Below are 55287 nucleotides of genomic sequence, written 5' to 3'. Positions count from 1 at the left end.
ATTGAAAGCAAGCTGCTCCTTTTGGAAATGGCGCATTTCATCATTGAAAGCAAGCTGCTCCTTTTGGAAATGGCGCATTTCGTCATTGAAAGCAAGCTGCTCCTTTCGAAAATCGCGCATTTCGCCATTAAAAGCGAGTTGATTTTGCTTAAAATTATCAAATTCATCAAGCAGCTTTTCTTGTTGGTTATCTAGCTTTGTCAGTATCTTGAGGATTTGTTCAGTCACTTCATTCGCCTCCATTTTGTGTATTATAGCGCATGTTCCTGGCATAAACCACCTCCTTTTAATGGCATCATAAATAAGCATAATGTGCTTTACAAAAAACGATAAGGTGTTTCATCTACATTAGGTTGGTATTACTTTAATGAGGATAGCTAGCTGCGTCGTTCGAAGTAGTCTAACAATGGAGGCACCATTGTAGCGAGTGTAGGTGATTGATGTTCGTCGATGGTTTTCCTTGTATAGCCAATATTCTACATAAGGTTCATCATTCCTCCTAAAAAAGTCAATTATTTTTATAAAAAAAGAGCTTATGAATCAGAAGCTGTTGATTTTCACGAAAAACCCGGAATGCTGCATAATTTTTTAATAACGATGGAAACTAACGGCAAAACAGGCAAGGAGGGAATGGAATGGCCAAAAGAGATGACCGCTCCAATAATCCAGAAAGAATTGAAAATATAATCGGCAACACGCTACAAAACATGGATGAGGCTAGAGATTATGCCAAAGCTCATTCAGAGGAGCTAAGTGAGGAAGAAAAACAGGAGATTGAACAAAAAAATGAACGCCGTGAGCAAAGCATCGACGGCTTACGCGAAGAATTAAAAGACGAAGTCAATGACCAAAAGAACAACAGCTAAACAATCGCTAACTGGCATCGGGAGTTCCCGGTGCCAGTTTTGTGTTAGTAGCAGTCAAACAATTAAATCAGAGCTGATTGTTAACTATGAAACCAATCTTTTTGCTCCCGCAATGCGCTAATAAATGTCTCTAACTTCCGCGAAACCCATTTATTTTTGTGATAAGCAGCGTAAATGCCAATTGGTTCTATCGGAGCCTTTGTCGGCACTTCATTTAAAGTGCCTTCTGCTAAGGCATCCCGAACAGCGAATTGAGGCAAAAAAGATTGGCCTAATCCGCATTCGACACATTTTTTGATTGCCTCGATGCTTGGAAATTCGATCTTTTTCATGCCAAATTGCGCTTCCTCAGATAAATACTGCTCAATGATCGGGCGCCAACTGCATGCATATTCCGTAACGAGCATGGTTTCAGGGATGTTACGGAACGCATGGTCAGCTGTTTCGACAAGTATTAATGTGTCACTACTAATTTTCTCGAAAGTAAGAGTTTTAGGTTGCCACTGATTTGATTCGACAAGAATAGCTGCTTCGATTTCTCCTTTTTTTAGTTGGGCAGTGAGATGTTGGTAATCAATCAGTTTAAGCGTTAATTCAATTTTAGGATAGGTTTTAGTAAAGTTCGTAATAAAAGTTGGAAGCCAATATAACAGCAATGATTCACTTACGCCAATGGTCAATTCTCCTGCTAGATCAACTGTGTTAAGGACGGCTTCTTTAGACTTGGCATAAAGATCAATAATTTCAAGGGCATATGGCAAAAAACGTTTACCTGCTTGTGTCAACACCACTTGTTTGCCTAAACGGTCGAAAAGCAAGTACCCAAGTTCATTCTCTAATTCCTTAATGTGGTTCGTAACAGATGATTGGGCATAACCAAGGGAATCGGCGGCTTTTTTAAATCCACCTGTATCTACAATTGTTTTAAACGTGTTCAAGTGACGCAGCTCCATGTAGTAGACTCCTATCAATATTAATGATCGTTTTAATTCAAAAGTTCAATTTTACAGAATCACGACTGTATTATAAACTTTTCAGTACACATTAGCAAAGAGGAGTTGGAGAGCATGAAAGTAATGGCCTTGTTTGGAAGTGCCCGTATAGAAGGGAATACAGAACAACTTGCCGATATCGCATTAAGGGGAATCAATCACCGGAGAATTCATTTGCTGGAATGCGGTTTTGATCCTATTATTGATGAACGCCATGCACCAAATGGATTTACTGCTGTGAACGATGGCTATAAAGAAGTTCTTGATGACTTTCTTAATCAAGACATTGTTCTGTTTGTGACGCCTTTATATTGGTTCGGCATGTCAGGACAAATGAAAGGGTTTTTTGACCGTTGGAGTCAGTATATGCAAGACCAGAGATTGGGCTTCCATGAGCGGATAAGGGGAAAGAAAGCGTATGTAATTGTTGTTGGCGAAAATCCTCATCCGCGCATAGCTGCTTTGCCATTAATCCAACAGTTTCATGCTATTTTTGAATATACCGGGATGGAGTTTAGTGATTATATCATTGGCAAGGGAAATCGACCAGGTGCTATTAAACAAGACCAGTTGGCTTTGGAAAAAGCTGATTTTTGGAACAAAACCTTTCATCAAAATTTTGTACAATAGTGAAACAGACCACAAGGGCCCTTCTAAAGTATACGACTTTGATGAAAACAGATTTGCTAGATTTTGCTATAAAAACACCCCTACATGTAGATGATGACTCTACATGTAGGGTGGGGATCTATCGTGGCTTTTGATCATAAAGTATGCTGGTTGTTTTCTATCAGTCAATAAAGTTCCTGCGAAGTACTGGAATACAGAAAATCAAACAAAAATCGTACAAACAGTTAAACCCCTTTGAACCACAGAACATTAGATAATTCAAATAGATTTGCTTTGTAGACCAAAAGGAACAATTCAGTCATTTCGGTGCATTCTTGGTTGGTCAATACGTAAGTGATAAAGCACCGAGTGATAGCCCTGCCGAAGTGCCAAATAATAGGACGTTGTCACCTCGGTCAATCTTGTTTGATGAAAGAAGGTCGTGAAAAAGCATTGGAATCGAAGCGGCGATGCAATTGCCGTGGGTAGCAAGGTGGTCGCCAATTTGTTCACGTTTAAAGCCGAACTTCTCAAATATTGTAATCCCTTTTTTGGATGTTTGATGTGGGATAATGAATTTATAATCTTCTTTGCTAAGCGAATTTAAAAAGAAATCCTCCAAAAATGAAGGAAGGTATCTGACAGCAGCTTTATAGACTTTTCTGCCTTCCATCTGGAATAGATTATCATTTGGCATCGTTTCCGGATCATTAGGGGGACGAAGCGTTCCGCCACCTTTAACACAAGTAAAATCTGCGCCACTGCTATATGTTTTCAACAGGAATTTATTAATTTTTGAATCGCCATTAGAGGATGTAACGACAAACGCTGCTGCACCATCACCAAAAATGGTACGCACTTCTTTTTCGCATTGGTCCAATGTTTTACTAGGGGTGTCTGAACTAATGATGAGGATATGTTGATAGACATTGTTGTTGATTAAGTTTGAAGCAACAAACAAAGCAAGTGGAAAGCTGTAGCATGTAGTGTCGACGTCAAAGCATGGAATACCGGATTCTTCTAAGCCTAGTTCACGTTGGTATAAACTTGCAGCACATGGAATTGCTTGTAAAGGAGAGCCGTTTGCGCCGATAATACAATCAATGTCCTCTAACGCAAGGCCGCTTTCGTCTATTGCCTGTTTCGCGGCAGCTACCCCTAATGTTAAGGCTGATTCATTTTTGTCAGGGTTAATGTAAAAGCGGGATTGTACGCCTGAAGCTTTCTCCATCCACCCTTTCGGCAATGACATTTCCTTTTCAAGTTCATCATTTTTCATTACGGTTGAACCGACAGCTTTGCCAGAACCTAAAATTTTGGCGTTTAACATCTTCTCCACTCCTTTTTATCTTGTTTTGTTCTGATTAATAGCAGCGCTTATTTCCTTTTATCGCCCCCTTTTAGGACTAAAAATGAGATTTTTATTGAATTTATTTTTAATACGGCCAGAAAACGAGATGAAAACGTTTCTGGCCATGCTAAAAATCATCATCCAGACTACTTGTTAGTAGCGATCCCCTCCAAAATAATGTCGATCATTTTTTCAGGTTCATCCCCGTGATCAGGTTGAAGCCCTTCGCCAAGAACTTGGTGGTAAAAGATATAGCCGAAGATGATATAAAAAAATAAATTGGCAATAACAGACTCATCCATGTCCTTAAACTCACCTTGTTCTTGTTTTTGCTTAATAAATGATTTTGTCGATTCCATCGCAGGACTAGTGATGTTCGTTACAATTGCTTTCTTAATTTCGTCCTGTGAATAAGCTTCTCGAAAGAGGACTTTTATAATCGATTGGTTTTGAGCAAGCTGTTCCAGCCTGTCTTGAAAAGCCATTGTCAACGTTTCTTTCGCATTATTTGGCTCAGGTGCACGGAAAATCTCTTGAATCGTTTCCACATATTTTTTTGAACCAAGTTCAATAAAAACAGGTGCTAAAATATGGTACAACAGATTTGACTTTGACTTGAAGTTACGGAACAATGTTACTTCGGCAACGCCAGCCTGTTTAGCGATATCGGCAGTTGAACTAGCCTCATACCCTTTTTCTGCGAATAGCTTGGCAGCTGCTTGGATAATTTGTTCTTGTTTTGCTGTTTTTTTCTTCGATTCATTTAGCGAATCTAAGAAAAGCTGAAATGCTTCTGTTAATGATGGACTATTGTCGTCGTTGTTCATTTTGATCACCTATTTACTGGAGATGCTTTTTAAATTTTGCAATTGTCGCGATGGAAAGCAGAACGGTAAATCCGAGCAATACAAAACTTTGCGGCCATAGAAGCTGTAGGGAGTTTGCTTTTAAGAAAATGCCCCTTAAAATCTCCAAAAAATACGTTAAAGGGATCAAGCCTCCTAATAGTTGAATCAGCATTGGCATCGATTCTCTCGGAAAAACAAAACCGGAGAGAATAACGCTTGGAAGAATAACGGCAAAGGACATATACATGGCTTGGAGTTGGTTTTTGGCGATGGTGGAAATGAAAATACCCATCGCTAAAGTCGCAACAAGAAATAGCAAACTTAATAATACCAGTAAGAAAGGGTCGCCGGCAATCGCTACATCAAACCAAAACACGCCTGCTAAAAGAACAAAAGCAAAAGACAATGTCCCAATGATCGTATAAGGCACTAGTTTGCCAATAATTAACTCTGCTGGACGGATTGGCGTAACGATCAACTGTTCAATCGTGCCTTGTTCCTTTTCGCGGACAAGAGCAAATGCAGTCAAAATTAATGTAACTTCTTGCATGATGAGGCCAATTAAAGCCGGAATATTAAACTCCATGCTGTCCATGGAAGGGTTATAAAACACCTGTGTTTCATGCTTTAACGGGCTATTGGGGACTTCTGTCCCACTTCGGATCAATTGTTCCGCCTGAACCGTATGGGCATAGTTTAGCAAAAGCGACTCACTTCGAAACAATGCCTCTTGCGCATAAGTCGGATCGGACCCGTCAATTAAAAATTGTACATTCGCTGTATTTGTTGTAAGTTCTTTTGAATAATTCGCTGGAATAATAAGACCTGCATGAATGTCGCCCTTATCCAGGAGGTGTTCCAGCACACTGACGTTGTGTTCATAACTCATAATGGTAAAGTCGCCTTGGCTTGTTAAACGGTCAATTAGTTCTCTGCTTTCTGCCGTTTGTGACTGGTCTAGAATAGACAAGTGAACTGATTCGACATCGTCATTCATCGCATAGCCAAGCAAGACGAGCAGCAGAACAGGGAGAACAAGAGCAATGGCAAGGCTGGCAGGATCTTTTTTTATTTGAATAAATTCCTTGCGAACGATTGCTTGTAGTCGTACGAAACGAAAACGCTTTTCTCGGTTATTCAAATGAATCACCCTTTTTTAGATGGGAAGCATGTTCTTGCTCTTGTTGTTCTACTAGCTTAACAAACAAATCATCTAAGTTTTTGACACTGTATTCGTCCATAATCTCTTTTGGCCCGCCGTTAACAAGCAAGTTTCCGGCATACATAAACCCGATGTTGTCACAAGTTAAGGCTTCGTCCATGTAATGGGTCGTGACGAGGACGGTGACGTCATCTTTTTTCAATTGATGGATGATCTCCCAAAATATTTTGCGCGAGACAGGGTCTACGCCTGCAGTTGGCTCATCAAGTATGAGCAACTCCGGTTCATGAAGCATGGCACAGCATAATGCAAGCCGCTGTTTCCAGCCACCTGACAACGCTCCGGCCCGTTGGGAAATGCGGTCCTCTAACTTTGTTAATCGCAAAAGCGTTTGGATACGCGCAGCGAGCTCTTTCTTCTTTAGTCCATAAATCGCTCCATAAAACTGCAAATTTTCAAGTACCGTTAACTCCAAGTACAAGCTGAATTTTTGCGACATATAGCCGATTCGCTGCTTAATTTGCTCTGGCTGTTCTGCAAGGCTATAACCAAGCACAGTTCCGCTCCCAGATGAGGGCGGGAGAACGCCACACAACATGCGAATGACAGTCGATTTTCCGGCTCCATTGGAACCAAGAAAGCCGTAAATCGTGTTTTTTTTCACGGAAAGGTCAAGGGGCTTGACAGCCATCTTAGAACCGAACTTTTTTGACAACGCGTTACAACGAATAGCATCCTCTGTCATGTGTTCAAATCGCTCCTGACCGCCTTATAATGAATCAATCCAAATCTCGACATCCATCCCGGCTCTTAATTGCTCGTCGTTGCTTTCAATTGTAATGTGCACAGGGAAAACTTGACTGGCTTTGTCTTCGTTTGTCTCGATCGTTTGCGAACTGTATATCGCTTCCTTTTCAATAAAGCTGACAGTTCCTTCGAATGTTTCTCCAGGCAAAGCGACAGCGCTTATTTGAACGGCCATCCCCTCAGAAAACTCGGAAAGTTGGCTTTGCGGCACATAAATCGTCGTTTCCAAAGGAGCGTCTGTCAAAATCGTTACAAGTGGTGTACCAGTTTGAACAAAATCGCCCTCATCGATTAGCCATTCCAAAATGGCGCCGTCTTTTGGTGAATGAATGCTTGCTTTTGATTGGTGGTATTGGGCCTGCTCTAGACGGGCTTGTGCTTGATCGCGTTGGCTGTTAAGAGCGTCTAATTGCACATTAGAAGCGGCCTCATTTTCTGCCTGCTCAATTTCAGCGTCGGCTAATCGTACCGATGCTTCCGCTTCTGCCGTTTGTAGCTCCAATAAACGCTCGTCTAAAGACACGAGCAGCTCATCTTTTGCAACGGCTTCCCTTTCAGCAACATGAATGTTTTGGATTTCCCCTTGTAAAGGGCTGTAAATCGTTTGTTTTTTCGCTTCAATCGAACCAGTGTAATTTGCTTCTTCGGTTTGCGAACAGCCAATTAATACAAGCATAGAGAAGGAAAAGATTGTTGGTTTTGCAAAAGACATAACAGCACCTCGTTATTGAATGTAAGTACTTACTTTCAAATATAATCGAAGAAAAAGAGAAATTCAATGGGTAATGAAAAAATTTTTCAAAGAGCATGCCAGTGACAGGATAGTCATTGGCGCCCTCATTTGGTAAAAAGTGCGGTTATTTCTTACTTTTCTTAAGGCTTTACTAGGTGCGCAATGTGTCAGATCCAAACAGATGTGCATAAAGGAGGTGGAAAACAAAAACGCATTTCAAACGTTTGCTTTGGAAGGTTGGTATTATTTTGCTATGTGGTCACTTGCCTTTGTCCCAGAACCACATAAAGGGATGACGATCGTTTCTGTTTCACAGTGTCGGTAAACGTGAAAGGCGGCGTAGGTAGCGGCGCTAGTAGGTTCCACATCAAAACCTTGCTTGGCAAGTGCCGAGCGTGCTTTCGCTATTTGTGCTTCGCTAACAGTTATGAAGGTGCCGCCCGTATTGCGGACTGCCTCTAATATTTGCGTTGCACGAGGTGGTGCAGCGATCGCAATCCCTTCAGCAATCGTCGTTTGGCCTACTATAGGCGTAATAGATGGTTCTCCTGTGGCAAACGCATGAGCAAGAGGGGCGCATTGTTGAGCTTGCACGGCCACGATTTTCGGGCATTTGCCAATGAGACGGTTCGCTAAAAGCTCAGAAAAGCCGTAATAAGCACCGAGTAAAAGGGTGCCATTGCCAACAGGGATAATCACTGTGTCTGGTGCGTCGCCAAGCTGTTCATAAATTTCGTACGCATACGTTTTCGTGCCTTCATAAAAGTAGGGATTATACACATGGCTTGCATAAAAACCGCCTTCTTCTAAGTTGGCGGCTTTTTGCTGTGCGGCACGTGCGACATCTTCACGTGTACCGGCAATGGTGTGGACCTTGGCATTGTATGCTGCCATTTGTGCTTGTTTTTTCGGGGAAACCGTATTGCTGCAAAACACTTCGCAAGCAATGCCAGCTCTTGCTGCATAGGCCGAAACGGCAGTCCCTGCATTGCCGCTGCTATCGGCAATGACAGATGTGGCACCAAGTTCTAGCGCTTTTGCGATTAGGACAGCAGCGCCACGGTCTTTAAAAGAGAGCGTCGGCATTAAATAGTCGACTTTTACATAGACATTCGGCTTATCAGCAGAAACAGGTAGAAGCGGCGTATTGCCTTCGCCTAAAGTCACGTTTTGCCAACTTTTCGCGTCTTTTTCAAACGGCAATGCGTCCAAAAAGCGCCATAGTGTAGGAGGACCAGATTCCCAAGCCGTAGGTTCGAGCAATGGCATTTGTTTGTCAAGGTCGAGCAGACCGCCACAAAGGCACTTCCAAAGATCACGCGAAACAGGGTAAGTGGTATGGCAACTGCGGCAAACGTACGATTGCTTCATCAATAGATCGCTCCTTTTGTAACATTCATAGAAAATGCCAGTTTGAGAGAAATGTTAACTTTTTTATTGGGAAAATCAAAAAACTACTAGTTTTATAAACAATGTTAATAGATACTAGATTTGAATCCATTATACCCATTATGAGGAGGCGTGATCAATGAAACGAAGTCACTTATTTACTAGTATTACATTAGCATCCGTTGTTACGTTGGCAACTGCTCCGGCAGCTTCTGCTGCTAGTTTCCTGTCACCGTTACAAGCTTTGAAAGCATCATGGTCGTATGAGGGGGAGACGGGACCTGAATTTTGGGGAGACTTAGACGAAGCGTTTGCTGCGTGTTCGAATGGAAAAGAGCAATCACCAATCAATTTGTTTTATGATCGTGAGCAAACATCAAAGTGGAATTGGGCCTTTTCATATAGCGAAGCTGCTTTTTCTGTTGAAAATAATGGGCATACGATTCAAGCTAATGTGGAAAATGAGGATGCCGGTGGTTTAGAAATTAATGGCGAAGCTTATCAGCTGATACAATTCCATTTCCATACTCCGAGTGAACATACGATTGAAGAAACATCCTTTCCGATGGAGCTTCATCTAGTTCATGCAAATCATGCAGGGGATTTAGCGGTGCTCGGCGTTTTGATGGAAATGGGCAATGATCATGAAGGCATTGAAGCCGTTTGGGAAGTCATGCCCGAAGAAGAAGGGACTGCTGCGTATTCCATTTCTCTAGACCCGAACCTATTCCTGCCGGAAAGTGTGACTGCTTACCAATACGACGGTTCATTGACAACCCCTCCTTGTAGCGAAGGCGTAAAATGGACAGTGCTTAACGACACCATTTCGATTTCAGAAACGCAACTTGATGCATTTAGGGACATCTATCCACAAAACTACCGTCCTGTCCAAGAGCTAGGCGACAGAGAAATCGGTTTTCATTATCATTAATGAGAAAGCGCCCACTACCTAGTGGGCGCTTCAGCTTAACCAAACGCTCGCACCGCCTGTGTTTTCTTTCAGTCTGAGTGGCAAACGCTTGTTGGCGTCTTCGGTTGCTATGATCTTCTATTTACTCGCATCTTCATTCCTCGTCTTACATGCGTTGATTATTCCGACGCATTCACTCTAATGAAACAGGAGACGGTACCTTTTACGTGGCCGGCCACGAAGTTTTTCCTGCCTTACTGTTGTTTCCTCTGCGGCTTGTCCTTGTTCTAATTTCTTTAAAATTCGATTGGCGCTTCGCGTCGTGATGCCTAAATGAAGCGCAAGATCATTTGCACAGACATCATGGCGCTTTGTTTTTGCAGGTATTGCCAAAATTTTTTGCAGTTGCAACACAGATACGCCAGTTTGTTTGCTCCATTTTTGCAATTGAAGCGGATCCAGTTGTAGTTCAAGTCGTTTCCCATCGCCAAGAGGGCCGAGCAACGTGCTTTCAGTCAAGATATAAGGGCAGCCGATTCTCTTTTGTTGCTTGTTGGCTGTTTTTGCGTTTGTCCGTGCTTCATGGAGTGTTTTTCCTGCGCCCCAGCCTAATTGAAACATAATTTTGGGGTGTTTGCCTTTTAAATAGGCAGATAAAGCACATTGTTGGAAGCTGTTGGTGAGGCGCTCTAAATCGCCAAACGACGTTACTAACTCAAAGCTTGTTTCATTCGCATGAACTAAAAGTGGCTCTCCTTCCATTTCTGAGTAAGAAAGCAATGCATGGTGGAGCTTGATTTTTTCTATTTCTGTTTTTGCCTTAAAAGTCAAATAGCCAATCGCGATTTGTTTGTCTGCTAATTCTTGTGTTTCTAACTGTAGCAGCAATGTTTCTACTTGTTTATGGATGGAACTAGTTGATGGCGCTAAAAAAAGTGTCGGGATGCCGTCCTTTTGCAAGACCGGCAAAATATTGCTGAACCTCGTAATTGATAATTGCGCGCCATCCATATGTGCGTGTCGATGAAAGGCAATCAGTTTCTCGTACATTTGGTCGTTGACGTCTTGAAAAAGCGAATCGCTATAGTAAAGGGGGAAATCGTCTGAAGGCACAAACGACTTTAAGTTCATATAGTCATTCTCTTTGTTGAGAAAATCAATGACCGTTCGCTTCATTTCAAAGGATCGTTCAAATGTGCAAGTGAGCAACGTTTTATAAAAGTCTTTTTCGCTTAAATCGACAAACACAGATGGCTTAGGCAAAGGGCCAATATTTTGTTCAAAATAGAGTTTTGGAATAATGCCGCCAAAAACCCAGCCATCAATGTCATGACGGTACTGCTGATAAATCGTTTTAATTTCGCTTAAGTTTTTATATGAAAAATAAATAAAGCTAGCATTTGTTTGCAAACTCATTAATGCTTTCTTTATATGGGGAGTGGTATGGAAGGCGGCCATAATGCCGATCGTTGCCATTGGTCATCCTCCAAATGTCTTATTTTTTTTAGTTTACCAGACTTTTTTAAAAAAAGTATTGGCGATTAAGGCGATTTTATAATAAAGTAAGGAAAATACATATGTCTGAAAACTGTCTTTTAATTTATAGGAGGGGGATTATGGATCAACGGCTTTTTTTAAAGCGCTATATTGACGAACATCAAAACTTATTTCAGCGGGTAGCGTTGGCCATTTGGAATTACGCTGAGTTACGGTTTGAAGAGTGGGAATCTTCAAAACTCATTAGTGGCATCCTTGAGGAAGAAGGTTTTGCAGTTGAACGGGGGATTGGCGAAATGAAGACAGCCTTCGTTGCAACGTATGGAACAGGAAAACCTGTCCTTTCATTTTTAGGCGAATTTGATGCGTTGTCTGAACTGAGTCAAGCAGGCGGTACAGCCGAGCAACAATCGATTGTTGCTGGAGGGGCAGGGCATGGCTGCGGCCACCATTTGCTCGGGACGGCGTCATTGGCGGCAGCACTCGCGACGAAAGCCTACATGGAGCAGCACGGAGTCGTTGGCACGATCCGTTATTATGGCTGCCCAGGGGAAGAAGGGGGCTCCGGCAAAACGTTTATGGCAAAAGAAGGCGCATTTGCTGGTACGGACACTGCCATTAGTTGGCATCCTGGCACTTATACGAGCGTATGGACGGCCGAAACATTGGCGAATATCCAAGCTTCGTTTGCTTTTATAGGAAGAGCTTCCCATGCTGCTGCCGCTCCCCATTTAGGGAGGAGTGGACTTGATGCAGTCGAGTTAATGAATATCGGGAGCAATTATTTGCGGGAACATCTCATTGATGAGGCAAGGGTACATTATGCCATTACAAACGCAGGCGGCCTTTCGCCAAACGTCGTCCAGCCAAAAGCAGAAGTCCTGTATTTAATGCGGGCTCCAACGCTTGAGCAAACAAAAGCTATTTATGAACGTGTCAAAAATATAGCAAAGGGCGCAGCACTGATGACAGACACAACGTTAGAGATTCGTTTTGAAAAAGCGTGCTCTAATTTTGTGCGCAACTACGTGCTTGAGGATGTAATGAATGAGGAATTGATTGCAGTTGGCCCCCTTTCTTACACGGAAGAAGAGCATCGTTTCGCTGAAACGATTCGCCAGACATTTTCGGAAGAAGACCGGGAACAAACGATGGTGGAGTTGGCAAATCTCGTCGAGAATCCGGGCCAAGAATGGCTTGGACAATTGCGTCACAAAGCATTAATTGATGAAATGGTACCTGTCTCAAAAAAGCGAACGCTCCTGGCTGGCTCGACTGATGTTGGTGATGTAAGCTGGATTGCGCCAACTGTTCAATGCTATGTGACATGCTTTGCATCAGGGACAGCATTCCATACATGGCAAATGGTTTCCCAAGGGGCAACAACGACTGCCTATAAGGGAATGAGCCACGCGGCCCTCATAATGGCTGCGACAGCCGTGCGCTTATTGCATGATCCAGACTTGGTGCGTCAAGCGAAAGAGGAATGGGAGGAACGGTTTGCCAACCTGCAATACGTTTCCCCTATTCCAAATGGCGTAAAGCCAGCTCCTATGCAGCGCTAATTGTTCGTGACAGGTTATCTGCCAGAAAAGGCATTTGCACGTTCGAAACGTGATAGACTGTTAGCGAATTAAAGACATATTTGAGACACTGGAGGAACAGCGATGACAGAACAAACTGAAAAACGTTCATTTTTTTCAAAAGTACTGGATGGAATTGAACGTATCGGAAACAAACTCCCCCATCCGTTCATGTTGTTTATTTACTTGGCTGTGTTTTTAATGGTCGTTTCAGCCGTTTTACATGCGTTCGACTTAACGGTGGTAGATCCAGGCACCAACGAAACAGTAGCTGTAAGGAGTTTGCTATCTCAAGAAGGGTTTCTCTACATTCTCTCGTCGATGCTTAGCAATTTTACAGGATTCGCCCCTTTTGGACTTGTTATTACGATGATGCTTGGTATCGGCTTGGCCCAAAAAGCGGGGCTATTTGAAACATTCATGAAGACAACGATTTTAAAAGCGCCAAAATCACTTGTTACATACGCGGTTGTTTTTGCAGGGATACTTGGCAACATTGCTTCTGACGCGGCGATGATTATTATACCGCCGGTTGCGGCCATGGTTTTCCACGCTATAGGACGGCATCCCCTTGCTGGGTTAGCCGCTGGGTTTGCAAGTGTTGGAGCAGGCTTTACAGCCAATTTTATGATTGCCGGGACAGATGCGTTATTAGCAGGCATTTCAACGGAAGCAGCTCGGACAATTGACCCTGATTTCGTTGTAACCCCTATCGACAACTGGTTTTTTATGTCGGCTTCGGTTGTCATGCTCGTTTTCCTCGGTGTATGGATCACAGAAAAAATTATTGAAAAACGGCTTGGCGCTTATGATCCAGCCTATGCAGACGAAGGCATCAACGACCAAAGCCTCGATTATCCAACAAAGCAAGAAATAAAAGCATTGCGCAATGCTGGGATTGCCCTTCTGCTTTATATTGGCGCTGTAGCTATGCTTGTTGTTCCAACAAATGGAATTTTGCGAGGCGAAGAAGGGACCATTATCCCGTCGCCCTTTATCGACAATATCATTCCGATTTTGCTTGTCATGTTTGTCGTTGTAGCGGTTGCCTATGGGATCACAGCAGGGACGATAAAGTCCACAGCAGACGTGCCGATCTTAATGGGAGACGCGATGAAAGACATGGCCGGTTATATAGTGCTTGTGTTTGCCGCCGCCCAGTTTATTGCTTACTTTAATTGGACGAATATTGCGACGTTGATTGCTGTAGGCATTGCTGATTTTTTACAGCAAGTCGAATTTACAGGGCTAGGATTGTTCGTTGTCTTTATTTTGCTCGTAACCGTGCTAAACTTGTTTATAACGAGTGGTTCCGCGCAATGGGCGCTCATGGCCCCTGTGTTTGTGCCGCTGTTCATGTTGCTTGACTACAATCCAGCATTTACTCAACTTGCATACCGGATCGGGGATTCGGCGACCAATGTCATTACGCCGATGAATCCATATGTCGTGATGGTGCTTGGTTTTATGAAACGTTATGACAGCAGGGCCGGTTTTGGCACGTTAATGTCGACGATGCTCCCATACAGTTTGATCTTCCTTGGCGCTTGGATTGTCCTCTTTATCATTTGGAACGTAGTTGGTTTGCCGATCGGTCCAGGCAGTGGCATGTTGTTAACGAAGTAACCACTATAAAAGGAATGAATGGACGGTGTATAGAATGGAAAAATTACAGAATCAACTAAAAACATGGCGCCGTGATTTGCATAAGCGTCCTGAATTAGGCTGGTGTGAGTACCAAACAACGGCTTACATTTATCATGTTTTAAAGCCTCTATGCTTCACCCTTTATCTTGGCAATGAAGTAAGTAGCAAAGAGAAAATGGGTGTCCCTTCCTCTGAAGTGGATCGCCTCCATTTCAAGCGGGCAGAGGAGGCAGGCATAGATGCAAAGTTGCTCGAGAAAATGGCTGGCAATCAAACCGGGCTTGTGGCGACTTTTGACACAGGCAAAGCAGGTAAACATATGGCTTATCGCTTTGACATTGACGCGCTGCCCATTTTTGAGTCAAACGATGCCTCCCATTTGCCGGCGAAAGAAGGATTTCGCTCTATCTATGATGGGCATATGCATGCCTGCGGCCACGATGGCCATACAGCTATTGGGCTTGGGCTGGCTCAGCTCATCCATGAACATCGAAACGAGTTAAATGGCGTATTTACACTGATTTTCCAACCAGCAGAAGAAGGAGTAAGAGGGGCGAAAGCGATTGTTGAAAAAGGCTGGCTTGATCATGCTGACTATTTCCTCGCTGGCCATATTATGGGTCAACCCCTTGGCACGGTCGTACCTGGCGTAGCTTCTGCATTGGCGACAACGAAGCTAAATGTTACGTTTACCGGAAAATCAGCCCATGCAGGAGGCAACCCAGAAGAAGGCAGGAATGCATTGTTAGCCGCAGCACAGGCTACTGTTCAACTTCACAGCATCCCTCCACACTCACAAGGGGCAACACGTTTAAATGTTGGCACGTTTCACGCTGGCAGTGGTAGAAATATTATTGCTGACCGGGCAGAGCTTGAACTGGAAACAAGGGGCGAGACGACGGAACTGAATGCGTATATGGCTGAAAACGCCAAACGAATCATCCGCCATACAGCAGAGGCATGGGGTGTTGATTATGCGCTCGATCGAGTCGGAGAAGGGATTTCGGCCAAATCTGATCCCCAGTGGCTAGAAATGGTCAAGCGAGCGCTTGCGGCAAGCAATCTAGTTGAAGAAGTTAGTGACCGCTATGAAGCAATTGGAGGTTCCGAAGATGCGACATTCATGATGGAACGTGTCCAACAACATGGCGGGCTTGCTACTTACTTGCTTTACGGCAGCACTCTAGCGGAAAAGCACCACCACCCATTTTTTGATTACGATGAACGGGTGTTGGAAATTGCAGTTGATAGTTTATGGCGTTTAACCTTGCACTTACAATAACCCATATGGATAATTATGGGGAATAAAACGTGCTCATAAGCATACTAAATGAGGCAAGTGTCTGAATGAGGTATCTATGTTTAAAGCGGAGCCTGCTTGGCTCCGCTTCAGACTGTAGACAAACGCTCGCATACTTCGTCGTTTGCCTCGGTCATATGCTCATGAACCCCCGTTCTATTCGCATCTTCCCTCGGCTGCACTCCTCGTCTGACAAGCGTTTTCTATCAGTCTGAGGGCGGTTATCGACTTTGTCGACAACCTCAAGCGGAGCCTGCTTGGCTCCGCTTTTCGTTATTCTACTCCAAAAAACGCCTCCGCCTTTTTCAAGAAAGGCTCGTCCTCTTTGCTCATTTCATATTCCTCCACGATCGCATCCACAGGACAGACGCCTTGGCAGGCGCCGCAGTCGATGCAAATATCGGGATTGATAAAGTACTGGTCATCGCCTTCTTCGATGCAATCAACCGGGCAAACCTCAGCACATTCTCCTGCCTTTTCGCCAATGCAAGGACTTAAAATGACAAATGACATTCTTGTCACACCTCCAATCTAAAGTTTGTACAAGGCAAGTTCTAATTCAATGCGGTCTTTTATTTTTGAAAGGCATTCTTCTGCAGTTTGCCCAAAAATCTTTTTGCCGTTCACAATCGCGTAAGGACGCAAGGCGCACATGCCGCAAAAAGAGAGGCAGCTGTTTGTAATGACAGCTACTTCTGGGTATTCACTTTCTAACAGCCCCTCCACATCTACAGTATGGATGAGGTTTGAATCGCATATTTCTACCACAATAATTCCCATCGTTTTCCCTCCTTTCGCGGCCTGTGCTTGCCAAGCAAAAAAGAAAGGCGGAAAGCTTGAACTGCTTTCCTCCCTTCTTATCTTTAACCGATCGCCTTTTCGTATGCTTCCGATACGGCCTCCCAATTAATAATGGAGAAAAAGTTCGCAATGTACTCTGGCCGCTTGTTTTGGTAGTTCAAATAGTAGGCATGCTCCCAAACATCAAGACCGAGGATGGCTTGTTTTCCGTCCATAATCGGATTGTCTTGGTTGGCTGTACTGTAAACTTCTAACTCTTTGCTTTCATTGACGACAAGCCAAGCCCAGCCTGAGCCAAAACGTGTCGTTGCTGCTTTAGTAAATGTTTCTTTAAAGCCTTCAAAACTGCCGAATGCTTGATCGATGGCTTCTTTTAAAGCAGCGCTCATTTCATTTGCGCCTTTTGGCGGGGCAATTACTTGCCAGAACAATGAATGGTTAAGGTGGCCGCCGCCATTATTGCGGACTGGGGTTTGAATCGATGCCGGAAGTGACTCGATGTTGGCGAGCAATTGTTCAAGCGATTGGCTTTGCAACGATGGCTCGTTTTCCAATGCCGCATTCAAATTGGTAACGTATGTTTGATGATGCTTGCCGTGATGGATTTCCATTGTTTTTCTGTCAATCGTTGGCTCTAGCGCGTCAAAAGCGAAGCCTAGTTCTGGTAATGAATGGGTAGCCATAGAATCCCCTCCAACTTGTTTATGTATTGTATACTTTATAGTATAAAAAGTATGTCTTTATAATACCGTGAAATCCTTTTAAAAATCAAGGGGGAACGCATTGCTTCTTTTCTGTTTTTATACGATATAGTAAACTAATGTGTAAGAGCAGCAGGAGGAGTGTAAACATGGAAAAACAAACAACGAAAGAGAAAATCCTCGAGTTGCTGAAAAAGCAAGTAGAGATGAGTGTCGGCGAATTAACGGATGCGCTCGGGATCACCCATATGGCTGTGCGCAAGCACTTGAATGTTCTTTTAAAAGACGGCTTTATCCAGTTTCGTGAAATAAAACAAGAAATAGGGCGGCCGCTGCAAATGTTTTCAATTTCAGAAAAAGGAGACCGCCTTTTCCCAAAAAATTATGAAGGGTTGACAGTCGACTTTTTGCACGACATTCGAGACCTTCATGGCGACGAATCCATCCATTATTTGTTTAAAAAACGGGAACTGCGTTTAACGGATCGTTATTTTAAGCGGATGGTCCATAAATCGCCTGAAGAAAAAATGGCCGAGCTAGCGAATATCCAAAACGAAAAAGGATACATGGCCGAAGTCACTCAGCATGATGCCCGGACATTTGAGCTTGTCGAGCATAACTGCCCTGTATTTGCAGTCGCCAAACAATTTAAAGCTGCCTGCCAATGCGAAACATCCTTGTTTAAAAATGTACTTGAAACGGAATCAGTCAAACGAGTGGCATGTCAATCAGACGGCGACACTGAATGTCGGTTCGTGATGGCCTTTTCAGAAAAAAGGCAAGTGGAGCATCGTTGAGCGCTATATGCGTATAAAAGCGATAGCAAGTTAAAATTGTGTAAAAGATGTTAAACGTTCGCGCCTTTTGTAAAGAAGGGCGCTTTTTTCTTTTTGGCATGACTTTGCTACAATCATGCTGTCCATACTAGATGATAGAAGGAAATGGACGGGAAGGAAAAAGGTTGTGGTAAAACGTGCTTGCTAGACATGCATTTGCTTATCTCCTCTCACACGGGGTACCGGCATTGGTCGGGTTTCTCGGCATTGCCGTATATTCACGGATGCTCTCACCAGAACAGTACGGGCGCTACGCTCTTGTGCTTGCAGTGAGTGCACTCGTCAATGCCATTGTGTTTGAATGGCTGAAAGTCAGTGTGCTTAGGCATTACAAAAGCAGCAACCAAAGCGAAGCTTTTTATATGACGGTAAAAGTTGCTTTTATAGGGCTAATGGCCGGAACGCTAGCGATCGCAGCCATAACGTTGCTCGTTTCCGAGTGGCTGTCGCCGCCACTTGTGCTTTTAGCACTGTTGCTGTGTTGGGCCCAGGCATGGTACCAGTTGAATTTATCGCTTTTGCGGGCAGAACTTTCCCCTGTGAGGTATGGAAGGGTTGCGTTTGCCCGCTCACTGCTCGGGCTAATTTTAGGGATCTTGTTTATTGCGGCTGGGTACGGGGAAATAGGCTTGGTCATTGGAATTGTGGTCGGTTTGTTGCTGCCGCTCCTCCCTTTATTTTGGCAACGGTGGGGATGGCGTTTCCATCAAAAAGCAATGGACTACACGCTTTTACGGCAATTTGCGGCGTACGGATTGCCGCTTACGCTGACGTTGTTGCTTGGGATGGTGATTCATCAATCGGACCGGATTATTATTAGCGAAATGATTGGGATAGAAGCAACGGGTATGTATGCAGTGACATACGATTTAACGGAACAAACGATCTTTACCCTGATGTTAATTATCAATCTTGCTGCTTTTCCACTTGCTGTTAAGGCGCTTGAGGAAAAGGGGGAAGAAGCAGCGCGGGAGCAAGTAAAAGCCAATACTAGTCTATTGCTTGCTATAGGTATTCCGGCGCTTTGCGGTTTAGTCGTGCTTCGTGAAGGGGTTGCCGAGCTATTTTTAGGAGAAGCGTTTCGGGAGACGGCAGTGCTGCTTATGCCTTACATTGCCGTGGGCGCCTTGTTAAAAGGCTTTAAACTCTATGGCGTCGATATTATGTTTCACTTGTATAAGCAAACAAAGCTGCAAATGGTGCCAGTCGCAGTAGCTGCCATCGCCAATGTGATACTAACGATTGCCCTTCTTCCTACTTATGGCTTAGAAGGGGCCGCTTTCGCGACGGTGGTTGCTTATGGGTTGGCGATTGCTCTTGCGTGGCTGTTTATAAATAAGCAAATGGGGAGGCTGCCATTTCCGGGTAAAGATTTTGTAAAGGTTTTGTGTGCAACAGCGATCATGCTCCTTTGCATGTGGCCGTTTTTAGGCAGCGCTCACTGGGGCATGCTTATCCTCCAAGTTGGGATCGGAGGGCTAAGCTATGGTGTTGCCTGTTTGCTGCTTTTTCGGAAACAGTACAGCGCATGTACAAAAAGGTAAATCGAAAACAAAATCAACCAGTCATTGAAAAAAGGGGAGACGGACAATGATTACATTTGTCGTGCCAACACTTGGTGAACGATGCAACGAATTTGAACGATTGCTTGCCAGTTTGGATAAGCAAACGGATAAACGGTTTGAGTTAATTGTCGTGTCTCAAGGCAATTACGACCAAGTAGAGCAATGGCTGAGCGCTTTCCAGTTGCGCTCGACCCATATTAAACTAGGGGAGAAAGGCTTATCTAGAGCGAGAAATGCAGCTTGGCCAGCGCTGAAAGGCGACATAGTCTCTTTTTCCGATGACGATTGCTGGTACCCCCCTAATGCAGTCGAACGGGTACACAGCGCATTTGCGCAAGAAGGCGCTGATGCTTACTGCTTTCAAATTTATGACCCGATCCAACAAAGCCCGTATAAACACTATGACACATCGCCTGGCATTGTCCGAGGACGACGCGTTTGGAAAAAGTCTTCCATTGAGCTGTTTTTCCGCCAGACAGCAATTGAATCGCTGCGCTTTAATGAAGCATTCGGGCTTGGCGGAACGTATCCAAGCGGAGAAGAAAACTTGTTTTTGCGGCAATTTTTAGTGGCAGGCCATACACTGATGTACATACCTGAAACAATTGTATTCCATGAGAAACCGTCTCAAGCGTCGCGGCTCCAGGAGGCGCAATTGGTCAGCAAAGGCCCGTTATTTAAAACAATGTATAACGGGCCGTTTGGCTTTGTCTTGCTTACCGCATTGTTTGCTAAAAAATATAGGCATTTAAAGCACCCAGCTGCGAGCTATGCGAAAGCGGTACGGGCATTGCTGGACTATAAGCCGAAGGAGGCAAGGCCGTGAAAATCGCGTTTGTGCTCTATTCGTTTGCAGCGGGCGGGGTTGAGCGGATGACGCTTCATTTAGCAGAGGCGTTTTTACAAAAAGGCAAGCAAGTCGATTTGCTTGTTATCCATCCTGAAGGCGAATACAAACAAGCCGTTCCAAAAGGCGTCAATCTTTTCGCGTTTGGCAAAAGTACGGCAAAGGAAGCGCTGCCAGGGATGATTTCTTATTTGCGCCGGGAGCAGCCAGACGTAGTTTGTTCCGCAAAAGACTACTTAAATGTCCTTGTAATTGCTGCTAAGAAGCTGAGCTTTTCGAAAGCACAGTTAATCGTCTCATGCCGCGTCCATTTGAGCGAGCAAGCACGGAAACAGCCTGGCCAGTTTCGCCGCATTAAAACAGCAGTTCGTTACAGTTATCGCTTTGCCGATGACGTCGTTGGCGTCTCCAAAGGCGTAGCTGAAGACATCAAGACAATTGCCCAATTGCCTGATGAAAAGGTTCATGTCATCTATAACCCAGTTGTGACGAAAACGTTAGAGGAAAAGATGGAACAGCCTGTTAACCACCGTTTTTTTGAAGAAAGGAATGCCAAAGTCATTGTCACAGTTGGCCGCTTGCATGTGCAAAAAGACTACCCTACCCTATTGCGGGCATTTGCGAATCTACAACAAAATGAGTTGCCCGAAGCAAGGCTGCTATTTATAGGCGATGGGGAAGAAAACGAACCGTTGAAAAAACTCGCTTTTGAGTTAGGCGTCAGTTCTGTTGTTGATTTTGCTGGTTTCCAACCGAACCCTTACGCCTATATGAAAAAAGCGCATTTGTTTGCCCTTTCTTCCGCATGGGAAGGGTTTGGAAATGTGATTGTGGAAGCACTTGCGACTGGGACTCCTGTCGTTGCGACAGACTGTCCAAGTGGGCCAAGGGAAATTTTAGCGGACGGGAAATATGGCCAATTGGTTCCAGTGGGCGACACAGTGGCGTTGGCACAGGCAATGAAAGACGCTTTGCTTAGCCATCATGACGAAGCGGAATTAATAAGCCGTGCTCGTGAATTTACAGTAGAAGCTTGTGCTGCCGCCTATGAAACATTATTTCGTTAGGTGGGGAAAGTCTCTTCTTTGCGGCTATCCTTCTAGCCATAGGCGAACATTCCCATTTACAAATAAAAAGATAAGAGGGGCTTCCTTTATGGGGCCCCTCTTATCTTTTATGGAAACGTGAGTGCGGCGATTTTAAAGACGCCACTATCTTCTGTTTCTGTCCAATCAGCAACGTAAAGCAACTCGCCTTCCGTATCGTAACGGTAAATCCGGTTTTCGGCCAGCATGTAGCGTGTGTGTTCATGTTCAGACAGCAGCGTCTGCAGTTTTGTATAAGCGTCTTCCTCGATGGCGGCTTGTTGGGCGAGCAACGATTGGAATTGCTGCTCGGATAGTTCAGACGCATTGTTGCGCAAATAGCTGTCTCCTTCAAGGGCGCTGCGGATGACGAGCGTTTTCTCCCCACATCCTCCTAGGAATAGCAGCAACATAACTGCAAAAGTCAGCTTTTTCATGATGACATTCAGCTCCTTGCTCCATTGTGCCCTAAGTATAGCGCGCTTAGACGCAGAAGTGTAGCTGGCAGAAAACGGATTGTAAAGGCGAAAAAAGGACATGCTAACAAGAGTTACCCTCCGTCAGAAGTGGGTTTACCGATTTTAAGGCTGGCAAATTTTTTACAAAGGGCGAGAAACTTTAACCAATTCTTTACACCGCCTTTATAAATGCTCTTTGTTTGCGTGATACGATGGCGACAGTTCACGTTGAAAGGATCTTCATGTATGCAATCTTACCGAATTCCGTATGTCATTTCTGCGCATGTGCCTGCTTTTGCTTTCGCAGTGGCAGGTGTTTATGCAGCACTGGCTCCAGTAGCCGTCTCCCACGTGTTCCAACATGTTTTGTTTGTGCCCAGCTCAGTGCTATTGACTGGGTTAGCGATTTTTCTATTGGGACTAGCCTGGTTTTCGCGTAGTGAAGGAGTCTATGTAAGACAATTACAGCCAATCGCGATTAGTATGCTTGCCGCTGTCGTTATTCCAGCACTTTTAGCGACAATTGCTGCCGGCTATGCTTTAACGGTTTTCCAATCAACCGAGTACACCGCCTACATACAGCAGGCGTTGCCGCGCAGGCTGATGAACCTCGGTTTATTTACTTCTTTTACCATTCTGATCTTGCTGTTTTTAAAACAGGCGCCTTTGCGGATGACCCGTTCTCTGCTTATTGGCTATTTGACAGGCGCAAGCCTCCTTGTCATAGGAGGGATCTGGCAGTTTCTCCATTTTTCGATTGGATATCCGATGCCGGGGTTCGAAACGCGGGCGTTTGTGCATAGTGTTAGTCAAGATGTGCTCATAAATTTTCGACTAACTTCCTTTACTGATGAGCCAAGTTTTCTCGTTCCATTTTTAATTGATGGCCTAATTATCGGCGTGCTGCTTTTCACGAGAAAAAGCTACGCGTTGTATAGCATTTCGGCCGTGCTGGTCTTGTTGCTTTCTTTTTCCGTCAGTGGTTATGCCAACTTGGCGCTTGTTGGGGCGGCCGCCGTTGTGTTGCTGTTTTCCCGGGGATGGATATCGAAACGAGTCGGCCTCTACGCCGCCTTAGCGTTGCTCCTATTCGCTGTTTTAGCAACGCTTGCTTTTCCGCAAGTCGTAATGGGTTTATTTATGCCGATTATCGGCCGTTTAGACAGCCTGTTTGATGTGATGCATCATAGCCGTTTGTATATGCTCGTGTTCCCATTTGTGTGGCTGTTTGATTATTCTTTCGTCAACGCTTTGTTTGGATACGGGCCAGGAGGATATGACTTTTTGGCACGAACAAAATTTTTAAGCCACCAAGGCGCTGTTAGCGGCACATCAAACAATGTGTTTGTCGATTTGCTATTCGAACATGGGATGATTGGCGGCATGACTTTTGCTATTGTCTTTCTAGCTGTGTTTGTCTATTTGTGGAAAAAGCGAAATGGCCATTTTTACTATTCGGTTGCCTTGGTGTTGTGGCTCCATTTAGGAGTGACCTCCTTGTACCGCTCTGATTTTGTCTCACCGCGATTTTGGATTCTAGTTGCCATTACTGCTGGTTTAGCCGAGATGGCGAGGAGAGGCTTGTTTTTTCAAGCACATCAGGATCACCATACATCAGAAAAGAAGGTGGAAACGTTATGAAGCTTTGTGTGATCGGAACGGGCTATGTCGGACTTGTGTCGGGAGTGTGCTATAGCCACATTGGCCATGAAGTTGTTTGTGTCGACCGAGATCAGGAAAAGATCAAGCGTCTTAGCCAAGGGGAAGTACCGATTTTTGAACCGGGACTCGAAGATATGCTAGCAAGCAACATGGCGGCAGGGCGGCTATCGTTTACGACCCGTTTGTCTGATGGGCTGGCCGTGGCAGATGCGGCGATTATAGCCGTTGGTACGCCAGCTCGGGCAGATGGATCGGCAAATTTGGATTATGTGGAAGCAGTCGCCAAGGAGATTGGCTCATGTATAACAGCGGGGCTTGTCGTCATTACGAAAAGCACCGTTCCAGTCGGAACAAATCGCAAAGTGAAGAACTGGATTGCTGAAACTTGCGGACACGAAGATTTCGAAGTTGCCTCCTGCCCAGAGTTTTTGCGAGAAGGCACTGCCATAGCCGACACGCTTGAAATGGAGAGAGCGGTCATTGGCGTAGAAAGCGTCAACGCGGAACGGCTCCTCCGCGACTTGCACAAACCGTTTCAGACAACCATTGTCACGTGCAATCTCGAAACGGCAGAAATGGCTAAGTACGCAGCCAATGCGTTTTTAGCAACAAAGATTAGCTTTATTAATGAAGTCGCCAACGTCTGTGAACAAGTTGGCGCCGATGTCACTTCTCTTGCCGAAGCCATCGGTTTGGATCACCGGATTGGACGCCACTTTTTAAAAGCTGGCATCGGTTACGGTGGTTCTTGTTTCCCGAAAGACACGCAAGCGTTTATCCGCGTTGCCCAACAAGCAGGCTACGACCTGCAAATTGTGCCTGCAGTAGAACGAGTCAATGCCGCCCAGCGCCTAACGGTTGTCCATAAACTGAAAACAGCACTCGGTCATAATTTGGCAGGCAAACAGATTGCGATGCTAGGTCTCGCGTTTAAGCCAAATACAGACGACATGCGGGCTGCTCCCGCCCTTGATGTGTATCCAGCGCTAGAACGTGAACAGGCAAATACGGTTGCTTTTGATCCGATTGCCACCGAGCAAGCAAAAGCAGCGTTGCCTGGCATTCAACTAGCAAACACATGGCAACAAGCAGTCAAAGATGCTGATGCTGTTCTGCTCCTAACGGATTGGGAGACATTTAAGGACATTTCCTTGCCAGAGTTGAAAAAGTTGACGAAGCAACCGATCGTCATTGACGGCCGCAACATGTTCGACCCTAAAGAAATGGAAATGCACGGCTTTTATTACGATTCAGTCGGCAGGCCGGTCGTTGATGGGCGGCTTGAACGCATCCGTGAATGGGAAGATCTTGTGCTGGGGATTTATGACCGCTTCGCCAATGGATAGATGTTGAACCTGAATGATGTTGCTGACTTTGTCGGCAACATCATTCAAATTGTCTATTATCTGGAGCACGACTCTTTGTTGTAGGACAAGCAAAGGAGGAGAACCATGCTAAAAAATTCCCTAATTGCCTGTGGCATTTTGCTGTTTTTAAGTGGTTTCTTTTTTTTAGATGAGGGAGAAGCCAATCCATATAAAGAAGAAACCACGACCATTGACCAGAAGACTTTTATGGAAGTAAAGCTTGCTCATGAAGCGGCAAAATATGTACTCGAGAATCACGAGCAGCAATGGTACAGCCATCATTTTACAAGAACACTTTCGGAAGAAGAACAAGCTGCTTTTCTTGCTATTTCGTTAGAAAAAGAGGCCGAAGTTGCAGAAGAAGGGGAAGAACAGGTGGCCCTTTCTTATAATGGAACGGTCGTCTCGTATGAAAAAGTGGACAATGTTTGGAAAATAGCGCAAGTGGAGGAGGCGCATAGGCAGTGGAACAACAACCACTTGTATCAATAATTACTCCTGTTTATAATTGCGAGACCTTTTTACATGAGACGATTGAATCCGTTTTAGCGCAAACATATGCCAATTGGGAGCTATGGCTGATCAATGATGCTTCCAGCGATGGCAGTAAGTACATTGCTGCTCAATTTGCAGAAGCGGACAGCCGAATCAAGCTCATTGATTTAGAAAAAAACGGCGGTGCAGCAGTGGCGCGTAACAAAGGCCTGGAAAGGGCAGAAGGCAAGTATGTGGCTTTTTTGGATGGCGATGATCTGTGGCGGCCTCAGAAATTAGAGAGGCAAGTCGGTTTTATGGAGGAGACAGGCCATTTGTTTTCATTTACGAGTTACCGGATTATGAGAGAGGATGGCACAGAGCGCAGCAAAGTGGTTGAAGCGCCGTCTGTCGTCACGTACGAGCAGTTGCTTTCCAACACGATTATTGGGTGTTTGACTGTCATGTTAAATCAAGATGCATTAGGAACGCTGCAAATGCCTACAATAAGGACGAGACAAGATTTCATGCTGTGGCTTTCAATATTGAAGAATGGCTACTCCGCTTACGGAATAAAGGAGGAGCTGGCGGTATACCGCAAAGTAGGCAACTCAATATCAAGCAACAAATGGCAAGCGGCGAAACGAAACTGGGAAATTTACCGAAAACATGAGGAACTGCCCTGGCTGAAAGCGTGCCGTGTTTTTGTCGGTTACGCGTGGAATGGGATGAAGAAATTGTAAGGAATTTAAAGCGTTTTAAGGGTTCATGAAGAACATGTAAATTGTCCCTTTTATTCGATAGATTTTGCTATTCTTGCTTAAGTAGCAACTTGATAAAAAGAATAGCAAAAGCGAGGGTGGCAAACATGGAAGCTTACATACTTGCAATCATTAGCAGCTTTGCGGCAGCCATCGCGGTCACACCCCTTGTGATCAAATGGGCGCATCGCTTTGGCTTTGTTGATCAGCCAAACAAGCGAAAAGTACATCAAAAACCAATGCCTCGCATAGGCGGTTTAACCTTTATTTTTGGGACAGGAATCGGATTGTTGGCAGTGGCAGACCAGCTGGCGGCTGATTGGCAAACGACAGTAGCAATTTTGGCAGGCGCTTTACCAATCATAGCCATTGGCTTACTTGATGATAAGTTTGCGCTTCGAGCTAGAACGAAGTTGTTGTTCCAACTTCTCTCCGCCTCGATTGTCGTCATCGGCTCCGGAGTGTCGATTGACTTTATTTCAATCCCGTTTGGAGAACGGATTGACTTAGGCCTGTTAAGCAGTATTGTAACAGTGATATGGCTGATCGCGATGATGAATGCCATTAATTTAATAGATGGCCTGGACGGGCTTGCTGCAGGCGTCGCCATCATTGCGCTAAGCACAATGCTAGTCATTGCGGCAGGAAACCCAGCTGCTTATGGGCTTGTCTTCGCCTTTGGATTCCCTTTAATTGGTAGTATTGGCGGGTTTTTGATATTTAACTTTCATCCAGCGAAGTTCTTTATGGGCGATACAGGCTCGCTGTTTCTCGGATACATGATCGGGATTTTATCAACAATGGGCTTTTTCAAAAGTGTAACGATTGTCAGCGTCGTGGTGCCTCTGTTCATACTTGGCGTACCCATTCTTGATACCGTGTTTGCGATTATCCGCCGCAAACTGAACCGACAAAAAATTGGTTCGCCGGATAAAGGCCATCTTCACCACTGCTTATTAAACAGAGGGTACGGCCACAGGCAGGCGGTGTTGACGATTTATGGCGTTAGCCTCTTGTTCGCAGCTTGTGCAATTCTTTTGTCCATGTCAAGCTTATGGTTCTCACTGCTCGTGTTGATCGTTGTCGCTTTGCTGATCCAACTATGTGCAGAGTGTATAGGCTTAATTGGCGAAAAACGAAAACCACTTTTAAATACGATTAGAAAATGGGCAGGCGCAGGGGCGCCATTAAGAAGCAAATAACAAAGCTCTGGTGCAGTCAGCTGGCACCGGGGCTTTGTCCTTTTCAAGCGGAATGCTGGCATATCGTGGCACAGATCAGGTACGATTAGGAAAAACGCCTTGGAGGAGATAGTATGACAACGATCAATTGGGCAATACTTGGCCCAGGAGCCATCGCCAGCGATTTTGCCCAAGCACTAAACAACATCAACGGAACGATTTATGCAGTCGGTTCAAGATCGATTGAAAAAGCGCAGGGGTTTGCAAGCAAATTTGGTGTCAAGCATGCGTTTGGAAGCTATGACTCCTTGCTTCACGATGAAAACATCGACGCCGTTTATATTGCAACGCCCCATTCCAACCACTATGAATACATTAAAAAAAGTTTGCAAAGTGGAAAACATGTTTTATGCGAAAAGGCAATCACGGTAAACGGCCAACAGCTTGAAGAATTAATGAGCCTCGCAAAAGAAAAACAACTTGTGCTGATGGAAGCAATGACCCTTTTTCACATGCCGCTCTATGCCAAGTTGCAACAGGTGATTCGTTCAAATACGCTAGGGCCTGTCAAAATGATCAATGTCACATTTGGCAGTTTAAAGGAAGCGAACCCGCAAAATCGTTTTTTTAATAAAGAACTTGCCGGCGGGGCGATTTTAGACATTGGCACCTATGCGTTATCGTTTGCGCGCTTTTTTTTAGAAAGCCAGCCACATGAAGTGTTGACGACGGTCAAGCCGTTTGAAACAGGCGTTGATGAACAGTCGGGAATTGTCCTTAAAAACAAACAAGAACAGTTGGCAACAATTGCACTAGCAATGCGCTCGAAAATGCCGAAGCGAGGCATTGTCGCCTGTGAAGGGGGCTACATAACCGTCGATGACTTCCCACGGGCCCAATCAGCGCTGCTCACTTATCCTGATGGCTCAACCGAGGAAATCACAGCAGGCCAGACAGAACATGCCCTCCAATACGAAATCCAAGCGATGGAAGCAGCAATAGCCGGCCAAGGAGACACACATATAGCGCTCTCCCGCGATGTAATGGAGCTAATGGATACCGTTCGCCGCCAATGGGGCATCACGTATCCATTTGAGTAACCGCAGAAAAAGAAGTTTAACATAGCCCGATAACGTCTATTTAGATAAATACACATCTAAAAGGAGGCGTTATCGATGGCAAACGGAACAACCGACAAAATGAAAAGCGCAGCAAACAAAGCAAAAGGAGCAACCAAAGAAGCTGCCGGAAAAGCGGCAGACAATAAAAAAATGCAAGCAGACGGCAAGAAAGACAAACTAAAAGGCAAAGCCCAAGAGATGGAGGGGGAAGCTAAAGAGAGGATGAAGGAGTAAAATAGGCTTAGTATTGGGACAAGAGATATAGAAAACCAAAAAGGTTCCGATCATCTAAAAAGGATGATTAGAACCTTTTTGTAATTATTTTTGCTAGCTAAGTCCCAACCTCGTTTAAAAGCTGTCGGCCCCGCCAACCCCTCCTAAGGGCTGGTGACTATCCATAGTAGTAGGATATAAGGGAGAAGAACTTAAAACAAAGGCTACTAATAAGGCTACTGATAGTTGTCTTATCATTTTTTAAGCCTCCTTTTAGTTGAGCGTTGTTAATATCAATTTGTCGAATTCTTCAAACATCCAATAACAGACAGGAATCTCTCCTTCCTTTGCTGCAATCTTTAAAGCGTTCATATAGAAAGAAATGTTATTTGTAGCTTTAGCACGATAAAAAAAGCTATATTTTGAAGCACCGTACTTACTTTCCTGTAAATTTAACAATTCTAATGCTCTTTTTCTATTGCCTCTTACTATATGTTGGTGTGCTTGTTCCTCTAAATCAACTTTTTCATTTAAATCAATATACTTATTATGAAGATTATGCAAAAATACAATATCTTGATATAAAATACTATCTATTTGGTCGTGGGCATTAATTTCCTCATAAATAGATATTGCTAACTGAAAATGCTCATAGGATTGATCGAATTTGTTTTTTTGATATAGATAAATTTGTCCTAAAATCCTATAAGCAGCTCCTAAGAGGATGTTTTCTGAAGTTGGATTAACAACAGTGCTTAAAGCATAAAGTTCTGCCTTCTCAAAGTCAGCATGAGTATTCAAGTAGCCTAGAGCTAAGTTACAAGAAAAACGAGCAGCGAAGACAGTTTTTAAGTATCGATTGTCCAATTGACTAATCGTAATTTCAAGTTTTTGTAGTAAATAAAATGCAGTTTGTAATTGTTTCATCCTTAAAAAGGCTGTGAATTCTAAAAGCTTTAATTTTATATAAGTAGCATCATGTTCGTTCGTAGCCAACAAAGATTGGGTACTAATTAAAAGATTCTCAGCCGATATGTTATTCTCTAATAAACGCTTTCCTAAACTATAAACTTTACAGCAATGAGTCAATAATACATCGTTTTGGTGACGATTGATAAGATAATCAATAAGTGCTAAATCTTTATAAACAAAAGCAAATTCAAATGAAGAATAAACCTCTTGGAGCTTCTTAGCGTCTTTACAATATGAAATCATGAGAGGTTTGAAATGATCTTCATCCACATACTTCACGATCGTCAATATATCCTCAAACTCTAGCGAAGGATACTTTTTGGTCAATTGTATAACCGAATCGTATGTAAGCGTTTGTCCACGTTTCATGCCTTCTTTTGCCAGTAACGCCTTGTTTTCTTCACTGATCCAAGCCAAGCTGGTCACCTCCACGATATCCGGTGTACTAGCACTATAACATAAAAAAGTGCTAGCAATAGCGGGTTTGACATTGGGAAAATTCGTTTATTGCAGTTGGGAATTTTCCATTTTTGAAGAATGAAAACATGAAAAATCCTTAAAATGGCAGTTAGGTAAATGTCATTCCTATTAACTAATAGTATATTTCCCAATAATAGGGTAAGTTTGTCTGGGCGTTTATTTACTTTAAGTTAAAATTTGCGTACTGTTATTCAAACGGCCAAAGCTGTTGGTCTCAAAGGCGTTTGGGGGAACGTTTGATCAAAGAGAAACCGTCATTGTTAAAGTTTACGGTTGACCTCGCCTGTCTTAGTCCGAGGCTTATTTTTGTCGCAGCACACTTTCGACTTTATCACTTGTAATTACCTGGTTTTTTTAGGCTTGAAATAGTTAAACATGTAAATGGATTTTTTTATGCTTGATATATATGGAAAAAGAAGGGGTATATACGAATGGATTATTCAGCAAACATTACCCGGTTGAGAAATGAAGTTGGTTCGCTTCGTGGAGAAATTGCGTCCATCCAGCAAGACATCAGGCGTCTTCAAGAAGCGAAAAGCACTCTTATGGAACAACAGGTCTCTTTCCATCACGAAAAGGCACAGTTACAAGAACCAGGTTTAACCGCTGGGGTATGGCATGGAAACGAAGCATATGACCATGACACTAAGCGTTCTAGTTTAGAGACGTCTTATCGAGCCTCTGAAGACCAGTTGGAAGAGATCATTTCCTCAATTGAAAGGAAAATCAACCTTTTGCGAAGTGATATTCAACACGCACACACACTTATTGACGTTAAACAATCGCAAGTAGCGATGTTCAAGCGTCTGCAAAATGAATCAGGGTGATGAAAATGGCAGAAATCAAAGTGAATGAAAGTAACGCATTAGAAGTGTTTCAACATGTCACAAAGGCTGCAACTGGCTTAGCTTCAATAGAAGCAACAATTGAAATGGCAACATCATCACTTGATGTTCTTGAGCAACTTAACCACTTGGAGAAAGCATATCAAGCGCAGCTCAAGTCGTATATGGAAACGTTAAACAAAACGAAACAAGAGAGCCAACAGCTAATTAAAATATACGGGGAAATAGACCGGGCTTTGGCCAATCAATGAAGAAAGGAGCATAGCTAATAAAAAGTATGTTGCCTCTGATTTTTTCTCTGCCCTCGATAAGATCGACTCGGACATGAATCAGTACACAGAGACATTGAGCAACGTTCATTCTGCTATTCAAGGCGTCGTGAATTTGGGAGACAATCTCACAGGGCAAGGCGGAGAAGCGCTCAAAAACTTTTACGCCAATAACCATGTGCCGCTGCTTTCCTATTGGACGATGGCCTGCCAACAAGTTAAAATAGCTACAAAAAAATGCGGATGAACGCGCTAAGCTTTGAGAGCAGCGATGCAGTGATTGATGAAAGCTTTATTGAAGGAGAAGTCATTCCTCAATTAGAAAAAAATCAGCGAAGAATCCAACAACATCAAGACAGAATTAATGGTGTTGTTGATAGCGTCTCGGATATTGTGTCTTTGCCTAAAATTGACACAAGTGCCATACAGACAGGGATACACGAGGCGAAGCAGCATGCAATGAATACGGTTGAAAAGCTCTATGCTTTCGATTATGCGCAATCAGCAGCGGTCGACCAACTGATTTCGTTGATGGCGCCAATTAGCTCGTTTATTGACGGTTTAAATGGGGCGATTGAATCAGGTGTTAGCATTACGGCACTTGCCGGCTACATTGCTTCCCAAGATGTGCCGCCAGAAATAAAAGCGATGCATCCGATGTTAAATGGCACGTATAATGTATTGACTCCATATCAGAACTTTAACGACCAAGCGGTACATACACAGAACTTCTTGCTTTCGCCAAACCCGTTTGGATTTATTCACTTTAGCAATCCGTTCATTGCAAACGTCGCCCATCGATTTTATTTGGCCAGTGGGCATATTGATGTCGTCCATCATTACTCGCCAGATCAGAAGATTGCAGGTACAGTAGTGGATGCAAATGGAAATGAGATTGCATCTTCCGCTTACTCAGTTGACGCTGAAATTATTAATGATTGGGGCGATGGCCATATTGAGGTTCGTGGCGGAAAAGTGGACTACGATGCACTAGAGGAACAAGGAATTATTCCTAACAGATTCGTTACTAACTCGGGGCATTCTATACACTATACGGATATTGATGGGGAGCTTGTTATATTTATGGATGATCCTGATGTGCATTATTATACGAATGCTCACAAACAAACAGGAATAAATTACGGACTATCTCATTTGTCTAGTTGGAGTACAGTATTTATTGGAGCCCATATAGGCTACACACAGGCACTAAAAAAAGCGAATGGATCTAAGGTTATAGAAGAAAAAAAACCGCCTACTGTAGCTGGTGAAGCCAAAAACTATGTTTTCGGCACTTCAGGCTTATTAGCAGGTGTCCCAATTGTTACCACTCCTATCCCTTCTTCTGGATCAGAAGAACGGATTCTCTGGATTAGCACTGATGAAGGGCAAACATGGGACACTAAAATCTATGTAGAAGTTGATAAAAATGGCAAAGCAACAATGACAGATTACGAAGATAGAACACCAGAAGGACCAATTGGATGGATCTATGAAAAAACAATTAAGCAATGGATTGGGGATTCATGAAAAATATAAATGGAAAAGAAATCAAATTAAGCCGAAAAAACAAGCTTGTTGCTTTTGTTCTATTGCCGCTTTATATGATCACTGTTTTTCTAATAAGCTATACAGTGGGCCTTGAATTAGCTAGCAAATGGTATGATTCAATGGCAATCATCACGTTCATAATAGCGGTACTTGTGCTTTGTATTATATTGAACCCAGTTTTTAACGCGTTCGACTTCTATGACATATATGTTGTGAATGGGGAATTAAGCCTAAAGAAAAAAATGAAAAAGTTTAAAGCAGCTTTCATAACATTCACTCTTATTTCTGTTGTTGCAGGCTTATGGAGAGGGATAATTTAACTTGATTTTAAAATGAGAATTATAAGCACCCTCGTTGGGGTGAACAGCGGGGGCTCTTTTTTAATGGATAATTTTCCTAAAGTGTTTCTTACCCATGGGACACTATCGTTTAACTATTCATCGCAAACATTGTGACAAGTGTTATCGAACGTTTTGTCCGACTGGGTTTTGTAATTAAAGAGGGGGGCCAATTCACTCATGAATGAGAAAATAGCTAAATTAACACCAAAGAATAAACTTATTGCATTTGTGTTACTCCCCCTATACCAAATTAATAACCACCTCAATTGTCATGTATTTAAAAGGAACTTGGTACTTTGATGTATGGGGATTTTTGGGGTTTCTGACAATGGTACTTGCTGTTTGCTATATTTGCAATCCAGTTTTCAATGCATTTGAATTTAATAATATCTTTATTAGAGCTGCGGAGACGTCCCTAATTGAGAAAATTAAAAAGTTCAAGGGGATTTTTATAATATTTACGGTTGTTCCCATAATAGTAGGGCTACTTGCGCTGAATACAAACTAACACTTGCAGGATACACGGCAATCGCTATTGGTATTCCAGTTTTGGCATTGATTATGCATCACGGATAAATTTTTCCGTCTCGAAACTAAGAGATTACTCTGTATTTCGAGACGGAATTTGGTTCAAACATCATCTATAAATCTATTAGCAAATCTGTAAGGTTATATGTACCTATAAAAACATATTCTTCTGTCTATGTCCCAATCGTTGACTTTTTTACTGATGATAATGATAAAAAGTAGGTGAATGCGATGGAGGATGGACAAAAAAATCAAGAAATGACTACATCAAACAAAATCCAAGCCTTTATTCTAATGCCTGGATATATGATGATTGTCTCGTTTGTTTTATATTACTTATTGACGTTTAGTTTTATTAAGGCCGAGGGGATTATTGCAATCATTTCGTTTCCTTTGGTTTTTTGTTGGATATACGTTCCGCTTTTTAGAGAATACCAATTTAAAGAAATGTATTACAAAGATGGCGATATGCCTATAAAAGTTAAAATTCAAAAAAACAAGCAAGCAATCACTGAATATAGCATTATAGCTGTATTTACAACTGGTTTCGCATTGTTATGTCACATATAGCGGTTTGTAACTAAAAGAAGTAGGGCGATTTTGCCCTACACTTTTTTGTTGAACAAAAAGATCGTTCCTTAATAGCTAAAACTATAAATGACAAAGACCAATAAATCACATTTGCTCCATTTGTGGGCTTTCTCATAATCGTTAGCAATACAAGCCCTACAAATCACAAGAAGAAAAATGAAACTAACCCTAAATGATGAAGGTAAAACGTGGGATACGAAAGTCTACGTAAAAGTGAGTGCTAATGGGGTGGTCACAATGGAGGATTACGAAGACCGCAAAGGTGGATTTTTGGATAATATTGTTGATTTTTTTCGATCAGACTATAAAAAGTGAGTGTTAGGGGTGCCATATGACGAGTGAAAAACAGATGAGTAAGAAGGCAATGTTGCAAGCATTTTTATTATACCCATTAATGCTCGGTTTTTCTGCCAGTGTCATTATTACAATTCTGAGAGTCTTTGAACCAAGTAGTAGCAGTATTAAAGCAATTTTTTTCTTTGCCTTTGCAATTAGTTTCGGCTACGCTCCATTACTTGGAATCGATAATTTTAGACATTTTTTTATCGAACAAAAAGGTACCTTAATAGCTAAAATTAAAAATGACAAAGAACAACAATTCGCATTTGCTGCATTTGTGGGCTTTCTTGTAACCGTAGGTATTCTTTTTCATTCTAATTTGTGAATGTGATACTGTCTTGAAACTAAGATATACTCCATATTTAGAGACAGTATTTGCTTCAAAAATATTGATTCCTATTAAATCGATCCCATGTAGATTGATTGTCTATCCATTTTCGTCTAGCTACATGATTAAAAGAGAGTTAAAGAAATAAGAATGTCCTTTGTTTTAAAGCGAGGAAACAGCTCTCACGCGGGTCATGGATGATTGTACCCACATTGACGCAAATAGCACGTTTACGGCTGAAAGAGAATTGGAACGGAAGATCACGGTTTCTATGATGGGTTTAAGTATTCTCTTAATCATTTCAGAAATGTATGTATTCGCATAATATCATGGTTTATAAACGAAAAATTATTTCCCGTCTTCAACAAAGTTGTAGATTATTTTAGTTCCCAGGATGACAAGTAGGTGATTAGAATGGAACAGCATGACGAAAGAAAAATGGATTTGCGTAATAAATTTCAAGCTTTTGTATTGATCCCTGTGATTATAATAGTGCTCGCATCGATAATCTATTTGATCTTTACTTTAGGTCAGATTAAAATAGAATGTTTAATCGCAATCATAATAGCTTCTTTGTTTGTTTGCTGGATATATAATCCTGTCTTTAACAAGAATGAGTATAGGGAAATGTTCTATGAGGATGCAGATATGCCTATCAAAGACAAGATTATGAAATACAGACCAACACTAGCGGGATACGGAGGAATAACGCTTGTTATTGCTTTCTATGCTCTTATCATGCATTACTGAGCAAATTAATTCGAATGCCATCTCTAAATTAATAAAAATGTCAGACAAGGATGAGACGACATGGAAACAAGCGGTCATTATGATGATCTTACTGAGTGTACTGTTAATCATCTCAGAAATGTTTTTATTTGCTTGAAGACTCTAGCTAATGGATCGTAAAAGATAAACTAATTGGATACTTTACAAGGAATAATAAGTGTAAGGCAGGTGAGATATATGGAAGAACCAACTACATCTATGACTTTTTGGAATAAAATACAGGCATTTTTGTTGATGCCTGAGGTTGTCGACAAAGTCGATAACCACACTCAGACTGATAGAAAACGCTTGTCAGACGAGGAGTGCAGGCGAGGGAAGATGCAAATAGAACGGGGGTTCATGAGCATATGAGTGAGACAAACGACGACGTATGCGAGCGTTTGTCTACAGTCTGAGGCATTTTTGTTAATGCCTCTTTATATGATGGCCGTTTCATCATTACTGTATTTTGTTGCCTCCTTAACTTTTATAAGGGCAGAAGGAGTCATGACCATTGCGATTTTAACTATTGGTTTCTGCTGGATATATGTTCCAATTAGTAACGGATTTCACTTTAACACTCTTTATTATCAGGACAAATCCCTATCTATCAAAGCAAAAGTTAAAAAAAATAGTCGTGCTATAGCAGAATATAGCATCATTGCTGCATCATTTTCAGTTGTTGCTTTCCTATATCGCTTCACACAATAATGGAACATCACTATTTTTATCTCGATACGTATGATTTTACTCAAATATATAGAACAATTTATTTCATGGTTTGAGAAGCGTGCCTTAAGACAACAAGTAGGTGATTAGATGGAACAACAGAACGAAAGAAAGATGGATTGGCGTAACAAGTTTCAAGCTTTTGTGTTGATGCCAGCTATTATTATGATAGTAGCATGGGTGCTCTATTTTATTTTCACTCTAGGACAAATGAATTATCAAGGGGTGATTCCAGTGATTGCAGCCCCTTTAATTATTTGTTGGGTATGTAATCCCTTCTTTGAAATAAACGAATATAAGGAAATGTTTTATGAGGATGCGGATATGCCCATCAAAAACAAAATAATGAAATACAGACCAACTCTTGCAGGATATGCAGTGACCATAATGGGCATTGCAGTTTGTGCACTGATAATGCATCACGGATAAATGCATCACGGATAAAGTCATTTTCATCTCGGAACCAATAATACCCGATATTTCAAGACTGAGTTTGTTTTAAACATTAACTACAAACGTATAGCTTTTATTTTAATTATAGAATCCTGTAAGGTTTTAAAAACCAGTGACACTAGAACCTATGTACAAGTTGATAAAAGTGGCAAAGCAACAATGACAGATTACGAAGATAGATCACCAGAAGGACTCATAGGATGGCTCTATGATAAAACAATAAAGCAATGGATTGGGGATTCATGAAAAACATAAATGGAAAAGAAATCAAATTAAGCCGAAAAAACAAGCTTATTGCTTTTGTTCTATTGCCGCTTTATATGATCATCGTCTTTTTAATAGGCTATACAGTGGGCCTTGAGATAGCTAGAAAATGGTATGATTCAATCGCGATCGTCGCATTCATAATAGGAGTATTTGTGATTTGTGCCATACTAAACCCAATTTTCAATGCTTTCGACTTCTATGACATATATGTTGTGAATGGGGAATTAAGTCTAAAGGAAAAAATGAAGAAGTTTAAAGCGGTTTATATAGCATTCACTCTTTTTTCTTTTATTTTCGGTTTATGGACAGGGATATTTTAACTTGATTTAAAATGGGAATTATAAGCATCCCTCGCTGGGGCTAACAGCGGGGGCTCTTTTCTAAAGAATAATTTTCCTAAAGCGTTTCTTGCCCATGGGACACTATCGTTTAACTATTCATCGCAAACATTGTGACAAGTGTTATCGAACGTTTTGTCCGACTGGGTTTTGTAATTAAAGAGGGGGCCAATACCCATGAAGGAGAAAATAGCTAAACTAACACCAAAGAATCGATTTATTGCATTTGTGTTACTTCCGTTATACCAAAGTGTGATGTTTACGATTGGATATTTGTTTTCTTTTAATATAAGCGGAGGAAACGGTATATGGAGTTTTGTGGGGTTTCTTCTTGTGACATTTTTCGTTTGTTTTATATGTAATCCAGTTTTCAACGCATTTGAGTTTGATAATATTTACATAGAGAATGGAGATTTAACCATTCGAGAGAAAGTGGAAAAGTTTAAAGGCATTTTTATTATTTTTACAGTTGCACCGATAATAATGGGGATTTACGGTTAATCCCAATTTCACTTCTGAAATTAAGAGTGCATACACGAATTTAAGCATCCCTGCTGAATTAAAGCAGGGGTGCTTGTTTATCTCACTTTACCAAATTCACGGTTTAAGGACTAGGATATGCGGCAATCGCTAGGTATTGCGATTCGGGTATTGATTTTGCATCAGCGATAAGTTCTTTTATCGCGAAACCAAGAGGTTCATCTATATTCGAGACGGAATTTGTTTTAAACATCAACTATAAACCTATTCGCTTTTATTTTAATATAGAGACATGAACTGTTTCTTTTGTTGGTACAGAAGAACGTATTCTATGGATAAGTATTGATGAAGGGGAAACATGGGATACCAAAGTGTATATAGAAGTTGATACAAACGGAAAGGCTCATATGACTGATTACGAAGATGTTCCTCGCCGGGGGTTTTTGGTTGGCTATATGACCGATAAAGGAAGTGTTAGCACTTGGCAGATCGAAAATTAAACAAAAAAAACAAGCTTTTAGCATTTGTGTTTATGCCTCTGTATATGATTGGCTTATTTATCATTGTGTATACTGGAACACTTTTATTGAGTGGCCGGTCATATGAGCTCATTTCCATTATTGTCTTTATTTTAGCTACTTGCTTCGTTTGTTACATAGCTGGACCAAAATTGAATGGATTTCAGTTTCAACATATTTATGTAGTAAACGAACATTTATCTTTAGCCCAAAAAATAAAAGAGTTTAAAGGCATGTATATCATGCTAGGTTCTTTTTCAATGGTTACAGGGTTACTTTTTGGACTTACCTAAAATGATTCCCCTCAAAGTCGCTAAGGGGAAATACAGGATCGAAAGGTGGTAAAGAAAATGAGAGAACCTGCTAAACAAGAGATTATTGATAAACTGGAGCTTGTGCTACAAAATAAACTTACAAAAGAAGAAGTGGCTGACTGGGCCTCCAAATATGTGGTGACAGACGATTACCCTGTAACGGATTTAACTGTTTGCAGGTTTCTAAAGACTGTCTCAGGCCTAGATACGCTATTGGCCCCTGGAGAATACATGTATGATGATGGTGATATTAAGAATTGGATGAACAAGTATTCGAACAAGTGATTATACAGTCATTCCCGCAAAATTAGAGCGGCGATTTTTTTGTTTTATTCCACTCTACCTAATTTACGGTAGGGCTAGGATTCCCGTGACGGAACCTCCTTTCACTAATCACTCATTGCTCGATAAGCCTTGTCTTTCCAAATCCAAAAGCCGTGTCTTCATTTCGAATCCACCGCGGTAGCCAGTTAATGATCCATTTTTTCCTACTACACGATGACATGGTACGGTGATTAATACTGGATTCGCTCCAATCGCCGCCCCTACAGCTCGAACGGCTGCTGGTTTATTTATAGAATTGGCAATGTCGGAATAGGACCTAGTTTGTCCGTACGGAATTGCACAAAGTGCGTTCCAGACTGCAAGCTGGAATGCTGTTCCATCGTAATCAAATGAAACCGTAAAGGTTTTCCGTTTTCCTTCTAAATACTCGGTGATTTCAACCGCATAGGGCTCAAGCTTTTCAGCTGCTTCCACCAAAGGACTTCTGCTAAAGCGCTTCTTAGCCCATTCGGACAATTCCTCGAATGGTTTGTTCGGTGAGCCAACAAACACAAGTCCCTTAGATGTGGAAGCAATATAAAAATTCAAATCTCTAAACGTTAGCAAAGACCAATAAAGGATTGGTTTGTTGTTTGATTCCATTTTACCGTTCCTCCATTTTACTGATTTGACGGAATTGTGCTGGTGTATGTCCCATTTTCTTTTTAAATAAAGTAATAAAATAGGACGTGTTAGGCATACCTACACTTATGGCGATATCCGCAATCGCTTTATTTGTGCGAATCAAATACTCTTTAGCAGCGTTTAATCGAACCTGTTGGATATATTCGACTGGTGTGATGCCTTTCATTTTTTTAAACGTACGATGCAAATGATAGGGACTCCCGTGAGCAATATCTGCTAACGTTTCTAGAGTTAACTTTTCACTGAAGTTTTTATCAATGTATTCCGTTATAAGAGCTACCCATTCACGATCAGGCAAGCTCTCATTCGTAGGCTTGCAACGTTTACAAGGGCGGAAATTTGCATCGAGCGCTTGTTTTGCGTTTGAAAAAATACGTACATTTTCTTTTTTAGGAACGCGGGATTTGCATGACGGTTTACAGAAGATCCTGGTGGTTTTTACGGCATAGAAAAATTGATTATTGTACGAGGCATCATTGTCTATAATTGCTTGCCACTTTTCATTTGTCATCATGTTCTCGTCAGTCAAAACGCCGTGACCATGACTCTGTTGAAATGGATGATTGATACGATCCGGCATTCCTTTCACCTCTTTTTACAATATCCCCTTTTAATTGCGGTTCTGTATGACTATTCCTTTTCTTTTTAGCATCTTTAATACCTAACACTATAACCTTATAAATAAAAAAATATAAGGTGTTTAGAATGTAATAGCAAGATAACAAAATCAGTACTGATTATTATGTGATAAAGTGAACTTCAATCAGTGTGAGTTTTCTTGGTAATAGTCATAAAGAGAGGAGATGAAAAAGTGACATGGCATGAAATCAACGATGAGATGATTATTGCATTACCTGAAGAGTTTGACATGAATGCTAACCTAGGCTATCTAAAAAGAGAAAAAAATGAATGTATGTATGAAACTGAGAACGATCACATTACAAGAATGATAGCCATTGGGGAAATTCGGTCCTTGATACAGATAAGCGTCATTGATAATAAACAAATGGTTGTCCAGTTTTTAAATGATTCTAGACCTAGCGAAGAGTGGCAACGAGAAAAAATTGTAAAATATATTCATGAATGGTTTGATCTTAATACCGATTTAACCCCATTTTATGAAATGGCAAAAGCAGATCCATTACTTAAAAAGACGGTTGAAACATTTTATGGATTGCGAGTCGTCGGCATTCCCGATTTATTTGAGGCTTTATGTTGGGGTGTTCTAGGGCAGCAAATTAACTTAGCGTTTGCATACTCATTAAAGAAGCAATTTGTAGAAGGATTTGGCGATTCCATCGAATGGAATGGTAAAAAGTATTGGGTATTCCCACCGTACGAACGAATTGCACAGTTAACACCTACCGACCTAGCAGGTATTAAAATGACGGTAAAAAAAAGTGAATATATCATTGGAATTGCCAAGCTTATGGCAAGTGGAGAATTGTCGAAGGAAAAATTAATAAAAATGGACTTTAAAGATGCTGAAAAAAACTTAATTCAAATACGAGGCATCGGTCCTTGGACAGCCAATTATGTTCTGATGCGCTGTTTGCGATTTCCTACCGCTTTTCCAATCGATGATGTCGGTTTGCATAATGTAATTAAGCTACTCACAGAATCCGAAACAAAACCAACAAAAAAAGAAATCAAACAGTATGCTGCCGCTTGGACAAATTGGGAAGCCTATGCAACGTTTTATTTATGGAGAACCCTATATTGATGTATTGTTAAAATGGAGAATACAACACAATTTACAAGGGAGTAGGCTATACAGCCCATGAACTGGTTTGAAGGTTCATACGATACGATAGAAGATCAACAAATTTCTACCAGCAAAATATTTCAGGGTACATTAGATCGTTAGCTAAACAGAGGAGTTTTATGGATTTCCTCTTTATTCAATTCACGGTAAGGACTAGGTGGGTTTAAAACTGCCACAACCCATCCAGCTGATGCTTGTCCATTTGCCTTAATCGCAACGAAATCTGAAATAGAATCTGAAATAGGTTGCTATTTTTCATTTACGAAATAGAATGAAAGCGCTATAATGTGGTGGACTGAAGGGAGAGTGGTGACATGAAAGCGTTAAAGGCAGGCATTGTCGGTTGTGGGAATATTAGTGATATTTATTTTCAAATGAATAACCGATTTGATGCAATTGAGATTATTGCTTGTACTGACTTGAATTTTGCGCAAGCAATGAAGCAGGCGGACCGCTACAGTGGCGTGGAAGCAATGGAAATGGATGATTTTTTTGCCAATCAAGACATTGACATCGTTATTAATTTAACTACGCCGTCTGCCCACTATGTCGTCCATAAACGGGCGCTTGAAGCGGGCAAACATTCATATGGCGAAAAACCATTAGCGCTAACGCTTGAGGAAGCAGATGAACTGCAAGCGCTTGCCGACGAAAAAGGGCTGCTGTTAGGGGCTGCTCCTGATACATTTCTTGGCGGCGGTTTGCAAACGTGTAAAAAACTAATTGATGACGGCTGGATTGGAAAACCGGTTTCGGCAAACGGATTTATGATGAGCCATGGCCCAGAAAGCTGGCACCCAAATCCCGACTTCTTTTATAAAGTCGGGGCTGGTCCAATGTTTGACATGGGCCCGTACTATTTAACTGCGCTGATCTCTTTGCTTGGCCCAATTAAGCGTCTGACAGCTTCGGCTGGCAAGGCATATACAGAAAGAATGATCACGTCTGCGCCAAAATTTGGTGATACGATATCGGTGGAGACGCCAACCCATTTAGCCAGTGTGCTTGATTTTGAAAATGGGGCAATCGCCACGCTCGTTACAAGCTTTGATGTATGGGGCTCAAAGACGCCGAACTTAGAAGTACACGGCACAACAGGGTCGTTGCTTTTGCCTGACCCGAATACATTTGGCGGGCCCGTTTATGTGAAGAGGCAAGGAGAACAAGAGTTTCAAGAAGTTCCGCTCATTTATGGCTTCCAAGACAACAGCCGTGGCCTCGGCGTGCTTGATATGGTTCATGCCATTCAAGAACGTCGTCCGCACCGCGCAAATGGGCGCATGGCTTACCATGTCCTTGAAGCTATGCATGGCGTCCTTGCCTCATCAGAAAATGAGCGCTCTTATTATATGAAGAGTAGTTGTGCACAGCCAGAGGCGTTGCCACTAACAATGACCACAAGAGGGTTTTAAGAACCATACTTGCCGACCTTCCCTTATGTAGGGAGAGGTCGGCAGTTTTTTTCGTTCCTTGGTTTCGCTGTCTTTCGCCGCATAAAAATGACGCCACATTGTGCTTCGCGGCAAAGTAGGCTAAAATCGAATGTGAGACACAGTGCGGAGGGATGCATGTGGGTTATTCTATTGACAAAAAGAAGTTTAAGCTGTTCACCGTTCACTCCAATCCATTGCTGACAAATGAAATCGCTTCTTTGCTCGGTTGTGCAGTTGGAAAAAGTTCGGTTAAACGCTTTAGCGACGGCGAGGTGCAAATCAATATCGAGGAAAGTGTCCGCGGTTCAAAAGTGTTTGTCGTTCAATCAACATCACAACCTGGCAATGAACACGTAATGGAACTATTGATTATGATCGATGCGCTAAAGCGGGCGTCTGCAAAAGAAATCAATGTGGTTATTCCCTATTTTGGCTATGCTCGCCAAGACCGCAAAGCTCGGGCACGTGAGCCGATTGCAGCCAAACTGGTTGCCAACTTGCTAGAGACGGCAGGGGCAGACCGGATTTTAACGGTTGATCTGCATGCCCCGCAAATTCAAGGGTTCTTTAATATCCCTGTTGACCCACTTCAAGGGCTGCCACTTTTAGCGCGATATTTCCTAAACAAAGCGCTTAAGCAACCTGTAATTGTGGCGCCAAATCATTCTGGGCTTGGCCGTGCGCGGCGATTAGCAGAATATTTGGATGCGCCAATTGCCTTTATCGATAAACGCCACCCAGAACCAGGGTTTCCACAAGCTGTGAACGTTGTCGGCGACACAGAGGGAAGGGAAGCGATTATTGTAGATGATTTGATTGATACGGCGGCCACTGTGACATTAGCGGCCAATGCGTTGCAAGAAAACAAAGTGAGTGCGATTTATGCCTGTTGTACCCATCCTGTTTTGACAGGGCCGGCAATTGAACGGTTGCAAATGGCGCCAATTAAAGAGATTGTCGTCACCAACACGATTGAATTAGACGACGATAAAAAGGTTGGGAACTTGACTGTACTTTCAATTGCTCCGCTATTGGCGGAAGCAATTTACCGAGTTCATCGGGAGCAATCGGTGAGTACGCTGTTCCAGTAACCCCTTGCTTGGGAAAGGGAATCTCCCAAGGAGGCATATCGAAAAGAGAGAAGCGTAGGAGTGGAAAATATGTACAAATTGATTGCGATTGATATGGATGGGACGTTGTTGAATGACCATCATGAAGTGACACCGGAAGTGAAAAAGGCGCTTTTAGAAGCACGCCAAGCGGGAGCGACAATCGTTCTTTGTACAGGGCGTCCTTTAGGTGGCGTCACCCGCTATTTGCACGAGTTGGAATTGAACCAAAAGGGCGACTATGTGATCGCCTACAATGGGGCGCTTGTACAAGATACGCATACCAATCAAGTCGTTGTTTCACATACGCTCCGCTATAATGATTTAGTCGAGTTAGACGAACTGGCAAAAACGTTAAATACGCCTATGCATTATTTTGACGATAAGCGGCTTTACACTGGAGACCGAGACATTAGCCCTTATACGGTGTATGAGTCGTTTCTGACAAAAGTTCCGTTGCGTTATTGTCCAGTAAAGGAAGCAGATCCTTCGATACTCGTGCCAAAAGTGATGTATATAGATGAACCTGAAAAACTGGATCAGGCGATTGCCGCAATTCCAGCTGCTGTAAAGGAACGTTATTCCATGGTCAAGAGCGCGCCGTTTTTTTATGAAATTCTCCATCCACTCGTCAGCAAAGGCAATGCGGTCAAACATCTTGCTGAAAAGCTTGGATTTGAGCGTGAAGAAGTGATGTGCATCGGCGACAACGGCAATGACTTGTCGATGATCGAATATGCTGGCTGCGGCATAGCGATGGAAAATAGTATACCAGAGCTAAAAGCCGCTGCAGATATCGTCACAACTTCCAATAATGAGGACGGCGTCGCCCACGCGATCCGTACGCAATTTTTGCAATATGCTCATTAACAAAAAAAGGGTTGGCGGCGTTTCGCTGCCAACCTTTTTTTGTGCCTAGCTTTGGTACCAATACAAGGAGAAGTCAGTCATTGTCGAAGCATACCCTTGTTGCCTTAACATGGTTGTGATGTTGCCTCGATGATACGTGCCATGATTGGCAACATGGAGTAAAATTTCTGCGTAAGCCGTTTCTCTAGCGCCAGACCATGGATTATTCACTTGTATTTTTTGTTCTAAGTCTTTTTGGCGATTCATCCACTCGTCATACTGTGAAGCTAGTTGTTCAAAAGACTGAATAAATTCGTCTATAGAGTATCGATTCGTTTTTTCGACAAGGGCGATCGATTCTTCCAGTGCTTCTTGCATATCGATTCCTTTTAGGACGGCGAGCCACATTGCATCTACGACATAAATGTGGCTAAACGTTTGGGCAATCGTCGGATACGAACTGCGCACCTCATCGTATAGGACATTGCTTGGCAATTCGTTCATTTTTTCCAGTAATACGTGATTCGCCCAAATATGATAGTGGTACATCTTTTTTGCATGGTTCATTTTTCAGATCGACTCCTTAACGGTTGATAGCTGTAGTATAAAAAAAGATGTATGACAACAGCCTGTCATACATCTCGATAAACATTTATTATTTTTTTTGCCTCATCTACTAAAACCGTTTGTAATTCCACAGGTTTGACAATTTTAACGCCGCTGCCAAAGCTTAAAAGAATCGATTTTAACCATCGAGCATGCAAAGGTTGATACACAGAAATGGTAAACGTCATACTTCCATCACTGTTCTTAACTTTTGAAGCATGCTGGAATTGGTCCAACACTTCTACTAAGGAATCGCGACTTACCCAAATGACAACATCCTCAAATCGTTCTAGATTTTTAGCTGAAAAAGATGTATCCCTTTTCACGTCGTGATTTTTGGTAAATGTTTTTTCTGTCAGCGTAATATTCATCATACGTGATACTCTAAATTCTCTATAGTTGCCCCGTTCTTTGCAGTAGCCATATAAATACCAGTTGCGAAACTTATATTGAATGTGAATAGGCTCTATTTCCCGTGATGTCCATTCGTTTTTACTACTTACATAATCAAAGCGAATGATCCTTTTTTCTTGTATCGCATTTCGCAGACCGATTAATGAATGTGCTTCTGTTCGATGGCTTTCTAAGTCAACTGATAAAATTCCATTGTTTCCACTTGGATCGAGTGATTTTAGCCTTTCAATCGTATGGTCAATTGTTTTATCTTCAAAAATACCCGATAAACTACGAAGCACCGTAATGAGATTCGATAGGTCATAGGAACCGATTAAACTTTTATCAAATTTATACCCTTTGATGATACCGAACCCACCGTTCGTGCCTTGGTATGAAACGACTGGTATCCCAGCCGCACAAATGGCTTCAATGTCTCTATAAATCGTTCGCGATGATACTTGAAATTCATCAGCTAAACGAGAAGCGGACAAAATCTCATTGTTTAGGAGCTTGAATATGATCGATATCAAACGTTCTAATTTCAATTGTACGTTCCTTTCCTCAATAATCGATTAAGCGACCGTTGTCATTCCATTGACCGTACATGTTATTTTCTCTTGTATGTTCAATAAACTTTTTCAATCGCTTATTGAACGTGTCCGGTTCATTTCGATAACTTTGTATCGTATCGATTCGAATCCTTCTGTATAGTTCAGGAAAATGAATAAAGTTCTGATATAATTGCTCCTCTTCTTTCAAACGAGATTCTATATCTTTATCAATTGTAAAAGATTCAGGTCGCATATCGGGGAGTGCTTTCATTCCTTCTTCTCTCATCAAACCTAATTTGTCTAATCTCCGTACTCTTTCTTTGTTTAATTCTGTCCAATGACTGTTCTTTTTTCTCGGGGAAAGCCTTTGAGCTAGTTCAGTATCTGATATTTTCTTTTTTATACCATCAATCCAACCAACACATAATGCTTCTTCCACAGCATCTACATACTGGATAACATTTGGTTGTTCCGCCATGCTTACAATTATCCAACAACATTTTTCTGTAGTTGAATGTTCCTCAAGCCAATCTCTTAATTCTTGCCTTGTCTTAACGCGAAGTAAATTCTCCATTTGTGAACGTACCTTTCTTTAATTAGTATTTGTACTGAGTATCACTCACACAAAGAGTTTTAAAATTATACCATTTATCCGATTACTTCCAATAGGACTAAACCTTGATTAATACCTCTCCATATTCAGGCGGATAGAAACGCTTGTCAGCCGAGACGAACAATAGAACTTAGGCGAACCTATTTTTTATACACCAAAAGATGTATGCGCGACAGAACGAAAGGTGGAACCACATTTACACCTGCCTGCTGAAGCAGGAGGAGGCCCGTTTTCTTAAGATGAGAGTATACATCTTAGGGAGGGATAGCAATGGCAACGATTGTAATGATTACGGGAGCAACAAAAGGGCTGGGCCGTGCTTTAGCTTGGCATTACGGAAGAAAGGGGTACGCTCTTGCTGTGACAGCACGGACGGAGGATGACTTAGTGCAGCTCGCCTCGGCGCTGCAGGCTGAAAACATACCGGTCGTCGCGGTAGCAGGTGATATGGCGAAGGCTGAAGATGCGGAGCGTTTTGCTGCCCTTACGCTGGCACGGTATAAAAAAGTGGATGTGTTGATTAACAATGCGTCGATTTTCGGGCCTGGACCAAGCTTGTTGCTTGATTATCCAGATGCCGCTTTTCAAGAGGTATTGTTAACAAATACACTTATTCCGTATTTCCTTACAAAGCAAATTTTGCCGACAATGCTTGCCCGTGATAGTGGCATTGTCATTACGCTCACTTCAGAAGCAGGAAAGACAGGGTTTGCTGAGTGGGGTGCCTACGGCATTTCCAAGTTTGCAGTCGAGGGCATGGTACAGACGTGGGCCGATGAAGTTGCTGACAGCAACGTTCGTTTCCATCTCGTCGATCCTGGCGAAATGGATACAGATATGCACGCCCAAGCGCTGCCTGATTGCGATTACTTCCTTGATCCACCACAAAAGCGTTTGGCTGTCTTTGACTATTTAATTGAGGAAGGAGCCGCAAACGGCAGCCGTGAAGAAGCGATCGTCCACCAACAGAAAGAGGGGGAGCGATGATGTTGATTCCGACAGAAAAGCGGCTAGATGCAGACACGCCTCCTGAGAAACGGGGGCAAATGCGGGACGGTGTTCGTTTGCTGACGTATTGGAGTGACAGTGGACGAATCGTACACGGGGGATTTTCACAATTAGCTCATCAGCTGGAAGCGGGCGACGTGCTCGTGTTTAATAATAGTCGTACGATCCCGGCTGAACTAAAAACAGTTGATGGCATCCGTGTCCGTTTGTCCCGTGAAGTTGAAGACGGCACTTGGGATGGGCTTATTCTAGGGGAAAGCAGCAAGAAGCTTGAGTTTATGCATGGGCTAAAGGCACTTGTAACAGGCCCTGGGACAGAGCCGCCGTTAGTCAGGCTTGTTTTTTCCTGTAGTTCCAGCCGGCTCCTCCGCGAGCTTTATAGGCAAGGGGATGTGATTCGCTATGAGCATGTGGCCCGCTCTTGGCCATTGCAAGATTACCAAACGGTCTACGCTAGCATTCCTGGTTCGGTCGAAATGCCTTCTGCTGGACGGGCATTTACGTGGCGCATGCTTGCCCATTTACAAAAACACGGCATTCGCCTTGCTTTTGTAACCCTTCATGCCGGTTTAAGCTATTATGGCGACGACAAATGGCCGAATCCAGCACTCCATCCGGAAGCATTCTCCATTGAAGATGAGCAGGCGGCAATCATAAACGACGCCAAAGCGAATGGAGGACGGGTGATCGCTGTTGGAACGACAGTCGTCCGTGCTCTAGAAACAGCAAGCGATGGCAATACTATCATTCCGCAAGCTGGGGTAACGTCACTCTATCTTTCCCGTACAAGCAAGCTGACCGCCGTCGATGGGTTGTTGACAGGTTTTCACGAACAAGAAGCAAGTCATATTGATTTGTTGCAAACTTTTGCCGGTGAAGAAGGGGTAAAAGCTATTTATAAGGAAGCGGTTGCAAAGCGTTATTTGTGGCATGAGTTCGGCGACATGAATTTATTAATGAGGCAGGAGCGGTCGTGAAGATCCATCATCTAGGCCTGGCTGTCGCTGATTTACAGGCAGCCTGGCCTTATTATGTAGCAACGCTAGGCTTCAGGTGGGAATGGTGTATAAGTACGGGCGAGGAGCGCTTTGCCTTTTTCCGAAAAGGGCCGTTCACACTGGAACTCGTGGAAACAGAACTGGAAGGGCAAACGCTCCATCTCGCTTTTTCTTTAGCCGATCATGAAGCGTTTGCTGTGCTGGAAAATACCAAAAAACGCGGCTTTGCGCTTACCGAGCGGTTTCTCCTTAATCGAGACGAAGAGTCGCTTTATTTTGTCCATCCAAATGGGGAAGAAGTGGAATTTATTGTTCATCCAAAAATGAAATGGGCTTAGCAATCCCTGCTTGGATCGCAAACAACGCAGCTTGCGTCCGATCCTGAAGCTCCAATTTGCCAAGGAGATTGGAAACATGGGTCTTTACCGTTTTCTCGGAAATAAACAGCGCAGCTGCGATTTCTTTATTGCTCTTGCCAGTGCTAATTTCTTTCAGCACGTCGACTTCCCTGTCTGTCAAACGGTTCACTTTGTCAGCGACAGAATTGGCCGAGCGCGCGACATGGGTAAGCACATGCTTCATAATCCGGGGGTCAAGAGGAAGTTCCCCGCTATTAGCGGCCTGAATCGTGTAGATCAACACATCAGGTTCCACATCTTTTAGCTGATAGCCACAAGCTCCTGCTTGCAGTGCTTGGATCACAAAGTCTTTTTCTCCATAGCCTGACAACATAAACACTTTTGCCTGTGGATGATTGCGTAATATGACGTGTGTCGCCTGAATACCATCCATGACTGGCATGTCAATGTCCATTAACAGAATGTCGGGGCGGTGGCGTTCGTACAATGCTACCGCTTCTTCGCCATTGCTTGCTTCAGCAACAATCTCAATGTCGGGATGGGCTTCTAAGAAATAGGCAAGCCCTTTACGGACAACATGGTGGTCGTCAGCTAGCAAAATTCTCATTCCTTTTCCCCCTTTTTATCAGGAAAGCGAATTTCCCACGTCGTGCCACTCCCTGGTGCTGATATCAATAACGCCTGCCCGCCTAGTTCTTTTGCCCGTTTGCGGATTGAATCAAGTCCTTGTCTGCGGCTAACATGGTTTGTTTCAAAGCCTTCGCCTTGATCAGAAATGGTTAAAAGCCATTCCCCTTGTGCTTTTGTTAAAGAAATCGTTGCTTCTTTCACGCCAGCATGTTTTTTACAATTGTTTAATGCTTCTTGGATGATTCGGTAAGTAGCTAACTCTGTTTTTGCTGGCCAGTCAACCTCAGTAGGAAGGAGGAGGCGTACAGAAATGCCGATTAAGCGGCTGTACTGTTCGACTGCTTGTGCCAGTCCAGCCTCTAATTCCTCTCCTGAATGGCCTCGTATAATGGCCCGAAGCTCACCTAATGCGGCGCTAACTAATTTGGAAACGTCAGACATTTTCTCTTTCATTTCCTCGTCTTTTGTCCGAATAGCCATCCCTTGCAACGTCATGTTAACGGAAAAAAGCAATTGGTTGACTGAATCATGGAGATCCTGGGATAGGCGTTGCCGTTCATTCAATTCAGCCTGTTCCGCTTCAAAGGCAACAAGCTCCACACGTTTGATCGCTGTTCCGATTTGCAAAGCAATGAGTTCTAACAACTCCAGTTCATCTTGTGCATAATGGTGTTTTTGGGGATGGGCCACGTTTAAGATGCCAAGTGGCTCTTCACCTGCATAGATGGGAACTGTAGCGTGATGGGTAATGCCGTTTGTTTCGCCCCAGCCTCGTTCAATCGCCCGTTCCAAACGTTGGCATTCAATCATATTAACAGCCCGTTCCAATGTCCCATGTAGGAATTGGTTTTTGCACCAGCAACCGCCCTCTTTTAACGGGGTGCAATTTTTTCGTGAAAGTCCTGGCGGAATGCCGCTTGCAGCATAAAGGGTATGGTTTCCCATTTGGTCAATTAAAAAAATCCAGCCACTCGAAAAATCGAGCTCCGCAAGCAATGTGTGCAACACGTTATCAAGCATACGTTTTAAGTCATTCTCGGCATTTAATGTCTGGGAAATTTGTTTTAGCGTGTGGAGATGGCTCATTATATAAACTCCTTTGGTGAAAAGGTACAGTGTGAATTCCTCTTTCTAGTTTAGCATAGGAGTTCTTTGCCGTGCGTTTATGATGTTTAAACAAACAGCAAACGTGAAATAGCAAGGTAACACCTTTAGTTAGAAAGGAAACGAACATGAAACGACACACATTGTTGATTATTGCTGGATTTTTGCTTTTTGGGGCTCTTGTTGGCGGCGGAGCTGGCGCCGGTTTACGCTACCTTTTCCACTATTTTTGGGCCGATGGTCAGCTGCGAGGAGGCGATTTATGGGGAGCGGCAGCGATTGCTGCTGTACCGGGAATGGTGGCTAGCGTCTATTGGGGTTATTTTTACCGCAAAAAAGAACGGAACGAAACCAAGCATTTGCATTAAGTGGGACTCAACAACAAAACGTAAACGATTTGTAAAGACTCTGTGTGAAAGCATGGATTCTATTGCAGCCAACACAAGGATATCGTATAGTTAAACAAAATCTATAGGAAATTCCCAAAGGGGAGTAGCATAAAAGCAGCTGTCGTCATTACAGGAGCAATCCTCGGCACTGCTGGCAGCTCAAGCTTCATGCGCTGCTTGCGAGACCTTTGTCCATGCTGTGGGCAAAGGTCTTTTTTGCGTGCTTTTGCCTGCGGCGTCCACTAGAAAACTAAGGGAGAGATCGGTTATGTCGAAATTAACAAAGCTACTAAAATCGAAAGCGGTACGGGAAGGGGTCAAACAAGCACAAAAACATCTTTTGCCGGGTATCAAAAAAGAGTTGGCAAAGCGAATGTCAAAAAAGCGATGAATGCGGAGACGTCTACAATCTATAGAGATGAATTGGCCAACATTGTATTTGTCAAACAAGGCGGGAAGATAGCGCTAAAAAACACTCCTGCCAACTGGGAACTCATCGGCAAGGGCAGGAGTGCTTACGTTTTCAAAATAATAGGGGAACAGCGGGCGATCAAAGTGTTTTATCCGCCGTTTGAGCATTTGGCGATGGAAGAGGCACGCAACTATGAGAAAGCAGCGGGTATTTCTTTTTTTCCTCGCCTTTACGAAGCCGGTGAAGGATACTTAGTGATGGATTTCATTCGTGGAAAAACGTTTTTTGACTGCTTAGCAGAAGGTGTGGCGATTACAAGGGACCACGTTGCCCAAGTCGACAAGGCCCTTGAATTGGCAAGAAGGGCCGGCTTAAATCCGTCTGACATCCACTTGCATAACCTGCTGTTGACAGAAACAGGCGCTGTCCGCTTAATTGATATTGCTCGTTTTTCTCAAAAAAAGCAATGCACACAATGGCAAGACTTAAAAAGAGGGTATGAGCGCCATTATGGCCAATATTATTTTCCGAAACGAGTGCCAAAATGGTTGATGCGGATTGTCGCCTATTTCTATCAGTTACGAAAACGTTTGAACAGCAAACAGTAAGCTGGCCCGAAAAATAGCAACCCTCCTGTCTGTCTAGCGATTTCGCTGTTCTTTTAATTGGGCAATATCAGGAGAACCGAGGGCGCGGTTCCAGTCAACGAGCTCGATCTTTTCTCGGTTTAACGTCTGATGAATCGCTTCTGCCAATGTGGTCTTGGCCAAGCTAGCCATGTATTGTTCTTGCGCTTCCAGAAAAATGGCTTCAAGCCGTTTTGAACCGGCTTCTGCTGCAGGAATCTCAGGGAAAACATATTGAATTAAGCCTTCCGTCTGCAAGAACGGGCTTGTTCCTTCAATGGCTTCAAGAATATCAAGCATGGTGATCGCTTCAGGCGATTTGGCGAGGGCAAAGCCACCGCTATTGCCAGGGACGCTCGTAATGAGCTTGCTGATGACAAGTTTGCGCATAATTTTCTTTAAATAAGAAGGAGACACGCGGAGACGGGCGGAAATGGTATCGCTTTTGACATGTTGCTGCCCCGTTTGCGTTGCTAAAATGACAAGGATGCAAACAGCTTGTTCAACCCCGCTTTTAATTTTCATTCGATCGCACACCTTTCTATATAAAAGGTTGTTCGCTTTCCACTATACGGCTAGTTGGTGAGAACGGCAAGTTGTGATATTTTAGTAGAAAGAAAGGAAGGTGTATTCGTGTTTACTTTTATTGGCTGTGGCAGCGCATTTCATACAAAACTAGGCAATAACGGCATAATGGCAAAAGAGGGCGGTAAGCTCTTTTTGATTGATTGCGGCAGCTCGACGTTTCATCGTCTGCAATCGTTTTATGTATTAGACGGGGTTGAGACGATACATGTCGCCATGACTCATACTCACCCTGACCATATAGGCTCCCTTGGCGATTTGATTTTTTATTCCTATTTTAAAATGGAACCAGCATTTCAAGCAAAAGTAACAGTGCTAGCGCCTCAAGCATTGCTGCCGGCGATCAAGGCAGTGTTGAAAGGAAATGGAGTAGATGATACCCATGTCTTTTGGCAAGAAATAAAGGATGCCTATATGTACGAAGGGTGCGGCGGGATCGAACTCATACCCGTACAAGTCCAGCATGCTGAAAATCTGCTTTGCTTTGGCTACGAAATCAACGCGAAAGGCAATCATATCTACTATAGCGGCGATGCCAATGCAATCAGCGCCGACGTGTTGCAAAAATTAAAAGCAGGACAATATGACGTCTTTTACCAAGACACATGCACGGCCGATTATCCAGGAAATGTCCACTTGTCATTACGTAAGCTGATCGAACTTGTCCCCGAAGAGAACCGGTCTGTTGTGTGCTGCATGCATGTAGATGAGGAATTCGATTTAGCCTACGCAAAAAAACAAGGATTTCAAACGGCAACCGATTATTTGATTTCGTGATCGCGTTTTTGTTGATTGACAACGTTTGCATTAAGCTCCTATACTAATGAAGATCCAAGTACAAAGACAACTGTGGAGGGTTTCCATATGAGTTTAGACAAGCTTTTGTCTTCTGGGGTAGTGGCTGTTATGAGAAAGCTGCCTGTCGAAGACATTGAAAACATTGCCAGTGCTCTTATTGAGGGTGGCATTAGTGGTTTAGAGATTACGCTCGATTCAGACGATGCTTTAGGTGTGATCGAGCGCTTAAGCAAGCTCGTTGGCGATCGTGCTGTCGTCGGTGCCGGTACAGTGCTAAGTTCAGAACAAGCTGAAGCGGCCATTGACGCTGGGGCTAAGTTTGTATTTGCCCCTATTCTCGACAAAGGTACGATTGAAGTGGCGAAACGGAGGGAGACGATTGTCATTCCTGGCGTATTTACGCCTACAGAAGCGTACCAGGCTATAAAATGGGGCGCCGATGTCGTGAAAGTGTTTCCTGCTGATTGCGTTGGGCCTTCTTTTATCAAATCAGTGAAAGGGCCACTGCCGATGGTGCGGATGATGCCGACAGGGGGCGTTGATTTAACCAACTTAGCCTCGTTTATAAAAGCTGGTGCAGTCGCAGTCGGTGCAGGAGGCTCTTTGCTCGACAAAAACATCATTGCTGCCCGCGATTGGCCACGTTTGACGGCACTCGCTAAACAATACGTCGATTGTGCGCAAACGGCAAGGGGCAACTAAAACAGCGACTGTCCTTATTAAGCAACGAAGCGTAAAATCGAAAACAAGAACAATGATTCATAGATAAAAGAATTTGTCCAAGAGTGGCGGGAACTAATGAGTAAGAGCGTCTAAAAAGATGCTCTTTTTTTATTGTTTTTTACTATTTCTCTCAAAGCTTGCCTGTGTGAGGAAAGCGATTTCATAACGCCACATACAAAGCTTCTTGCCATCGCAGGTGCCGTTGTATTGGTGAAAGAGTGGGAAAATAGGGGATGCCTTGGTCAGCGAGGAAAAGGTAGACAGTTGAGAAATCGAATTTCCCAACTGCCTAACCATTTGTCGTTTTATAGTGGCCCTTCGTAGTACACGTCTAGCCAATTAAATGAGATGAACGAATCGCTTGTATTGACGAATTGCCCTTCGTAGACGACTTCGTTGGAGCTTAAGTGAATGGCTTTAACATAGGCAAGGATGTCTTGGTGGTTTTGATCCACAGTAAACACATACAACACGCCGTCTTTACAGG

64 protein-coding genes and 1 pseudogene (2 of these 65 cut by a window edge) are annotated in these 55287 nt (G+C 43.0%); 42 read left to right on the top strand and 23 right to left on the bottom strand.

The window, feature by feature from the left end:
• Positions 1-273, bottom strand: partial view of a hypothetical protein gene (locus V5G21_RS04565; RefSeq protein WP_035202892.1) — the beginning only. The gene continues 333 nt to the left of window position 1, outside the view; only the first 273 of its 606 coding nucleotides appear in the window; the start codon lies at positions 271-273; the stop codon falls past the left edge of the window.
• Between the two features lie 362 nt (positions 274-635).
• Between V5G21_RS04565 and tlp the strand changes: the two genes are divergently transcribed.
• Entirely contained in the window at positions 636-866 is a 231-nt protein-coding gene (tlp, locus tag V5G21_RS04560) for a small acid-soluble spore protein Tlp (RefSeq protein WP_011248032.1), read from the top strand.
• Positions 867-946: 80 nt separating this feature from the next.
• On the opposite strand, the gene V5G21_RS04555 is transcribed toward tlp, so the two are convergent.
• Positions 947-1819, bottom strand: a complete 873-nt coding sequence (locus tag V5G21_RS04555) for a LysR family transcriptional regulator (protein WP_035202890.1) — start codon at positions 1817-1819, stop codon at positions 947-949.
• Positions 1820-1933: 114 nt separating this feature from the next.
• Here V5G21_RS04555 and V5G21_RS04550 point away from each other — a divergent pair, with 114 nt between their 5' ends.
• Positions 1934-2488 (top strand): flavodoxin family protein, encoded by a 555-nt coding sequence (locus V5G21_RS04550; RefSeq protein WP_338465252.1) that lies wholly within the window; start codon positions 1934-1936, stop codon positions 2486-2488.
• A gap of 322 nt (positions 2489-2810) precedes the next feature.
• On the opposite strand, the gene V5G21_RS04545 is transcribed toward V5G21_RS04550, so the two are convergent.
• The 6 genes from V5G21_RS04545 to V5G21_RS04520 form a co-directional block, all read right to left on the bottom strand.
• Complete coding sequence (locus tag V5G21_RS04545) at positions 2811-3797, bottom strand: 3-oxoacyl-[acyl-carrier-protein] synthase III C-terminal domain-containing protein (protein WP_095254889.1); 987 nt, start codon at positions 3795-3797, stop codon at positions 2811-2813.
• Between the two features lie 167 nt (positions 3798-3964).
• On the bottom strand, positions 3965-4645 hold the full coding sequence (locus V5G21_RS04540; protein ID WP_035202885.1) for a TetR/AcrR family transcriptional regulator: 681 nt from the start codon (positions 4643-4645) through the stop codon (positions 3965-3967).
• Between the two features lie 13 nt (positions 4646-4658).
• Positions 4659-5816 (bottom strand): ABC transporter permease, encoded by a 1158-nt coding sequence (locus V5G21_RS04535; protein WP_095254888.1) that lies wholly within the window; start codon positions 5814-5816, stop codon positions 4659-4661.
• Positions 5800-6573, bottom strand: a complete 774-nt coding sequence (locus tag V5G21_RS04530) for an ABC transporter ATP-binding protein (protein WP_035202879.1) — start codon at positions 6571-6573, stop codon at positions 5800-5802. Before V5G21_RS04530 ends, V5G21_RS04535 begins: the two co-directional genes overlap by 17 nt.
• Before the next feature lie 24 nt (positions 6574-6597).
• Complete coding sequence (locus tag V5G21_RS04525) at positions 6598-7347, bottom strand: efflux RND transporter periplasmic adaptor subunit (RefSeq protein ID WP_220558112.1); 750 nt, start codon at positions 7345-7347, stop codon at positions 6598-6600.
• 264 nt (positions 7348-7611) lie between these two features.
• Positions 7612-8739, bottom strand: a complete 1128-nt coding sequence (locus V5G21_RS04520) for a threonine synthase (RefSeq protein WP_338465250.1) — start codon at positions 8737-8739, stop codon at positions 7612-7614.
• Between the two features lie 157 nt (positions 8740-8896).
• Here V5G21_RS04520 and V5G21_RS04515 point away from each other — a divergent pair, with 157 nt between their 5' ends.
• Positions 8897-9688, top strand: coding sequence for a carbonic anhydrase (locus tag V5G21_RS04515; protein WP_011248024.1), 792 nt, complete (start codon positions 8897-8899; stop codon positions 9686-9688).
• A 177-nt stretch (positions 9689-9865) separates the two neighbouring features.
• Here V5G21_RS04515 and V5G21_RS04510 read toward each other — a convergent pair whose 3' ends face one another.
• Positions 9866-11143: a hypothetical protein gene (locus V5G21_RS04510; RefSeq protein WP_011248023.1), complete on the bottom strand. Its 1278-nt coding sequence runs from the start codon at positions 11141-11143 to the stop codon at positions 9866-9868.
• A 140-nt stretch (positions 11144-11283) separates the two neighbouring features.
• Here V5G21_RS04510 and V5G21_RS04505 point away from each other — a divergent pair, with 140 nt between their 5' ends.
• The 3 genes from V5G21_RS04505 (at position 11284) to V5G21_RS04495 (ending at position 15676) form a co-directional block, all read left to right on the top strand.
• On the top strand, positions 11284-12729 hold the full coding sequence (locus V5G21_RS04505) for an amidohydrolase (RefSeq protein WP_011248022.1): 1446 nt from the start codon (positions 11284-11286) through the stop codon (positions 12727-12729).
• Positions 12730-12831: 102 nt separating this feature from the next.
• Positions 12832-14373, top strand: a complete 1542-nt coding sequence (locus V5G21_RS04500; protein WP_035202870.1) for an AbgT family transporter — start codon at positions 12832-12834, stop codon at positions 14371-14373.
• Positions 14374-14407: 34 nt separating this feature from the next.
• Positions 14408-15676 (top strand): amidohydrolase, encoded by a 1269-nt coding sequence (locus V5G21_RS04495; protein ID WP_259406075.1) that lies wholly within the window; start codon positions 14408-14410, stop codon positions 15674-15676.
• Positions 15677-15967: 291 nt separating this feature from the next.
• On the opposite strand, the gene V5G21_RS04490 is transcribed toward V5G21_RS04495, so the two are convergent.
• From V5G21_RS04490 to V5G21_RS04480, 3 genes are all read right to left on the bottom strand, one after another.
• Positions 15968-16207, bottom strand: coding sequence for an indolepyruvate ferredoxin oxidoreductase subunit alpha (locus V5G21_RS04490; protein ID WP_011248018.1), 240 nt, complete (start codon positions 16205-16207; stop codon positions 15968-15970).
• An 18-nt stretch (positions 16208-16225) separates the two neighbouring features.
• Entirely contained in the window at positions 16226-16474 is a 249-nt protein-coding gene (locus V5G21_RS04485; RefSeq protein WP_011248017.1) for a DUF1450 domain-containing protein, read from the bottom strand.
• Between the two features lie 83 nt (positions 16475-16557).
• Entirely contained in the window at positions 16558-17178 is a 621-nt protein-coding gene (locus V5G21_RS04480) for a superoxide dismutase (protein ID WP_035202867.1), read from the bottom strand.
• A gap of 167 nt (positions 17179-17345) precedes the next feature.
• Between V5G21_RS04480 and V5G21_RS04475 the strand changes: the two genes are divergently transcribed.
• From V5G21_RS04475 to V5G21_RS04460, 4 genes are all read left to right on the top strand, one after another.
• Entirely contained in the window at positions 17346-17993 is a 648-nt protein-coding gene (locus V5G21_RS04475) for a helix-turn-helix transcriptional regulator (RefSeq protein WP_011248015.1), read from the top strand.
• 176 nt (positions 17994-18169) lie between these two features.
• A complete protein-coding gene (locus V5G21_RS04470) occupies positions 18170-19576 on the top strand; it encodes an oligosaccharide flippase family protein (protein ID WP_338465249.1) in 1407 nt (468 codons plus the stop codon).
• Between the two features lie 46 nt (positions 19577-19622).
• Positions 19623-20423, top strand: coding sequence for a glycosyltransferase family 2 protein (locus tag V5G21_RS04465; RefSeq protein WP_035202865.1), 801 nt, complete (start codon positions 19623-19625; stop codon positions 20421-20423).
• Complete coding sequence (locus V5G21_RS04460) at positions 20420-21511, top strand: glycosyltransferase (RefSeq protein WP_011248012.1); 1092 nt, start codon at positions 20420-20422, stop codon at positions 21509-21511. Before V5G21_RS04465 ends, V5G21_RS04460 begins: the two co-directional genes overlap by 4 nt.
• Before the next feature lie 107 nt (positions 21512-21618).
• On the opposite strand, the gene V5G21_RS04455 is transcribed toward V5G21_RS04460, so the two are convergent.
• Positions 21619-21966, bottom strand: a complete 348-nt coding sequence (locus V5G21_RS04455; protein WP_035202863.1) for a hypothetical protein — start codon at positions 21964-21966, stop codon at positions 21619-21621.
• A gap of 267 nt (positions 21967-22233) precedes the next feature.
• Between V5G21_RS04455 and V5G21_RS04450 the strand changes: the two genes are divergently transcribed.
• From V5G21_RS04450 to V5G21_RS04420, 7 genes are all read left to right on the top strand, one after another.
• Positions 22234-23628, top strand: a complete 1395-nt coding sequence (locus tag V5G21_RS04450; protein WP_338465248.1) for a hypothetical protein — start codon at positions 22234-22236, stop codon at positions 23626-23628.
• Positions 23625-24995, top strand: coding sequence for a UDP-glucose dehydrogenase family protein (locus V5G21_RS04445; protein ID WP_304527300.1), 1371 nt, complete (start codon positions 23625-23627; stop codon positions 24993-24995). The genes V5G21_RS04450 and V5G21_RS04445 overlap by 4 nt, the downstream gene beginning before the upstream one ends.
• 105 nt (positions 24996-25100) lie before the next feature.
• Positions 25101-25508, top strand: a complete 408-nt coding sequence (locus V5G21_RS04440) for a hypothetical protein (protein ID WP_011248008.1) — start codon at positions 25101-25103, stop codon at positions 25506-25508.
• Entirely contained in the window at positions 25481-26233 is a 753-nt protein-coding gene (locus V5G21_RS04435) for a glycosyltransferase family 2 protein (RefSeq protein ID WP_011248007.1), read from the top strand. Before V5G21_RS04440 ends, V5G21_RS04435 begins: the two co-directional genes overlap by 28 nt.
• Before the next feature lie 125 nt (positions 26234-26358).
• Positions 26359-27453 (top strand): glycosyltransferase family 4 protein, encoded by a 1095-nt coding sequence (locus V5G21_RS04430; protein ID WP_011248006.1) that lies wholly within the window; start codon positions 26359-26361, stop codon positions 27451-27453.
• A gap of 113 nt (positions 27454-27566) precedes the next feature.
• The gene (locus V5G21_RS04425; RefSeq protein WP_269029406.1) at positions 27567-28532 is read left to right on the top strand and encodes a Gfo/Idh/MocA family protein; all 966 of its coding nucleotides are present in this window, start codon (positions 27567-27569) and stop codon (positions 28530-28532) included.
• A gap of 75 nt (positions 28533-28607) precedes the next feature.
• Positions 28608-28787, top strand: coding sequence for a CsbD family protein (locus V5G21_RS04420; protein ID WP_035202852.1), 180 nt, complete (start codon positions 28608-28610; stop codon positions 28785-28787).
• A gap of 252 nt (positions 28788-29039) precedes the next feature.
• On the opposite strand, the gene V5G21_RS04415 is transcribed toward V5G21_RS04420, so the two are convergent.
• On the bottom strand, positions 29040-30155 hold the full coding sequence (locus V5G21_RS04415) for an AimR family lysis-lysogeny pheromone receptor (RefSeq protein ID WP_338465247.1): 1116 nt from the start codon (positions 30153-30155) through the stop codon (positions 29040-29042).
• 494 nt (positions 30156-30649) lie between these two features.
• Here V5G21_RS04415 and V5G21_RS04410 point away from each other — a divergent pair, with 494 nt between their 5' ends.
• The 13 genes and pseudogenes from V5G21_RS04410 to V5G21_RS04345 all read left to right on the top strand — a co-directional run bounded on the left by V5G21_RS04410 (position 30650) and on the right by V5G21_RS04345 (position 39162).
• A complete protein-coding gene (locus V5G21_RS04410; protein WP_035202849.1) occupies positions 30650-31045 on the top strand; it encodes a DUF5082 domain-containing protein in 396 nt (131 codons plus the stop codon).
• 5 nt (positions 31046-31050) lie between these two features.
• Positions 31051-31314, top strand: coding sequence for a DUF5344 family protein (locus tag V5G21_RS04405; RefSeq protein ID WP_035202847.1), 264 nt, complete (start codon positions 31051-31053; stop codon positions 31312-31314).
• A gap of 73 nt (positions 31315-31387) precedes the next feature.
• Positions 31388-32862, top strand: a pseudogene (locus V5G21_RS04395) (LXG domain-containing protein).
• A complete protein-coding gene (locus V5G21_RS04390; protein ID WP_142300671.1) occupies positions 32859-33203 on the top strand; it encodes a hypothetical protein in 345 nt (114 codons plus the stop codon). Before V5G21_RS04395 ends, V5G21_RS04390 begins: the two are co-directional and overlap by 4 nt.
• Before the next feature lie 780 nt (positions 33204-33983).
• Positions 33984-34322 (top strand): hypothetical protein, encoded by a 339-nt coding sequence (locus V5G21_RS04385; protein WP_251180023.1) that lies wholly within the window; start codon positions 33984-33986, stop codon positions 34320-34322.
• A gap of 352 nt (positions 34323-34674) precedes the next feature.
• Positions 34675-35007, top strand: a complete 333-nt coding sequence (locus tag V5G21_RS04380) for a hypothetical protein (RefSeq protein WP_035202837.1) — start codon at positions 34675-34677, stop codon at positions 35005-35007.
• Positions 35008-35424: 417 nt separating this feature from the next.
• Complete coding sequence (locus V5G21_RS04375) at positions 35425-35760, top strand: hypothetical protein (RefSeq protein ID WP_142299413.1); 336 nt, start codon at positions 35425-35427, stop codon at positions 35758-35760.
• 525 nt (positions 35761-36285) lie between these two features.
• Positions 36286-36489 carry a hypothetical protein gene (locus V5G21_RS04370; protein WP_304450548.1) on the top strand — a complete coding sequence of 68 codons (204 nt, stop codon included), beginning with the start codon at positions 36286-36288 and terminating at the stop codon, positions 36487-36489.
• A gap of 108 nt (positions 36490-36597) precedes the next feature.
• Positions 36598-36936, top strand: a complete 339-nt coding sequence (locus tag V5G21_RS04365) for a hypothetical protein (RefSeq protein WP_304450547.1) — start codon at positions 36598-36600, stop codon at positions 36934-36936.
• Between the two features lie 266 nt (positions 36937-37202).
• The gene (locus tag V5G21_RS04360) at positions 37203-37547 is read left to right on the top strand and encodes a hypothetical protein (RefSeq protein ID WP_304450546.1); all 345 of its coding nucleotides are present in this window, start codon (positions 37203-37205) and stop codon (positions 37545-37547) included.
• A gap of 195 nt (positions 37548-37742) precedes the next feature.
• Positions 37743-38066 (top strand): hypothetical protein, encoded by a 324-nt coding sequence (locus V5G21_RS04355; protein ID WP_035202829.1) that lies wholly within the window; start codon positions 37743-37745, stop codon positions 38064-38066.
• Positions 38067-38526: 460 nt separating this feature from the next.
• On the top strand, positions 38527-38856 hold the full coding sequence (locus V5G21_RS04350; protein ID WP_095237397.1) for a hypothetical protein: 330 nt from the start codon (positions 38527-38529) through the stop codon (positions 38854-38856).
• A 57-nt stretch (positions 38857-38913) separates the two neighbouring features.
• A complete protein-coding gene (locus V5G21_RS04345; RefSeq protein ID WP_035202827.1) occupies positions 38914-39162 on the top strand; it encodes a hypothetical protein in 249 nt (82 codons plus the stop codon).
• 108 nt (positions 39163-39270) lie between these two features.
• Here V5G21_RS04345 and adaB read toward each other — a convergent pair whose 3' ends face one another.
• Complete coding sequence (gene adaB / locus V5G21_RS04340) at positions 39271-39804, bottom strand: methylated-DNA--[protein]-cysteine S-methyltransferase (RefSeq protein ID WP_011247996.1); 534 nt, start codon at positions 39802-39804, stop codon at positions 39271-39273.
• A 1-nt stretch (position 39805) separates the two neighbouring features.
• Positions 39806-40426, bottom strand: coding sequence for a bifunctional transcriptional activator/DNA repair enzyme AdaA (locus V5G21_RS04335; RefSeq protein ID WP_338465245.1), 621 nt, complete (start codon positions 40424-40426; stop codon positions 39806-39808).
• A gap of 231 nt (positions 40427-40657) precedes the next feature.
• Between V5G21_RS04335 and V5G21_RS04330 the strand changes: the two genes are divergently transcribed.
• The 4 genes from V5G21_RS04330 to yidA all read left to right on the top strand — a co-directional run bounded on the left by V5G21_RS04330 (position 40658) and on the right by yidA (position 45023).
• On the top strand, positions 40658-41569 hold the full coding sequence (locus V5G21_RS04330; RefSeq protein ID WP_338465244.1) for a DNA-3-methyladenine glycosylase: 912 nt from the start codon (positions 40658-40660) through the stop codon (positions 41567-41569).
• A gap of 356 nt (positions 41570-41925) precedes the next feature.
• Positions 41926-43023, top strand: coding sequence for a Gfo/Idh/MocA family protein (locus tag V5G21_RS04325; protein WP_338465243.1), 1098 nt, complete (start codon positions 41926-41928; stop codon positions 43021-43023).
• Between the two features lie 158 nt (positions 43024-43181).
• Positions 43182-44135, top strand: a complete 954-nt coding sequence (locus V5G21_RS04320) for a ribose-phosphate diphosphokinase (RefSeq protein WP_011247992.1) — start codon at positions 43182-43184, stop codon at positions 44133-44135.
• A gap of 69 nt (positions 44136-44204) precedes the next feature.
• A complete protein-coding gene (gene yidA / locus V5G21_RS04315) occupies positions 44205-45023 on the top strand; it encodes a sugar-phosphatase (protein ID WP_063608552.1) in 819 nt (272 codons plus the stop codon).
• 45 nt (positions 45024-45068) lie between these two features.
• Here yidA and V5G21_RS04310 read toward each other — a convergent pair whose 3' ends face one another.
• From V5G21_RS04310 to V5G21_RS04300, 3 genes are all read right to left on the bottom strand, one after another.
• Positions 45069-45569 carry a DinB family protein gene (locus V5G21_RS04310; protein WP_011247990.1) on the bottom strand — a complete coding sequence of 167 codons (501 nt, stop codon included), beginning with the start codon at positions 45567-45569 and terminating at the stop codon, positions 45069-45071.
• 65 nt (positions 45570-45634) lie between these two features.
• Positions 45635-46549 (bottom strand): helix-turn-helix transcriptional regulator, encoded by a 915-nt coding sequence (locus tag V5G21_RS04305; protein WP_063608550.1) that lies wholly within the window; start codon positions 46547-46549, stop codon positions 45635-45637.
• A gap of 16 nt (positions 46550-46565) precedes the next feature.
• On the bottom strand, positions 46566-47129 hold the full coding sequence (locus V5G21_RS04300) for a YdeI/OmpD-associated family protein (protein ID WP_338465242.1): 564 nt from the start codon (positions 47127-47129) through the stop codon (positions 46566-46568).
• Between the two features lie 309 nt (positions 47130-47438).
• Between V5G21_RS04300 and V5G21_RS04295 the strand changes: the two genes are divergently transcribed.
• Genes V5G21_RS04295 through V5G21_RS04285 form a run of 3 tightly spaced genes read left to right on the top strand, consistent with a single transcriptional unit; the run spans position 47439 to position 49512 of the window.
• The gene (locus V5G21_RS04295; protein ID WP_011247987.1) at positions 47439-48155 is read left to right on the top strand and encodes an SDR family NAD(P)-dependent oxidoreductase; all 717 of its coding nucleotides are present in this window, start codon (positions 47439-47441) and stop codon (positions 48153-48155) included.
• On the top strand, positions 48155-49153 hold the full coding sequence (locus V5G21_RS04290) for an S-adenosylmethionine:tRNA ribosyltransferase-isomerase (RefSeq protein ID WP_011247986.1): 999 nt from the start codon (positions 48155-48157) through the stop codon (positions 49151-49153). Before V5G21_RS04295 ends, V5G21_RS04290 begins: the two co-directional genes overlap by 1 nt.
• Positions 49150-49512, top strand: a complete 363-nt coding sequence (locus tag V5G21_RS04285) for a VOC family protein (protein WP_011247985.1) — start codon at positions 49150-49152, stop codon at positions 49510-49512. The genes V5G21_RS04290 and V5G21_RS04285 overlap by 4 nt, the downstream gene beginning before the upstream one ends.
• On the opposite strand, the gene V5G21_RS04280 is transcribed toward V5G21_RS04285, so the two are convergent.
• Together V5G21_RS04280 and V5G21_RS04275 are read right to left on the bottom strand one after the other, a co-directional pair.
• Positions 49481-50140: a response regulator gene (locus V5G21_RS04280; protein ID WP_011247984.1), complete on the bottom strand. Its 660-nt coding sequence runs from the start codon at positions 50138-50140 to the stop codon at positions 49481-49483. The two genes, V5G21_RS04285 and V5G21_RS04280, sit on opposite strands and share 32 nt — an antisense overlap.
• Complete coding sequence (locus tag V5G21_RS04275) at positions 50137-51249, bottom strand: GAF domain-containing sensor histidine kinase (protein ID WP_011247983.1); 1113 nt, start codon at positions 51247-51249, stop codon at positions 50137-50139. The genes V5G21_RS04280 and V5G21_RS04275 overlap by 4 nt, the downstream gene beginning before the upstream one ends.
• 146 nt (positions 51250-51395) lie before the next feature.
• Here V5G21_RS04275 and V5G21_RS04270 point away from each other — a divergent pair, with 146 nt between their 5' ends.
• The 3 genes from V5G21_RS04270 to V5G21_RS04260 all read left to right on the top strand — a co-directional run bounded on the left by V5G21_RS04270 (position 51396) and on the right by V5G21_RS04260 (position 52676).
• Entirely contained in the window at positions 51396-51635 is a 240-nt protein-coding gene (locus V5G21_RS04270; protein ID WP_011247982.1) for a hypothetical protein, read from the top strand.
• A 289-nt stretch (positions 51636-51924) separates the two neighbouring features.
• Positions 51925-52047, top strand: coding sequence for a hypothetical protein (locus tag V5G21_RS04265; RefSeq protein WP_257006216.1), 123 nt, complete (start codon positions 51925-51927; stop codon positions 52045-52047).
• Complete coding sequence (locus V5G21_RS04260) at positions 52044-52676, top strand: protein kinase family protein (protein ID WP_338465241.1); 633 nt, start codon at positions 52044-52046, stop codon at positions 52674-52676. Before V5G21_RS04265 ends, V5G21_RS04260 begins: the two co-directional genes overlap by 4 nt.
• 33 nt (positions 52677-52709) lie before the next feature.
• Here V5G21_RS04260 and V5G21_RS04255 read toward each other — a convergent pair whose 3' ends face one another.
• A complete protein-coding gene (locus V5G21_RS04255; protein ID WP_338465240.1) occupies positions 52710-53219 on the bottom strand; it encodes an Rrf2 family transcriptional regulator in 510 nt (169 codons plus the stop codon).
• A gap of 108 nt (positions 53220-53327) precedes the next feature.
• Between V5G21_RS04255 and V5G21_RS04250 the strand changes: the two genes are divergently transcribed.
• Together V5G21_RS04250 and V5G21_RS04245 are read left to right on the top strand one after the other, a co-directional pair.
• Positions 53328-54056, top strand: a complete 729-nt coding sequence (locus tag V5G21_RS04250) for an MBL fold metallo-hydrolase (protein WP_338465239.1) — start codon at positions 53328-53330, stop codon at positions 54054-54056.
• Positions 54057-54143: 87 nt separating this feature from the next.
• Positions 54144-54779, top strand: a complete 636-nt coding sequence (locus tag V5G21_RS04245) for a bifunctional 4-hydroxy-2-oxoglutarate aldolase/2-dehydro-3-deoxy-phosphogluconate aldolase (protein WP_011247978.1) — start codon at positions 54144-54146, stop codon at positions 54777-54779.
• A gap of 326 nt (positions 54780-55105) precedes the next feature.
• Here the strand turns inward: V5G21_RS04245 and V5G21_RS04240 are convergent, their stop codons facing one another.
• Positions 55106-55287 carry the end of a hypothetical protein gene (locus V5G21_RS04240; RefSeq protein WP_095254872.1) on the bottom strand. 1015 nt of this gene lie beyond the right edge of the window, so only the last 182 of its 1197 coding nucleotides appear in the window; the start codon falls outside the window, past its right edge — the gene reads right to left on this strand; the stop codon is at positions 55106-55108.

The sequence above is a fragment of the Shouchella rhizosphaerae genome (genome assembly GCF_036700015.1).
Classification (GTDB): domain Bacteria; phylum Bacillota; class Bacilli; order Bacillales; family Bacillaceae_D; genus Shouchella; species Shouchella rhizosphaerae.
The sequence above is the reverse complement of the archived record's forward strand: the minus strand, read 5'-3'. Positions and strand labels throughout refer to the sequence as shown.

Excerpts from the sequence above, each read along its gene's own strand:
- tlp (WP_011248032.1), top strand. The coding sequence starts at position 636 with ATGGCCAAAAGAGATGACCGCTCCAATAATCCAGAAAGAATTGAAAAT.
- V5G21_RS04555 (WP_035202890.1), bottom strand. The coding sequence starts at position 1,819 with ATGGAGCTGCGTCACTTGAACACGTTTAAAACAATTGTAGATACAGGT.
- V5G21_RS04550 (WP_338465252.1), top strand. The coding sequence starts at position 1,934 with ATGAAAGTAATGGCCTTGTTTGGAAGTGCCCGTATAGAAGGGAATACA.
- V5G21_RS04545 (WP_095254889.1), bottom strand. The coding sequence starts at position 3,797 with ATGTTAAACGCCAAAATTTTAGGTTCTGGCAAAGCTGTCGGTTCAACC.
- V5G21_RS04540 (WP_035202885.1), bottom strand. The coding sequence starts at position 4,645 with ATGAACAACGACGACAATAGTCCATCATTAACAGAAGCATTTCAGCTT.
- V5G21_RS04530 (WP_035202879.1), bottom strand. The coding sequence starts at position 6,573 with ATGACAGAGGATGCTATTCGTTGTAACGCGTTGTCAAAAAAGTTCGGT.
- V5G21_RS04525 (WP_220558112.1), bottom strand. The coding sequence starts at position 7,347 with ATGTCTTTTGCAAAACCAACAATCTTTTCCTTCTCTATGCTTGTATTA.
- V5G21_RS04520 (WP_338465250.1), bottom strand. The coding sequence starts at position 8,739 with ATGAAGCAATCGTACGTTTGCCGCAGTTGCCATACCACTTACCCTGTT.
- V5G21_RS04515 (WP_011248024.1), top strand. The coding sequence starts at position 8,897 with ATGAAACGAAGTCACTTATTTACTAGTATTACATTAGCATCCGTTGTT.
- V5G21_RS04510 (WP_011248023.1), bottom strand. The coding sequence starts at position 11,143 with ATGGCAACGATCGGCATTATGGCCGCCTTCCATACCACTCCCCATATA.
- V5G21_RS04505 (WP_011248022.1), top strand. The coding sequence starts at position 11,284 with ATGGATCAACGGCTTTTTTTAAAGCGCTATATTGACGAACATCAAAAC.
- V5G21_RS04500 (WP_035202870.1), top strand. The coding sequence starts at position 12,832 with ATGACAGAACAAACTGAAAAACGTTCATTTTTTTCAAAAGTACTGGAT.
- V5G21_RS04495 (WP_259406075.1), top strand. The coding sequence starts at position 14,408 with ATGGAAAAATTACAGAATCAACTAAAAACATGGCGCCGTGATTTGCAT.
- V5G21_RS04490 (WP_011248018.1), bottom strand. The coding sequence starts at position 16,207 with ATGTCATTTGTCATTTTAAGTCCTTGCATTGGCGAAAAGGCAGGAGAA.
- V5G21_RS04485 (WP_011248017.1), bottom strand. The coding sequence starts at position 16,474 with ATGGGAATTATTGTGGTAGAAATATGCGATTCAAACCTCATCCATACT.
- V5G21_RS04480 (WP_035202867.1), bottom strand. The coding sequence starts at position 17,178 with ATGGCTACCCATTCATTACCAGAACTAGGCTTCGCTTTTGACGCGCTA.
- V5G21_RS04475 (WP_011248015.1), top strand. The coding sequence starts at position 17,346 with ATGGAAAAACAAACAACGAAAGAGAAAATCCTCGAGTTGCTGAAAAAG.
- V5G21_RS04465 (WP_035202865.1), top strand. The coding sequence starts at position 19,623 with ATGATTACATTTGTCGTGCCAACACTTGGTGAACGATGCAACGAATTT.
- V5G21_RS04455 (WP_035202863.1), bottom strand. The coding sequence starts at position 21,966 with ATGAAAAAGCTGACTTTTGCAGTTATGTTGCTGCTATTCCTAGGAGGA.
- V5G21_RS04450 (WP_338465248.1), top strand. The coding sequence starts at position 22,234 with ATGCAATCTTACCGAATTCCGTATGTCATTTCTGCGCATGTGCCTGCT.
- V5G21_RS04445 (WP_304527300.1), top strand. The coding sequence starts at position 23,625 with ATGAAGCTTTGTGTGATCGGAACGGGCTATGTCGGACTTGTGTCGGGA.
- V5G21_RS04440 (WP_011248008.1), top strand. The coding sequence starts at position 25,101 with ATGCTAAAAAATTCCCTAATTGCCTGTGGCATTTTGCTGTTTTTAAGT.
- V5G21_RS04430 (WP_011248006.1), top strand. The coding sequence starts at position 26,359 with ATGGAAGCTTACATACTTGCAATCATTAGCAGCTTTGCGGCAGCCATC.
- V5G21_RS04425 (WP_269029406.1), top strand. The coding sequence starts at position 27,567 with ATGACAACGATCAATTGGGCAATACTTGGCCCAGGAGCCATCGCCAGC.
- V5G21_RS04420 (WP_035202852.1), top strand. The coding sequence starts at position 28,608 with ATGGCAAACGGAACAACCGACAAAATGAAAAGCGCAGCAAACAAAGCA.
- V5G21_RS04410 (WP_035202849.1), top strand. The coding sequence starts at position 30,650 with ATGGATTATTCAGCAAACATTACCCGGTTGAGAAATGAAGTTGGTTCG.
- V5G21_RS04405 (WP_035202847.1), top strand. The coding sequence starts at position 31,051 with ATGGCAGAAATCAAAGTGAATGAAAGTAACGCATTAGAAGTGTTTCAA.
- V5G21_RS04390 (WP_142300671.1), top strand. The coding sequence starts at position 32,859 with ATGAAAAATATAAATGGAAAAGAAATCAAATTAAGCCGAAAAAACAAG.
- V5G21_RS04385 (WP_251180023.1), top strand. The coding sequence starts at position 33,984 with ATGGAGGATGGACAAAAAAATCAAGAAATGACTACATCAAACAAAATC.
- V5G21_RS04380 (WP_035202837.1), top strand. The coding sequence starts at position 34,675 with ATGACGAGTGAAAAACAGATGAGTAAGAAGGCAATGTTGCAAGCATTT.
- V5G21_RS04375 (WP_142299413.1), top strand. The coding sequence starts at position 35,425 with ATGGAACAGCATGACGAAAGAAAAATGGATTTGCGTAATAAATTTCAA.
- V5G21_RS04370 (WP_304450548.1), top strand. The coding sequence starts at position 36,286 with ATGACCATTGCGATTTTAACTATTGGTTTCTGCTGGATATATGTTCCA.
- V5G21_RS04365 (WP_304450547.1), top strand. The coding sequence starts at position 36,598 with ATGGAACAACAGAACGAAAGAAAGATGGATTGGCGTAACAAGTTTCAA.
- V5G21_RS04360 (WP_304450546.1), top strand. The coding sequence starts at position 37,203 with ATGAAAAACATAAATGGAAAAGAAATCAAATTAAGCCGAAAAAACAAG.
- V5G21_RS04355 (WP_035202829.1), top strand. The coding sequence starts at position 37,743 with ATGAAGGAGAAAATAGCTAAACTAACACCAAAGAATCGATTTATTGCA.
- V5G21_RS04345 (WP_035202827.1), top strand. The coding sequence starts at position 38,914 with ATGAGAGAACCTGCTAAACAAGAGATTATTGATAAACTGGAGCTTGTG.
- adaB (WP_011247996.1), bottom strand. The coding sequence starts at position 39,804 with ATGGAATCAAACAACAAACCAATCCTTTATTGGTCTTTGCTAACGTTT.
- V5G21_RS04335 (WP_338465245.1), bottom strand. The coding sequence starts at position 40,426 with ATGCCGGATCGTATCAATCATCCATTTCAACAGAGTCATGGTCACGGC.
- V5G21_RS04325 (WP_338465243.1), top strand. The coding sequence starts at position 41,926 with ATGAAAGCGTTAAAGGCAGGCATTGTCGGTTGTGGGAATATTAGTGAT.
- yidA (WP_063608552.1), top strand. The coding sequence starts at position 44,205 with ATGTACAAATTGATTGCGATTGATATGGATGGGACGTTGTTGAATGAC.
- V5G21_RS04310 (WP_011247990.1), bottom strand. The coding sequence starts at position 45,569 with ATGAACCATGCAAAAAAGATGTACCACTATCATATTTGGGCGAATCAC.
- V5G21_RS04300 (WP_338465242.1), bottom strand. The coding sequence starts at position 47,129 with ATGGAGAATTTACTTCGCGTTAAGACAAGGCAAGAATTAAGAGATTGG.
- V5G21_RS04295 (WP_011247987.1), top strand. The coding sequence starts at position 47,439 with ATGGCAACGATTGTAATGATTACGGGAGCAACAAAAGGGCTGGGCCGT.
- V5G21_RS04290 (WP_011247986.1), top strand. The coding sequence starts at position 48,155 with ATGTTGATTCCGACAGAAAAGCGGCTAGATGCAGACACGCCTCCTGAG.
- V5G21_RS04280 (WP_011247984.1), bottom strand. The coding sequence starts at position 50,140 with ATGAGAATTTTGCTAGCTGACGACCACCATGTTGTCCGTAAAGGGCTT.
- V5G21_RS04275 (WP_011247983.1), bottom strand. The coding sequence starts at position 51,249 with ATGAGCCATCTCCACACGCTAAAACAAATTTCCCAGACATTAAATGCC.
- V5G21_RS04270 (WP_011247982.1), top strand. The coding sequence starts at position 51,396 with ATGAAACGACACACATTGTTGATTATTGCTGGATTTTTGCTTTTTGGG.
- V5G21_RS04265 (WP_257006216.1), top strand. The coding sequence starts at position 51,925 with ATGTCGAAATTAACAAAGCTACTAAAATCGAAAGCGGTACGGGAAGGG.
- V5G21_RS04260 (WP_338465241.1), top strand. The coding sequence starts at position 52,044 with ATGAATGCGGAGACGTCTACAATCTATAGAGATGAATTGGCCAACATT.
- V5G21_RS04255 (WP_338465240.1), bottom strand. The coding sequence starts at position 53,219 with ATGAAAATTAAAAGCGGGGTTGAACAAGCTGTTTGCATCCTTGTCATT.
- V5G21_RS04245 (WP_011247978.1), top strand. The coding sequence starts at position 54,144 with ATGAGTTTAGACAAGCTTTTGTCTTCTGGGGTAGTGGCTGTTATGAGA.